The organism is Bifidobacterium dolichotidis (genome assembly GCF_003951975.1).
In the GTDB taxonomy this organism is placed as follows: Bacteria; Actinomycetota; Actinomycetes; order Actinomycetales; family Bifidobacteriaceae; genus Bifidobacterium; species Bifidobacterium dolichotidis.
Genome location: NZ_QXGM01000003.1, coordinates 1 through 57,671 on the forward strand (window position 1 = coordinate 1; position 57,671 = coordinate 57,671).

The 57,671-nt window shown below is 51.0% G+C and carries 40 protein-coding genes, 1 tRNA gene and 1 pseudogene (1 of these 42 running past the window's edge); 25 read left to right on the forward strand and 17 right to left on the reverse strand.

From position 1 onward, the window contains the following. A partial coding sequence (locus tag D2E26_RS07520) for a hypothetical protein (protein ID WP_206432088.1) occupies nucleotides 1–237 on the reverse strand: 237 nt, incomplete at its 3' end. Between the two features lie 392 nt (nucleotides 238–629). Between D2E26_RS07520 and D2E26_RS06655 the strand changes: the two genes are divergently transcribed. Further along, a complete protein-coding gene (locus D2E26_RS06655) occupies nucleotides 630–1,406 on the forward strand; it encodes an SIR2 family NAD-dependent protein deacylase (RefSeq protein WP_125963950.1) in 777 nt (258 codons plus the stop codon). A gap of 135 nt (nucleotides 1,407–1,541) precedes the next feature. Here D2E26_RS06655 and ilvA read toward each other — a convergent pair whose 3' ends face one another. Both ilvA and D2E26_RS06665 read right to left on the reverse strand, forming a co-directional pair. Then, nucleotides 1,542–2,807, reverse strand: a complete 1,266-nt coding sequence (gene ilvA / locus D2E26_RS06660; RefSeq protein ID WP_164515906.1) for a threonine ammonia-lyase — start codon at nucleotides 2,805–2,807, stop codon at nucleotides 1,542–1,544. Nucleotides 2,808–2,915: 108 nt separating this feature from the next. Next, the gene (locus D2E26_RS06665; protein WP_125963951.1) at nucleotides 2,916–4,754 is read right to left on the reverse strand and encodes a glycoside hydrolase family 13 protein; all 1,839 of its coding nucleotides are present in this window, start codon (nucleotides 4,752–4,754) and stop codon (nucleotides 2,916–2,918) included. A 295-nt stretch (nucleotides 4,755–5,049) separates the two neighbouring features. Here D2E26_RS06665 and D2E26_RS06670 point away from each other — a divergent pair, with 295 nt between their 5' ends. The 3 genes from D2E26_RS06670 to D2E26_RS06680 all read left to right on the forward strand — a co-directional run bounded on the left by D2E26_RS06670 (nucleotide 5,050) and on the right by D2E26_RS06680 (nucleotide 8,853). Beyond that, complete coding sequence (locus tag D2E26_RS06670) at nucleotides 5,050–7,044, forward strand: lipase family protein (RefSeq protein ID WP_125963952.1); 1,995 nt, start codon at nucleotides 5,050–5,052, stop codon at nucleotides 7,042–7,044. Between the two features lie 6 nt (nucleotides 7,045–7,050). Next, nucleotides 7,051–8,013 (forward strand): Mbeg1-like protein, encoded by a 963-nt coding sequence (locus tag D2E26_RS06675; protein WP_125963953.1) that lies wholly within the window; start codon nucleotides 7,051–7,053, stop codon nucleotides 8,011–8,013. A gap of 114 nt (nucleotides 8,014–8,127) precedes the next feature. Then, nucleotides 8,128–8,853, forward strand: coding sequence for an alpha/beta hydrolase (locus D2E26_RS06680; RefSeq protein WP_125963954.1), 726 nt, complete (start codon nucleotides 8,128–8,130; stop codon nucleotides 8,851–8,853). Nucleotides 8,854–8,940: 87 nt separating this feature from the next. Here the strand turns inward: D2E26_RS06680 and D2E26_RS06685 are convergent, their stop codons facing one another. Next, nucleotides 8,941–11,031, reverse strand: a complete 2,091-nt coding sequence (locus D2E26_RS06685) for a cation:proton antiporter (RefSeq protein WP_125963955.1) — start codon at nucleotides 11,029–11,031, stop codon at nucleotides 8,941–8,943. A gap of 137 nt (nucleotides 11,032–11,168) precedes the next feature. Between D2E26_RS06685 and D2E26_RS06690 the strand changes: the two genes are divergently transcribed. Further along, nucleotides 11,169–11,642, forward strand: a complete 474-nt coding sequence (locus D2E26_RS06690) for a nucleoside deaminase (RefSeq protein ID WP_206432090.1) — start codon at nucleotides 11,169–11,171, stop codon at nucleotides 11,640–11,642. A gap of 150 nt (nucleotides 11,643–11,792) precedes the next feature. Continuing rightward, on the forward strand, nucleotides 11,793–12,842 hold the full coding sequence (locus D2E26_RS06695; RefSeq protein WP_125963956.1) for a hypothetical protein: 1,050 nt from the start codon (nucleotides 11,793–11,795) through the stop codon (nucleotides 12,840–12,842). A gap of 572 nt (nucleotides 12,843–13,414) precedes the next feature. On the opposite strand, the gene dcd is transcribed toward D2E26_RS06695, so the two are convergent. Further along, nucleotides 13,415–13,996 (reverse strand): dCTP deaminase, encoded by a 582-nt coding sequence (gene dcd / locus D2E26_RS06700; protein ID WP_125963957.1) that lies wholly within the window; start codon nucleotides 13,994–13,996, stop codon nucleotides 13,415–13,417. Between the two features lie 643 nt (nucleotides 13,997–14,639). After that, the gene (locus D2E26_RS06705; RefSeq protein WP_420897212.1) at nucleotides 14,640–17,648 is read right to left on the reverse strand and encodes a cation-translocating P-type ATPase; all 3,009 of its coding nucleotides are present in this window, start codon (nucleotides 17,646–17,648) and stop codon (nucleotides 14,640–14,642) included. Between the two features lie 285 nt (nucleotides 17,649–17,933). On the opposite strand from D2E26_RS06705, the gene rlmB reads away from it, so the two are divergent. Then, nucleotides 17,934–18,923: a 23S rRNA (guanosine(2251)-2'-O)-methyltransferase RlmB gene (gene rlmB / locus D2E26_RS06710; protein WP_125963958.1), complete on the forward strand. Its 990-nt coding sequence runs from the start codon at nucleotides 17,934–17,936 to the stop codon at nucleotides 18,921–18,923. Between the two features lie 169 nt (nucleotides 18,924–19,092). Continuing rightward, the gene (locus D2E26_RS06715; protein ID WP_125963959.1) at nucleotides 19,093–20,511 is read left to right on the forward strand and encodes a DUF4032 domain-containing protein; all 1,419 of its coding nucleotides are present in this window, start codon (nucleotides 19,093–19,095) and stop codon (nucleotides 20,509–20,511) included. 291 nt (nucleotides 20,512–20,802) lie between these two features. Here D2E26_RS06715 and D2E26_RS06720 read toward each other — a convergent pair whose 3' ends face one another. Then, nucleotides 20,803–21,936, reverse strand: a complete 1,134-nt coding sequence (locus D2E26_RS06720; protein ID WP_125963960.1) for an ABC transporter ATP-binding protein — start codon at nucleotides 21,934–21,936, stop codon at nucleotides 20,803–20,805. Nucleotides 21,937–22,257: 321 nt separating this feature from the next. Further along, nucleotides 22,258–24,792 carry a glycoside hydrolase family 3 C-terminal domain-containing protein gene (locus D2E26_RS06725; protein ID WP_125963961.1) on the reverse strand — a complete coding sequence of 845 codons (2,535 nt, stop codon included), beginning with the start codon at nucleotides 24,790–24,792 and terminating at the stop codon, nucleotides 22,258–22,260. Between the two features lie 118 nt (nucleotides 24,793–24,910). On the opposite strand from D2E26_RS06725, the pseudogene D2E26_RS06730 reads away from it, so the two are divergent. The 8 genes and pseudogenes from D2E26_RS06730 to D2E26_RS06765 form a co-directional block, all read left to right on the forward strand. Continuing rightward, nucleotides 24,911–25,651 (forward strand): annotated as a pseudogene (locus D2E26_RS06730) (potassium channel family protein); the annotation flags it as partial. A 437-nt stretch (nucleotides 25,652–26,088) separates the two neighbouring features. Beyond that, nucleotides 26,089–27,990, forward strand: coding sequence for a serine/threonine protein kinase (locus D2E26_RS06735; protein ID WP_125963963.1), 1,902 nt, complete (start codon nucleotides 26,089–26,091; stop codon nucleotides 27,988–27,990). Nucleotides 27,991–28,214: 224 nt separating this feature from the next. After that, nucleotides 28,215–29,234: a DsbA family protein gene (locus D2E26_RS06740; RefSeq protein ID WP_125963964.1), complete on the forward strand. Its 1,020-nt coding sequence runs from the start codon at nucleotides 28,215–28,217 to the stop codon at nucleotides 29,232–29,234. A gap of 186 nt (nucleotides 29,235–29,420) precedes the next feature. Further along, nucleotides 29,421–29,494: transfer RNA gene (locus D2E26_RS06745), tRNA-Thr, on the forward strand. 503 nt (nucleotides 29,495–29,997) lie between these two features. After that, nucleotides 29,998–31,461, forward strand: a complete 1,464-nt coding sequence (locus D2E26_RS06750) for an aggregation-promoting factor C-terminal-like domain-containing protein (protein WP_125963965.1) — start codon at nucleotides 29,998–30,000, stop codon at nucleotides 31,459–31,461. Between the two features lie 153 nt (nucleotides 31,462–31,614). Beyond that, nucleotides 31,615–32,529 carry a 16S rRNA (adenine(1518)-N(6)/adenine(1519)-N(6))-dimethyltransferase RsmA gene (gene rsmA / locus D2E26_RS06755; protein ID WP_125963966.1) on the forward strand — a complete coding sequence of 305 codons (915 nt, stop codon included), beginning with the start codon at nucleotides 31,615–31,617 and terminating at the stop codon, nucleotides 32,527–32,529. Nucleotides 32,530–32,544: 15 nt separating this feature from the next. Further along, nucleotides 32,545–33,501: a 4-(cytidine 5'-diphospho)-2-C-methyl-D-erythritol kinase gene (locus D2E26_RS06760; RefSeq protein WP_125964039.1), complete on the forward strand. Its 957-nt coding sequence runs from the start codon at nucleotides 32,545–32,547 to the stop codon at nucleotides 33,499–33,501. Nucleotides 33,502–33,588: 87 nt separating this feature from the next. After that, nucleotides 33,589–34,209, forward strand: a complete 621-nt coding sequence (locus D2E26_RS06765; RefSeq protein WP_125963967.1) for a LytR C-terminal domain-containing protein — start codon at nucleotides 33,589–33,591, stop codon at nucleotides 34,207–34,209. A 79-nt stretch (nucleotides 34,210–34,288) separates the two neighbouring features. Here the strand turns inward: D2E26_RS06765 and D2E26_RS06770 are convergent, their stop codons facing one another. Further along, a complete protein-coding gene (locus D2E26_RS06770) occupies nucleotides 34,289–35,719 on the reverse strand; it encodes a CCA tRNA nucleotidyltransferase (protein WP_125963968.1) in 1,431 nt (476 codons plus the stop codon). A gap of 82 nt (nucleotides 35,720–35,801) precedes the next feature. On the opposite strand from D2E26_RS06770, the gene D2E26_RS06775 reads away from it, so the two are divergent. The 6 genes from D2E26_RS06775 (at nucleotide 35,802) to trxB (ending at nucleotide 46,139) form a co-directional block, all read left to right on the forward strand. Further along, the gene (locus D2E26_RS06775) at nucleotides 35,802–36,494 is read left to right on the forward strand and encodes an NUDIX hydrolase (RefSeq protein WP_164515907.1); all 693 of its coding nucleotides are present in this window, start codon (nucleotides 35,802–35,804) and stop codon (nucleotides 36,492–36,494) included. Nucleotides 36,495–36,496: 2 nt separating this feature from the next. After that, nucleotides 36,497–38,746: a DUF6049 family protein gene (locus tag D2E26_RS06780; RefSeq protein ID WP_125963969.1), complete on the forward strand. Its 2,250-nt coding sequence runs from the start codon at nucleotides 36,497–36,499 to the stop codon at nucleotides 38,744–38,746. Further along, the gene (locus D2E26_RS06785; protein WP_241218910.1) at nucleotides 38,743–42,771 is read left to right on the forward strand and encodes a murein biosynthesis integral membrane protein MurJ; all 4,029 of its coding nucleotides are present in this window, start codon (nucleotides 38,743–38,745) and stop codon (nucleotides 42,769–42,771) included. The genes D2E26_RS06780 and D2E26_RS06785 overlap by 4 nt, the downstream gene beginning before the upstream one ends. Before the next feature lie 267 nt (nucleotides 42,772–43,038). After that, on the forward strand, nucleotides 43,039–43,794 hold the full coding sequence (locus D2E26_RS06790; RefSeq protein WP_125963970.1) for a YiiX/YebB-like N1pC/P60 family cysteine hydrolase: 756 nt from the start codon (nucleotides 43,039–43,041) through the stop codon (nucleotides 43,792–43,794). Nucleotides 43,795–43,852: 58 nt separating this feature from the next. After that, the gene (locus D2E26_RS06795; RefSeq protein WP_125963971.1) at nucleotides 43,853–45,118 is read left to right on the forward strand and encodes a hypothetical protein; all 1,266 of its coding nucleotides are present in this window, start codon (nucleotides 43,853–43,855) and stop codon (nucleotides 45,116–45,118) included. A 67-nt stretch (nucleotides 45,119–45,185) separates the two neighbouring features. After that, nucleotides 45,186–46,139, forward strand: a complete 954-nt coding sequence (gene trxB, locus D2E26_RS06800; protein ID WP_125963972.1) for a thioredoxin-disulfide reductase — start codon at nucleotides 45,186–45,188, stop codon at nucleotides 46,137–46,139. Between the two features lie 189 nt (nucleotides 46,140–46,328). Here the strand turns inward: trxB and D2E26_RS06805 are convergent, their stop codons facing one another. The 8 genes from D2E26_RS06805 to rpmH all read right to left on the reverse strand — a co-directional run bounded on the left by D2E26_RS06805 (nucleotide 46,329) and on the right by rpmH (nucleotide 52,753). Beyond that, nucleotides 46,329–47,747, reverse strand: a complete 1,419-nt coding sequence (locus D2E26_RS06805; RefSeq protein ID WP_125963973.1) for a ParB/RepB/Spo0J family partition protein — start codon at nucleotides 47,745–47,747, stop codon at nucleotides 46,329–46,331. A gap of 2 nt (nucleotides 47,748–47,749) precedes the next feature. After that, nucleotides 47,750–48,694 carry a ParA family protein gene (locus D2E26_RS06810; RefSeq protein WP_125964045.1) on the reverse strand — a complete coding sequence of 315 codons (945 nt, stop codon included), beginning with the start codon at nucleotides 48,692–48,694 and terminating at the stop codon, nucleotides 47,750–47,752. Between the two features lie 300 nt (nucleotides 48,695–48,994). Continuing rightward, nucleotides 48,995–49,738 carry a 16S rRNA (guanine(527)-N(7))-methyltransferase RsmG gene (rsmG, locus tag D2E26_RS06815; RefSeq protein ID WP_420897213.1) on the reverse strand — a complete coding sequence of 248 codons (744 nt, stop codon included), beginning with the start codon at nucleotides 49,736–49,738 and terminating at the stop codon, nucleotides 48,995–48,997. Between the two features lie 158 nt (nucleotides 49,739–49,896). Next, nucleotides 49,897–50,460 (reverse strand): Jag family protein, encoded by a 564-nt coding sequence (locus tag D2E26_RS06820; RefSeq protein WP_125963975.1) that lies wholly within the window; start codon nucleotides 50,458–50,460, stop codon nucleotides 49,897–49,899. A 350-nt stretch (nucleotides 50,461–50,810) separates the two neighbouring features. After that, nucleotides 50,811–51,824 (reverse strand): membrane protein insertase YidC, encoded by a 1,014-nt coding sequence (yidC, locus tag D2E26_RS06825; protein ID WP_125963976.1) that lies wholly within the window; start codon nucleotides 51,822–51,824, stop codon nucleotides 50,811–50,813. 35 nt (nucleotides 51,825–51,859) lie between these two features. Further along, nucleotides 51,860–52,180 carry a membrane protein insertion efficiency factor YidD gene (gene yidD, locus D2E26_RS06830; protein ID WP_125964047.1) on the reverse strand — a complete coding sequence of 107 codons (321 nt, stop codon included), beginning with the start codon at nucleotides 52,178–52,180 and terminating at the stop codon, nucleotides 51,860–51,862. Between the two features lie 20 nt (nucleotides 52,181–52,200). After that, nucleotides 52,201–52,593, reverse strand: coding sequence for a ribonuclease P protein component (rnpA, locus tag D2E26_RS06835; protein WP_125963977.1), 393 nt, complete (start codon nucleotides 52,591–52,593; stop codon nucleotides 52,201–52,203). A gap of 25 nt (nucleotides 52,594–52,618) precedes the next feature. Continuing rightward, the gene (gene rpmH, locus D2E26_RS06840) at nucleotides 52,619–52,753 is read right to left on the reverse strand and encodes a 50S ribosomal protein L34 (RefSeq protein WP_125963978.1); all 135 of its coding nucleotides are present in this window, start codon (nucleotides 52,751–52,753) and stop codon (nucleotides 52,619–52,621) included. A 752-nt stretch (nucleotides 52,754–53,505) separates the two neighbouring features. Here rpmH and dnaA point away from each other — a divergent pair. The 3 genes from dnaA to recF all read left to right on the forward strand — a co-directional run. Further along, nucleotides 53,506–55,287 carry a chromosomal replication initiator protein DnaA gene (dnaA, locus tag D2E26_RS06845; protein ID WP_125963979.1) on the forward strand — a complete coding sequence of 594 codons (1,782 nt, stop codon included), beginning with the start codon at nucleotides 53,506–53,508 and terminating at the stop codon, nucleotides 55,285–55,287. Between the two features lie 925 nt (nucleotides 55,288–56,212). Then, nucleotides 56,213–57,337 (forward strand): DNA polymerase III subunit beta, encoded by a 1,125-nt coding sequence (gene dnaN, locus D2E26_RS06850; RefSeq protein WP_125963980.1) that lies wholly within the window; start codon nucleotides 56,213–56,215, stop codon nucleotides 57,335–57,337. Beyond that, nucleotides 57,337–57,671, forward strand: the 5' portion of a protein-coding gene (gene recF / locus D2E26_RS06855; RefSeq protein ID WP_125963981.1) for a DNA replication/repair protein RecF. 1,024 nt of this gene lie beyond the right edge of the window; the window shows 335 of its 1,359 coding nt (coding positions 1–335); its start codon is at nucleotides 57,337–57,339; its stop codon lies beyond the right edge, outside the window. The genes dnaN and recF overlap by 1 nt, the downstream gene beginning before the upstream one ends.

Sequence of the window (57,671 nt, forward strand, 5' to 3'; positions counted from 1 at the left end):
GACAACAATCACAATCAAAAAATCATGATCAAAGTAGTACAGTACACACTCTTGAGTTCTCAAACCACCACCACACACCCAAACCCGAACCAGAGAAGAAACCCCAGCGGCCTGAGCGGCAGCAAGAGATAAAGTTACACCAACACCACCACAAACACAAAACACGGCGTGTCGCAACGGGGGTTCCAGGCTTCGAAGCACTAACTGTATACGTCGAAAACCCAGTAATAAAGCCATTTCTGAGACATTGCTCTCGCAAGAAATCAGCAAAAGCACAGACGCACACCACTGAATCAGAAATCGACGAAAGATACAAGATCGGGCCAAAAATTCCTAAAAATTCTTCGAAAATCGCGACACACCCTGGCGAATGGGCCCCAAAACGGACGAAAACGAGCGAACTGGGTCTCTAGGATGCTTGTGAACGCCTTCCTGGGAAGAACAATGCAGGGCAAAGCAGCGAAATGGTGAAAACAAGAGCAGAGGACGAATAAGAAATAGGAAAGAATAAGGGGAACAAACAAGAAGGTGACAATAGTGCGCTATAGAGGGCTCCTATATATGTAGGTATTGCAACATGCGAGCGTAACTTATGTAAAGCACCAGCAAAACGTGCTAAGACGGTGAGCATGAAGAAGCAGATTGCAGTATTAACAGGCGCTGGCATTTCTACGTCAGCCGGTATCCCAGATTTCCGCGGCCCTGATGGTGTGTGGACGAAGCACCCTGATCAAATGTCGGTGTACGACATTGACCGCTTCCTTTCTAGCAAGGAAGACCGCGAGTACTCGTGGCGCTGGCAGAAGGAGTCACCAGTGTGGAATGCGCAGCCAGGCGCTGCACATAAGGCACTCGTCAAGCTCGAACAGGCTGGCATGCTGAAGTTGCTGGCTACGCAGAACTTTGATGCTCTGCATGAGAAGGCCGGCAATAGCCCAGACAAGATCGTGAACCTGCACGGCACGATTGGTACGTCGCATTGCATGCAGTGCCATAAGAAGTATGACACCGCAGAGATTATGGCTCACTTGGATGAGAATCCTGATCCTCACTGCCGTCGTCCTTTGCCATATAAGGGCAATATGCCTTGCGATGGCTTGATTAAGACCGATGTTGTGTACTTTGGTGAGGCTCTGCCAGAAGGCGCCATGGAGCGCGCTCTGAAGGCCGCTGTAGAGGCTGACGAGCTGTGGGTCATTGGCTCCACGCTGGAAGTCTTCCCTGCTGCATCGATTGTTCCTGTTGCAGCACAGGCTGGTACGCCAATCACGATTATGAATATGGGTCGTACGCAGTATGACAACCTGGCAACGAACCTGATTCATGAGGATATTGCTGTGGCACTGCCTGAGCTTGTTGATCGTACGATCGCTGAGGCTGCTCCTGCAGAACGCTCGGAGATGTAAGGTACAGCCTTACACAGAAGCGCCCGCTAACGGATTAGTTCGTTAGCGGGCGCTTCTGTTTATATAAGTGTTGCCTATATCTGTACTGTTGCATGCAATTACATATAAGGGATGCTTCCTGCAATTGCTAATGCATTAATAGATGCGCTTTGGCGTATAGCCTTCTTCGCACAATGCTTGAATAATGCGCTCAATATGATCTGGTCCGTTTGTTTCTACGGTTACACCAAGCGATACTGAATTCGTGTAGTGGCCAGATGCCTTGAACTGGTCGTGATCAAGCGCAATAACATTGGCACGTTCTCGCGCCAGTATGGTTGCAACCTTGACGAGCTGACCTGGCGTATCTGGCAGCTCGACTTCGAAGTTCATAATGCGTCCGCGCGCAATCATGCCCTTCTGAATCACCGCACCAATCGTGACCGTATCAATGTTGCCGCCAGAAATAATTGGCACAACCACATGGTCGCCTTCAGCTGCAGCAAACTTACGAGAACGCAGGTTCAAATGCTCAACGGCAGCAAGTGCCACAGCACCAGCGGCTTCTACAACCATCTTGTGCTTCTCGAGCATGAGCAGGATCATCTCGTTAATATCGCGCTCACTAACTTCCACAAGGTCGTCAAGGAACTCGTTAAGCAGTGCGAACGTCAAATCACCCGGGCGCTTCACGGCAACGCCTTCTGCCGACGTTATTACGCGATCTGCGGCCATAACGCGTCCTGCTTCGAACGAACGCTTGAATGCAGGAGATCCCTCAGGAATAGCACCAATAACGCGTACTTCTGGGCGGAACATCTTTACGGCCAGCGCCACGCCTGCACCAAGACCACCGCCACCCAGTGGCACCACAATGTCCGTAACGTCAGGCACATCGTCAAGAATTTCCATAGCCACCGTGCCTTGGCCGCACAGTACCTCGTAATCATCAAATGGAGGCACATAGGTCAAGCCATCACGCTGGCTGAGTTCAATCGCATAAGCTGCTGCTTCATCAAACAGATTGCCATGCAGCACTACATCGGCACCATAGGCCTTGGTTGCATCAACCTTCAGCGGTGGCGTGCTCTGTGCCATGCAAATCGTTGCTTTGGCACCACGCTCACGAGCTGCATAGGCCACGCCTTGCGCATGATTGCCTGCAGAAGCAGTCACAATACCGCGTTCCAGCTCTTCATTCGTCAACGAGGAAATCTTGTTATATGCACCACGAATCTTGAACGAACCAGTTACCTGCAGATTCTCTGGCTTCAGGAACACCTGATGGCCAGTCATCTCACTCAGCACTGGCGAAGCAATAATATTCGTGTGCTTTGCCGTACCTTCTAATCGTTCGGCAGCTAACTTCAGTTCAGCTGCATGGTCACGTCTCATAGCCTGCAACACATCTTTTTGCTCCATGCCGAGCATTGTAGAAATTCAAAAGTGCGCACGGTGCGGATAGCCCGATTTATGAGAAAACCGGTTTCATCCGTGCCATGCGCACTTGAAATGTGGCGGTTTTACGCTTTACAGCCTGACGAGCACACCTTCCCATGGCTCAAGCTTGCCCTGAGCCAAGTCAGCGGCCGATCCAGCGTGCGTCGTTGTAGTGAGCACAATGGCCTGCTCGATTTCAGCAGCATCTTCGAAATTCTCAGAAATTAAACGAAGTGTAGAAGCTGGAACCTGCGCGGCGTGAGAAGTCAGATTAATGACGGTCAGCAAACGTGAGACGCCAAGCTCACGCACGAATGCGTACACGCTCGCGTCATCGTCGTCGACGAGACGCCACGTGCCGGCGGCGACCACGGGATCGTCGTGACGCAGCGCAATCAACTGCTTGTAGAACGAACGCACCGAATCTGGATCGTTGACCTGAGCGGCTGCGTTAATCGTTGTGTGGTTCTTGTTGACGGCAATCCAAGGCTGTACTCCCCTGCCATCGTCAGTGCCAGCCTCAGCCGACATGAAGCCAGCAAAGCGCGAATCATCCCACTGCATTGGCGTACGAGCGTTATCGCGGCCCATACGAGCGATGCCTTCCATCATCGATTCAGCGGACTGCACCTTGGCCTCTTCTACGCGCTGGCGGAACGCATTGAGCGACTCAAGATCGCGATACTGCTTCAAATCAGTGAAGTGCGCGTTCGTCATGCCGAGCTCCTCACCCTGATAAATATAAGGAGTTCCGCGGTGCAGATGCGTCAGCAAGCCCAGAGCCTTGGCCGAACGAACCGACTCATCACCCCAGCGCGAGACGACACGAGGCTGATCATGGTTCGACGTGAAGCAACTCGTCCAGCCACGCTCAGCAACAGCCTCCTGCTGGCGACGCAGCTGCTCACGCAGTGCACGCACGCTAAATGGCTTCGTCACCCACTTTGGACCGACCTGATCAATGCCCACGTGATCGAACTGGAACAGCATATCGAGCTCATGACGGCCTGGGTCGGTGATCTGGCCATTACGTGCGGCATGCACGCCTGGAGCCTCACCTACGTTCAAATAGCCCTCACGGCCAGCGAATACTTCACGATGCATTTCCTGCAGGAACTCATCAAGGCGCGGACCGTCCGAGCAGAATTCGAAGCACGACGTGTAGCCCTCTTCATTCACTGGACCATCTTCGAGATGAGAACCTGGTTCGCCTGGCAGTTTGCCGTTCTCATCAGTGACCTTAGAAATCTGCGTAATCACGTCCATGCGGAAGCCATCAATGCCGCGGTCCATCCACCAGTTCATCATGCGGTACACGGCTTGGCGAACAGCTGGGTTTTCCCAGTTCAGATCAGGCTGCTTCGACGAATACTGGTGTAAGAAGTACTCACCTCGCTTTTCGTCGTACTGCCAAGCAGAGCCGCCGAAGTACGAGCCCCAGCGGTTTGGCTCAGCTCCTGGCGTTCCCGGCTCGAATCCTGGGCGAGCTGGACGCCACCAGTACCAATCAGCATGCTCATCGTTAGCGTCGCGCGAAGCTTGGAACCATGCGTGCTCATCGGACGTGTGGTTCACCACCAAATCCATAATGACCTTAATGCCGCGCTTATGCGCCTGAGCAAGCAGCTCATCCATATCGTCCATCGTGCCGAACATTGGATCAATGGCCTGATAGTCGGCAATATCGTAACCGTTGTCATCTTGTGGCGACACATACACTGGGCTCAGCCAAATAACATCAACACCAAGGTCCGCTAAATAATCAAGACGGCTCGTAATGCCCTTCAGATCGCCCATGCCATCGTTATTTGAGTCCTGGAATGAGCGTGGATAAATCTGGTAGACGACGGCGTTAGCCCACCAAGGATTTGGGCACGCTCCGTTCGTCCGAATTTCATCTGGCAAATTTGTTCGTTCAAAAGAAGTCACGTTTGCTCCCTTGGTTTCGTTGACTACGTGCGCTGTTCTGTACAGCGTTTGCGCTCATCGTATCCCCCTAATTTGAGTCGTTCCAGCATGTTTTCTGTATGTTTCATGTTTTTTCACAGACTGCTGTTTACGGTTTGTTATGTCCGCTTAAGTTTGATCTTCAATGTTTTCTTGATTTCTGCGGCTGCGACAAAGCGCTTCATTGCGCGCTGTGGCACTCCTCTCTAGGGGCAATTGAGATTGAACGCTTACAATCTGCGGAAGATAGACCAGTAGAGGAACAGGAAGTAACAGCATGACGCCCGAGCAAGCAAAGCAGTTGAGCCCAAATATGGACATGATTTCTACGACGTTCTTGTCGCACTTTGCTCAGATGTGCGGCACGTCAAAGCAGCGTTTTGAGACGGACACAGCTATTCCGTTTGATGGTTCATGGTTCTTTGAGCCTTCTACCGAATACAACCCATATATGGCATGGTCGGCTATGGGTATTTGCATGACGGGCTATAAGAACCTTCCTTCGAATAACTACCGTTACATCCAGAAGACGTTTAAGAACTTGGGTTGCCAAGATATTGACATCACGAGCTACTACCACCTGAATGTTGAGAACCGCATTGGTTTTACGCACAATGTGGATCAGGTCAGCTATGCATTCGGCCATCGTAAGATTCGTTCGAACGACGGTCAGGAGCAGGAGCTGCTCATTATGATGCTGCGCGGTACTTCTGATACTGCTGAGTGGCTTTCGAATTCTGAGGTTGCTGATTCGATTTGCGATGGCGACTTCTCCAAGCTGCAGTACCACGAGGGCTTCTATCTGACCGCAAGCAAGGCTTTCCGCGATCTGAAGACCTATGTTGAAGCTCATAACGTTGATATGAGCCAGGCCAAGCTGTGGGTTATTGGTCATAGCCGTGGTGCTGCTGTTGCCAATATGCTGGCTGCCATTATTGATGAAGATACAACGCTTGGCGTGACGCAGGATCGCTTCTATGCATACACATTCTCTGCTAGCCGCGTGACGCTGCGTAAGGATTACAACGCCGCTCAGTTCAGCAATATCTTCAACGTGCTGAACCCTGAGGATTACATTCCTCGTCTTCCTCCATACGGTTGGGGTACGCGTCGTTTCGGTACTGATTTGTATCTGCCAAGCATTGCTACGCGTTATGCCGATTACCGTACGTACCTCGATGACTTCCTTACGATTTTTAAGCAGTGGACGCATACGGACTTCCCTGCATTCCATGGCAATGCACAGACCAATATGCTTGAGGGCATTCTCTATGATCTGTGCCCTGATGCTGCTCATATGTATCAGCACAAGCGCTTCTCGCATGCAGGTACGTTGACGTTCGCTCAGTACTTCACGCTGTTCACTGATCTGGCCGCTGTGCAAGGCCGTGAGCAGGCACTCGAGGCAACGAAGTTTGCTAAGTATGGCATGGGAACGTTTAAGCAGTTCCTTGATTACTTCATTCACAACGAGATTCTGGGTCATACTGCTTCTGGTGCTCATCAGGAAGAAGGCTATCTGCTCAAGCTTGCTCTGATTTGCAAGTACAACATTGATATTGAGCAGGGTGCTACGCCAGATGTGACATGCCTGACGATCAATGGTCCTGCGGATGTCACCGTGCACGATGCCGATGGCAAGACGGTGGCCTCGATTGTGAAGGGCAAAATTGATACCAAGCTCTACGATTCGCAGAACTTTATTGCTATGTACGTGAACGACGATACGCAGGCAGTAAGTGTGTGGGTTCCTAATGAGGGCAACTACACGGTTACATTCCACGCTCACGATAAGGCAGACTTCACAGTTACCGAAAGCGCGCTGGATCCTGAAGGCCACGTGTTGAGCCGTACGGTGTTCCACAATGTTCCACTTGAGAAGAACAAGGATGCTCAGTGGAATGATGTTCGTGCAACGCTGCAGGGTGAGACGGTGGATGCCGCAGATCTGAATGCACTCAATGTCACTGTCAAGATTCAGGGCAAGGGCAAGCTGCACGAAGATGAAGCCTTTGAATCGTATTACGAGCCAGGTGCTCATTCGATGCCAATTCCTGTGCCAAATGTGATTTGCGATGCTCGTGGTCACTTGGCTGCTACGAAGGGCGATACTGTGGCTGTGCATGCACATCACGGTGCTCATTCGCAGTTCATTGGTTGGTATACGCCAGACGCCAAGCCTGGTCAGGATGCCCCACTGTCTCGTAAAGAAACTTATGTATTTGCTCCTGAGCAGTCCTGTGAGCTCGAAGCTTGGTTTGAACGCAGGTGACCAAGAATGTTATTGGATTATGTACGTCAATATGGCAATGACTCGTTTGAACAGACTAAGGCGAATGCACTGGATCTGTTAGTACTTGCCGAATTGTCGAACTTCGATTATGTGCAGAGCAGTAAAGGTGAGCCGCTTGCTCAAGCTGTTGAGCAAGCCGTGCTGCCAACAATTCGCGACGCACACCATAACACCGTTGTTTCGTTGAACAACAAGGAAGATCTGGAGCTCGCCCAGCTCGTGAAGAAGTCTGAGCGCTATGCCGCGGTGTATATGCATGACTTCCAAGCAAGGTATGTGGAACGCAGCCAGCAGTTTGGTGCTCTGGCGGTACAGCTGAATGATGTGCTGTGCATTGCCTTCCGCGCGACCGATTTCACAGTTACTGGCTGGCATGAGTCGCTGGAGCTGTCTCGTAACGAGCCAACTGGCTCTCAGCTTGATGCTGCAGCTTTCCTTGCACGCAATGTGGCTAGCTGGCCTGGTCGCATTCTCGTGTGTGGTCACTCGAAGGGCGGCAACCTTGCCGAATATGCATGCCGTGCACTCGTTGAACGCGATCCAGCAGTACTTGATCGTCTGATTAGCATCTGCAGCTTTGATGGCCCAGGCCTTGCTCCTCCTCTACGTAAGACTGAGGCCTACCGTCAGATTGCACCGCTGATTCGTACGTTTATTCCAAAGTCCTCAATTGTGGGCAATATTCACAAGCATCCAAAGCAGGGCTTGAGCTACGTGGATAGCCCTAAACCATTTGTTGTGCAGCATTATGTCTACAACTGGGAGACTAATGGCACGCATCTGGTGGCTGCTCAGCAAACGATGATTGGCCGCATTACGAGCGGTCTGCTGAACTTGCTGATTGCTATTACGAGCGATACTGCTAAGCATCAGATTTTTGAAGTGCTTTTTGCACCGTACCGTCTGCTCGGTCATTATCTGCTGCAGAACGTGAAGGACGAAGCATAAACGTTGTTTCATGTTTCACGAGAAACATGTGTTTCATGTGGAACATGAAACGGCTACCCACTGTGGCATGAAATGCCATGTCGTAATTGAGAAATCAACAGTAGATTACTAACTATGAACGAAGCAAACAATCTGATTGGACGAGAATCACACGTAGTGCCAGGCCGATTTGGTGAGCCGCTGCACGTAAGTGAGGTGCTGTATTCGCGTGATCACGCGAACGCAACGCCTACGAGGCCGCTGCTATTGCTGCTGCACGGCTGGGGCTCGAATGAGCAGGATCTGCCGGATCTCATGCACTATATTGCGCCGTTCAATGATTGGATTTCGCTGCGTGCGCCGCTGACGCTTGCTCAGGGTGCGTATAGCTGGTTCCACGACTCTATTCCTCAGGGTAAGGATCTGGACCGCGATATCTATGCAGCTGCTCGTGCCATTGATCAGTGGGTTGTGGAGAACGTGCCAGAACAGCGCAGCATTGTGCCACTCGGATTCTCTCAGGGCGGTGCTCTTGCCATTCAACTGCTGCGTATTCATGCCGAACGATACAAGGCAGCTGTGTGCTTGTCTGGATTTATGGCGACCGGAGCGCTGCTCGAAGCGTTCCCAGACGACGAGAACGTTGATGCACAGAATATCGCAACGTTCTACGGCCACGGCGACAGCACCGATATGGTCGTGCCAACGTACGATGTGAAGGCAACGAGCGCATGGCTTTCGGCACATACGTTCTTAACGGAGCATACGTATCGCGGCCTTGATCACTCGGTGAGCATGCAAGAGCTTGCTGATTTGCGTCAGTGGATGCTTGAGCAGAATATTTCGTCGGGACTGCTGTGATTGTGCAGCGGTAATTATGTAGCTGTGATTACGCCGTAGCAATCAGGCAGCAGTACTCAAGGCAACAGTACTCACACCGCACAGTACTTACACTGCAGCTTCGGCATCGACGCTCATAACGTAGACGTTCCTGCGCAGCTGACGGGCTTGAGCACGAGTAATTTCGCCGGACTCAACCATGTCTTGAATAATCGAGAGCTCAATGCTCAAGCCCTCACGCTTCGCCTCATTCAATCCGCTGACAAACGATGCTGAATTCGAAACAGCTGGACGCGACTTCAGCGCAGCCTCGGCACGACGGTAATCAAGCAGCAGCGTTGAACAGAACTCAACCTGGTGCTCATCAGAAGCCATCTCTTCGTAGAGACGGTCAATCACATACTCAATCGCATGCAACTGCATTACACGAGTGTGTGCGTAAATCTCATCTTCACTCACCAGCGGTGTCTTGCGGCGCACACGTTCAGAAACGCGCTTGGCAAACAGCTGTGTACGTCTCGAGAATGCACGCAGACGGCCGCGCATACGCCACACCTGACGGCCTGCATTGTGCTCGCGATGAATGCGGCGCAGCGTTGCCATAATCTGATCGAGAATACGCTCACACGCTTCTTCATCCATGCGATTTTCAACAGGACGAGGCTCAGGAACTTCACGCAGTTTTACGAGTTCCTGCTTAATAAACGACTTCTCCCACTCGAGCGCCTGAATCTGCAATCGCTCAACGCCAGCAGGATCAACGGTGCCCAAACGGTGCTTCAGGCGCGTAATACGCTTCGTATACGAATCAATGACGAGCATAACGGCGCGACGGTTTTCTGGAGTAATACGCTGTGCCAGTTCTTCAACGGTACGGCGCAGCATCTCAACCGAAATCTGTGTAATTTCTTGCGTACTATCGTGGCCATCTTGCGTGCGCGTAGAACGATTTGGTGCCAGCACAGGCAGCAAGAAGTTAGCAAGCAATAACGTCACAATAATGACGCCACCCGCAATAAAGATCAGCTCATCACGCATTGGGAAGTTCGTACCCGCAGCAATGGTGTACGGAATCGTGAACATCAGCGAGAGCGTGATCGTGCCCTTTGGACCACCGAATGTCATCACTGCTGCCGAAAGCCAACGAGCAGCCGTCATATGGCGACGCTTATGGGTTTCTGCATCTGGAGCAATGCGCAGCATGGCAGCCACCCAAATAAAGCGCATACCAACAGTCACGCACGAGATCAGCGCTATGCAGCCCAGCAAGGCCCAGTTCTGAATGCCTGGGTTGTTCCAGCTATTGTGCATTGCCGCTGGCAGTACCATGCCCAGCAGAATGAATACCGAACCGTTGAGTGTGAAGCTCAGCACGCCCCACACGCTCGACGCCACAATATTCGTACGGGCCACATTCGGACCCACACCAGTGCGATCAAATCGAATCAGCAGACCAGCTGCCACAACGGCCAGAATGCCGGACACATGAATCGCTTCTGCACCAATGTAAAGCAGGAATGGCAAGAACAATTCGAGCAGCACACGCGTAGTTGTGGTCTCTAAACCAATCGATCGAATCCACTCAAATAGCCAATTCGCCAGCATGCCAATAATGAGGCCGAATACAGCACCAGCAATAAACGAGAACACAAATTTTGCGACCGATTCGCCAACCTCGAATCGACCCGTTACTGCTGCCGTAATAGCAAACTGGAAGCCGACAATGCCCGATGCATCGTTGAATAAACTCTCACCTTTGAGCACGCTTAACTGGCGTTTACTCAGCGTGGCCTCATGACTCAGCGAGCTCACCGCCACAGCATCAGTTGGACCCAATGCCGCGCCTAAGGCAAGCGCTGCCGCCAAAGGCACTGCTGGCCAGAAGAAATGCAAGCTAAAGCCAACAGCCACCATGGTGGCCACAGCCAATCCAATCGCCAGCGACAGTGAAAGATTCAATGTTTTAAACAATGAATGTTTATCAATGTCGTGCGCTTCTAAATACAGCAATGGCGCAATAAACAGCACCATAAAAAGTTCAGGATCCAGCGTTACCTGAGCCACACTCGGCACTTGCGAAAGAATCAAGCCAAGCACAATTTGTACGAGCGGCGTCGACACTTTTGGCATAAACCGGCTCAAGAAACTGGACAGCACAACGGCTCCGATTATGCAGAGAATGAGTTCAAAGACTTCCATGCCCCTCCTCGTCTGTTGCGCGAGCCCAGTGGCCACAAGCCTACACGACGACTATTTCAGGCAGTTGAACTCAGCGGGGCTTGGTTTAGGCCGGCCAACGCTGTTTCACTGCTCTGCCGTGCCCGTAAACTGGCAGCATGAACAATATGAGTCGCAAGCAAGCTGACGAAGCGATGTCCGTCGCATTAGCAGAGGCACAGTGTGCTGCTGAACACCACGATGTGCCGATCGGCGCTTGCGTACTCGACGCTCAGGGTCAGGTTATTGGCCGCGGCCACAACGTTCGCGAACGCGACCTCGATCCACTCGCCCACGCTGAAATCGAAGCTATGCGTGAGGCCGCCGCTGCTTTGGGCACGTGGAATCTCGCCGACTGCACACTCGTCGTAACGCTCGAGCCATGCCCGATGTGCGCCGGCGCTTGTCTGCAAACACACGTCGGTCGCATTGTGTTTGGCGCTTGGGATGCCAAGCTCGGTGCGTGCGGCTCAGTTTGGGATCTGCCGCGCGACCCTCACGTTGGCGCAACTCCTGAAGTTCGCGGCGGCGTGCGTGAAGCTGAGTGCGCTTCCCTACTGACGTCGTTCTTCCGTTCGCCTGATCATGAATAATTTCTGCCATCCTCATATGGCATAAGTATCGATAGCGTAGCTATTCCGATTCCATGCGGAGTTGTACACATATCAATGCCCGCAATAGCAATTACCCACATTGCCTCATAGAAATGGCGCTTCCCTTTTGCTCACATATACCGTTGCTGCATGAGAGCGAATACAAAAATCGAAAGCCGAATTAATGAAGCCGTGTCTGAAGGACGATGCTTCGCAGCAGCAGACCACAATACCAAGCAGATCCTTCAACGACGGCGCGAGCAATTGCATCTAGTCGAGCCCATACGCGGAATATACTTTCCTGCTGATTTATGGGAACAGCTCACACCGCCACAACGAATCATTCATATGGCTCGAGGCATTAGCCAAGTACGCCCACACTTAGTATTTACGTCACAGACCGCAGCCATTCTCCACGGCTTCGAACTCTCCTACCAAGCCATAGATGGCAAATTGCATGTTGCCACAGAAGCTCCAGTCCGTCACGCATTCCCTGGACTATGTTTTGAGAGAACGCCCGAAATCACACCACAAATTATTGATGGCATGCAAGTGGTTCCAGCCGCACATACTGCAACATTCTGTTGCTTAACACTTCCATTCCGATATGCGTTACAGGTTATTGACTCTGCTCTACGCTCAGGTGTATCTCCTGAATCAATTGCGCAATCATGTAATGCATGGAAAAGAGACTGCTCCCGAGTTACAAAAATGCTTATGCTCGCGGACCCCAATAGTGAGAATGGTGGAGAATCACTCTTCCGTGCATTACTCCTCGAGCTTGGCTTTGCACGGCCCCTAACTCAAGTTGTTCTCATCGGACCAACAAGCGGCCAAATATATCGCGTTGATTTTCTCTACATCACTCCGAATGGCAAACTCGTCATTATCGAATTCAATGGCATGGCAAAGTATTCTGATACATCCATGCTTAATGGTCAAAGTTTGCAGCAAAAGGTCGGAGCACAAATGCTGCGTGAAGAAGATCTCAAAGCTATGGGCGCGACTGTTATTAATGCATCTTGGAATACTCTTCGCAAACCGCAAGCATTGAAAAGCACATTGCTCGAAGCAGGCGTTCCACTCTCGCGAACACCCTTATCTTGGCTACGCACTGGATTTGATCTTGAACAAGCTAGAAAAACAGATTATTCAATTGCCGCTCAAGCAAATATCTCTGGAAACTCATTTGCTGCATAGCTCTTGGGTCATTACAAAACAAAGTTCTTTGCGAATTTGCGAAGCTCTCCGCTGTTTAGCAACTAGAAGCCTGTACTAGTTTCCCATATTCGTGCAAAATACTCGGAAACCTGAGGAAACCGCACGCGAAGATAGGGTTCACGTGCAGCTACGTCGGATAACCGACTAGATTGCACATAAAGGTACATAAATCTAGGAATTGGGTCCTTCATGTGCTTCCCTGTCGGATACCCGATCAAACTGCACACGAAGGTATGGTTTACGTGCAAAATACTCGGACAACCGACTAAACGGCACACGAAGCAACGAAAAAGAAGAAAATAATGCGTTCCAATGCAAGTAGGTCAGATACCTGAGAAAAATGCACTCAAAGATACCCTTTATGTGCAATTACGTCAGGTAGCCGAACAGACTGCACGTAAAGAGAACAAACTGGTGAAAATTACTGATTCATGTGCATTATCGTCGGTTACCCGACCAAACTGCACACGAAGATAGGCTTCACGTGCAAAATACTCGGATAACCGACGATATGGCACTTAAAGACGAGTATGGGCCTGTAATCACAGGCCTCAGTCAGAAATATCAGCCCTGTAGAAGTGCTCGTAGGAGCGCGATGGCGTTGGACCGCGCTGGCCCTGATAGTGCGAGCCCAGCTCCTTCGAGCCATATGGATGCTCAGCTGGCGAGCTCATCTGGAAGAAGCACATCTGGCCGATCTTCATGCCTGGCCACAGCTTCACCGGCAGCGTCGAAACATTCGACAGCTCAAGCGTGATGTGACCTTCAAAGCCTGGATCAATAAAACCTGCTGTCGAGTGCGTCAAAATACCAAGACGGCCCAGCGAGCTCTTACCTTCGAGACGAGCAGCAAGTGTGGCATCAAGATTGACATATTCCCACGTAGAACCGAGTGCAAACTCACCTGGGTGCAGAATCCATGGCTCATCTGGCTGAACCTCAAACTGCTCGGTCAGCTCACCCTGATCTTCAGCAGGATCAACATAGGTATACGTGTGATTTTTGAACAAACGGAAGAATCGATCAAGTCGCACATCAATTGATGCAGGCTGCACCATTTCTTCATTCCAAGGTTCCAGCGAAATACTTCCCGCGTCGTGAGCAGCCTTGATGTCTCGATCAGACAACAGCATGACCGACTCCTTCCTCAACATCGTTAGTTCTGAACTTCATTTGCTCGTACCAGCCAAATTGCCTCTTAGCAGGGCTAAGTTTACCGAAACTTTTATTACGAGAACATACTTTTTTCGTATCACTGGAAATTGCTCGGCGTTGAGCATCGATCTGTTGAATATTTCTCAGGTACAATATCGTGCAGCATCACACGCAATGCTTTGCAGGAGCTTGGTTTACCTCCTGTTTGCTAGGCATTCAGCTTTTCTTCAGTTTCGGACCTAATTCACATTCCGTTTGTCGAGTTCAGCCCGCATACAAGACGTCAGTTCACTCTGAGTTTGCCAAATTTTGAGGTTATACTCAGCTAATCCGAGACTTGTTCCCAGCATCGCCCCCCATACTGTAATTGTCGGTTGTTATGAAGCTGTACCAACCGGACGGGACCCGTAACGATTCCGACAACTGAACACTTTCTCTTTCTTCTTCTCTCCTAACCCGGTGGCTTTCCACCGGGTTTTGTTTTTCTCTTTTTTATTTCCGCATATACAAAGAGACCCAGCCTTACAGCTGGGTCTCTGAGGTTGTTATATCGCTCGATGCTTCCCCGTGCTTACACGGTTCTGCTTAAGCCCGCATAGAACTCACCTGCAATCAGTGAGCTCACACAGTTGCGCGACGACGCTGCATCATGCGCAGCACAATCTTGCGCAGCTCAGAAGCAACAAGCACGATTGCTGCCAGGCCGATGCACTCCAGCCATGCCATAGCAGGCAGAGGCGTCGTACCGAATGCAGTGTTCAGGAATGGCACATAAATCACAAGCAGCTGCAGTACAGTCGACAGTGCAATTGCACCCCAGAGCCACTTGTTCGAGAACATGCCCACGAATGCAGACTGCAAATGCGAGCGCGATGCCAATGCATTGAACAGCTGAGCGAACACGAGGATCGTGAAGCCCATTGTGCGTGCTTCAACCATTTGTGCGTCATGGCCAAGCGCTCCCACCGAGCGATCAGTGAACAGACCACCAGCCAAATGCATATCCATGCCGATCAGCGTGACAATGGCCATAATGATGCCGATGTAAATAACGTCGGACCACATAGCGCCATCAATAACACGATCGGTGAGCTTACGTGGCTTACGGTTCATGACGTCTTCGGTCATTGGGTCAACACCCATGGCCAGAGCTGGAGCAGCATCGGTCAGCAAGTTAATCCACAACAACTGCGTTGCCAGTAGTGGAACAGTTACACCAATGGTTTCTGGCTGACGCAGGCCCAAGTATCCAGCGAGCACTACACCACCGAAAACGGTAAATACTTCGCCAACGTTCGAGCTCAGCAAGTAGCGCAGGAACTTACGGATGTTATCGAAAATGCCACGGCCTTCGCGGATTGCAGCCACAATTGTTGAGAAGTTATCGTCAGCCAGAATCATCTTGGCTGATTCCTTCGTCACTTCAGTGCCGGTGATACCCATGGCCACGCCAATATCGGCAGCCTTAACAGCAGGAGCATCGTTGACGCCGTCACCAGTCATTGCGGCAATATTGCCTTGACGCTGCAGCGACTCAACAATCTTGAGCTTGTGCTCAGGAGCCACACGGGCGTAGACCGAGACTTCGGACGTTGCTGCATCGAAAGCAGCTTCATCTGGCAATGCATCGAGCTCATCACCCGTCATAGCCTTGCCACCCTGCTCAATAATGCCCAAGTCAGAGGCAATACGAGCAGCGGTTAATGGGTGATCACCCGTAATCATGACCGTGCGCACACCAGCACGATGTGCTTCAGCCACCGCATCGCGAACTTCTACGCGAGGTGGATCAATAATGCCAACAAGGCCAACCCAAATCAGGTCACGTTCAATAACATCAGCTTGCTCTGCTACATCGGCAGCCTGGCCAGCAGCATTGCACTTAATACCCGATACTTCACTTAAACGAGCAGTTTCGAGTGGACGGTAAGCCTGACCCAGTGTTCGGTATGCTTCGTTCGACAAACGATCAACAGCATGCAGAATCGCCTGACGATCACCTTCGGTAATTGGGCGTACAGCACCATTAACCGAAATGCGTGAGCAGAAGCTCAGCAGCACATCTGGTGCACCCTTAGCGAATACCGTTAAATCACCATTGTCGGTTGTATCTTTCGCGATAATCGACATGCGCTTACGTTCCGAAGTAAATGGAATTTCAGCAGCACGCTGGAAACGCTCAAAGGCACGATCAGCATGAGTCTTCTTTGCAGCGACTACAAGTGAGACCTCAGTTGGATCGCCAACCACTTCCCAACTGCCTGCGGTTGCACCCTGACGCAGCTCACCATCATTCGCGAGTGCACCAGTTGCCAACGTAGCAAGTGCTTCGCGGCGAACAGCATCAGTAATGGCTGCGCCATGCATACCGACCATATCGCCTTCTGGCGTATAGCCCGTACCCGTGAGCTCAACCTCACCCGAAGGGGTAACAATGCGTTCAACGGTCATCTCGTTCTTCGTCAGCGTGCCCGTTTTATCGGAGCAGATAACCGAAGCCGAGCCCAGCGTCTCAACCGAATGTAGCTTCTTAACAATGGCGTTGTGCATAGCCATGCGCTGCACACCCAGAGCCAGTACCACGGTCAGAATGGCAGCAAGACCTTCTGGCACCGCAGCAACAGCCAGCGATACAGCAAGCAGCAACGAATCAATAACATCTTGCGTAGTATGGAAGCCTTCCATAACAGCAAGAGCAATCAATACAACAACAGCAATGGCGCAGACGGCAATACCGAGAATCTTCGAAACATGATTCATCTCTTTTTGCAGTGGCGTTGCTTCTTCATCGGTACTCGACAGCAGATCTGCAATCTTGCCAACCTGCGTATTCATACCAGTGCCCGTTACAATGGCACGACCAGTACCCTGCGTTACAGAAGTACCGTTAAACACCATGTTGGTACGATCACCCAAAGCCTTAGCTGTAGCTAACGTCTCTGGCTTCTTACCAACAGGAACTGATTCGCCAGTTAACGAAGCTTCTGCAATACGTAAGCTTGCAGCGGCGAACAAACGACCATCGGCCGAAACGGTGTCACCTTCAGCAAGTACGAGCACATCACCTGGCACTACATCGGTTGTGGCAATGCGCACCACTTTGCCATCGCGCAGCACATTTGTTGTTGGTGCGGTCATTTCGCTCAGTGCACTTACGGCTTGTGCTGCCTTGGCTTCTTGCATATAGCCAAGTACTGCATTCACAATCAGAATCAGCACAATAACAATGGCATCAAATGGCAATGCTTCTTCTGCATGACCACCAACTTTTTCAATAATCCATGCGATTAAAGAAATAGCTGTTGCGGCGAGCAGCAAATATACGAGTGGATCCTTGAACTGTGCAAGGAACTTCTTCCACTTAGGTACTTCTGGTGCACTAGCCAATTCATTAGGGCCGAATTGTGCAAGCCTACGATGTGCTTCACTCGTGCTTAAGCCTACTTGTGGATTAACGTGCAGCAGCTGAGCTACTTGCGTTGCATCCGATGTGGAAGGATCAACATCGTTGAGCAATGCACGCTGTTGTTCAATGGCTTGTAATTCTTCAGGGGTTTGCACAAGATCACTGTCTGGTGCGGATTCGTTGGCCATAGCAAGCTGTTCCGGATGCCCCGGCTTATGTTCCATAGGAAAATCTCCTTGGCTTGCCGCGGAGTAGTCAATCAGAGCGCAGATAAATAGCTTGATTGCGCGGATAAACGGCAGTTCTAACATCATGTGTTAGAACTCATGTGTTTCTCATTATTCCATAGGAATTATTGAGGTTTCCATAATAATTACACGGTTTTTACCATGAATATTCCCGTAGTGGCACGCATAATCGAAGCATCAACAAGCTGCCAATACGCTATAAATTGTTCGCTAACACCGCGTGATGCTGCACTTGGGCCGACCACATGGGAAGATGAAGCTATGGCACAGAAGAAAGGTCCGACCAAGGGGTCGGGTGGAAAGCATCGTAATTCATTGCGCGGTAAGGGTCCAACCCCTAAGGCAGAAGACCGCGTGTATCACAAGGCTTATAAGGCCAAGCGCGCTGCAGAGCGTCATAAGCGTGCAGATCCGCGTCTGGCAGCACGTCGTCGCGTCGCTAAGTTCACTTCTGATTCCGACGATCTCGTCATTGGCCGCAATGCAGTGCTCGAAGCATTGCGCGTAGGCGTTCCAGCAAGCACGCTGTATGTGGCAGCTCGTTTGGAGCACGATGATCGTACGCGTGAAATCCTGCGTTTGGCAGGCATTCATGGTCTGAACATTCTTGAAGCTGACCGCTTGGAGATGGATCGCATTGCTAAGGGCGGCCATCACCAGGGCATCATTATGAAGGCTCAGCCATTCCAGTACAGCACGCTGCATGAGCTTGCTGAACGCGCTGAACGCAAGTCTCGCGCTATGGAAGAGGCTAAGTCCCAGTCAGCTCGTATTCAGGCACGCCCTCTGTTTATCGCTCTTGATGGCGTTACCGATCCACAGAACCTCGGTGCAGTTATTCGTTCTGCAGCAGCATTCGGCGCTAACGGCGTGATTCTGCCAGAGCGTCGTTCTGCTTCGGTTACGGCTGCTGCATGGAAGGTGTCTGCAGGCGCTGCAGCTCATATGCCAGTGGCTCGCGTCGTGAACCTGACGAAGGCTATTGAAGCACTGAAGGAACGCGGCTACTACGTCGTGGGCCTCGACGGTGGCGGTACTAAGGAAGTTGGCGATACGGGCTTCGAATCCGATCCACTCGTTGTGGTGCTCGGCAGCGAAGGCAAGGGTATTTCTCGCCTGACGCGCGAAGCTTGCGATTGCATTGCTGGCATTCCAATGTCGTCGATGGTTGAATCGCTGAACGCTTCGGTTGCCGCTGGCATCACGCTGTACTCCGTGGCGAAAGCACGTCGCGAAGCTGCTCAAGACTGAGCGCAACAGCAGAAATAAATAAAAGCGACCTCACGTTCCTGAACTGAGCCGCACTTGGTGAACGCAACAGCAGTTGCTCCCCAAGCGGCGTGATCTAAACGTGAAGGTCGCTTTATTATTCTTCGGGAGCACTGCTCAACGCAAGCATCATGCGGTAAAGTTGTGGGCTATGAACAATGAAGCGCAGCATCTTGACCCGCGTGTACTGAAAGCGACAAGCGTCAACGTTGACGAATCAGCCAACGAGACCGAAGAACCATCGTCGCTGAAGATTATGGCGTCGGTGTCAGATCCCAAAATGTTTACACTCCCTTGGGAGATGCCGCTTGCAACGTGGCCTAAGGAACTGCTCGTTAATCTTCCTCGCGGTATTTCTCGCCACGTGGTGCGATTTGTGCACGTGGGCGGCGAAGTCTATGCCATGAAGGAAATCACGCATACGGTTGCCGAACGCGAGTATGAGATCTTGCGCCAGCTGCAAAAGCTTGATTTACCAACGGTTCAGCCAATTGCTGTGGTAACGGGCCGTCATGATGAAAATGGTGAGCCACTCGAGTCTATTCTCGTTACGAAGCACCTGAAATTCTCACTGCCATACCGTGCACTGTTCGCGCGTACGCTGCGTCCGGACACTGCTGAGCGTTTGATTGACGCACTGGCTGTGCTTATGGTGCGTCTGCATTTGGCCGGTTTCTATTGGGGCGACGTTTCGCTGTCGAACGTGTTGTTCTTACGTGATGCCGACGCGTTCTCCGCTTTCCTCGTCGACGCTGAGACTGGTGATCTGCAGATTAATTTGACCGAGGGTCAGCGTGAGTACGACATTGATTTGGCACGTACGAATATCATCGGCGAACTTATGGATTTGAGTTCGGGCGAGCTGCTGCCGCCTGACGTTGACGAAATTGAGGTTGGCAACCGTCTTGTTGAGCGTTATCACTCGCTCTGGAGTGCGTTGACTGATACGAGTAATTTCTCGCCAGACGAGATGTGGAAGGTTGAACGACGTGTCAATATGCTCAATGACTTGGGCTTTGACGTTGATGAGCTCGAGATGAATACGACGCCTGATGGCAAAACAGTGCTGGTCCGTCCTCGCGTTGTTGATGCTGGCTATGCGAACCGCAAGCTGTTGAGGCTTACGGGTCTTGATGTGCAAGAGAACCAGGCTCGTCGTCTGATTAACGATCTTGATGCATACCGCGCTTCTACGTGGCGTGAAGGCGAAGATATTGAGGTTGTAGCAACCGATTGGATGCGCGAAGTCTTTGAGCCTACGGTGCGCATGATTCCGCGCGAATACCGTACGCAAATTGAGCCAGCACAGTTCTTCCATGAGGTGCTTGAGCATCGTTGGTATTTGGCTGAGCAGGCTGGCCATGATATTCCAATGGCCACTGCTGTACAAAGCTATGTCAAGAATGCACTGCCAAAGTACATGATTGATCAGCAGACCGTCGAACGCTTGAATGCTGAAGCCGATGATGGCGTTGTTGATGAGCAAAGCACGTACTTTACGCATCCTGACGATGACGACAACGGCTACTATGCCGAAGACGATCCAGATGCAGCCGTGTGGTCTCACTAAACAACAACGATGAGGCCAATGAACGAATGTCATCTCTAAACCAGTGTGTGCTCACTAAACCGTAAGTGAGCACACGAATAAGAAAAGCCCCGCCAAACGGCGGGGCTTTTCATGTCGAGGTAACAAGAGAGAAAGCGTTACCTCGGTTACATTCGACAGGAGAAAAACAGCAAAAACCTGTCAAACGCTTTCTAATATCACAAGGCTGAGTGACCACCCGATGTAATCGACCTAACGAACCCGAGTCCATCGGGCTATGCAAGGCTACTCACGCCATTGCGACACGTAGGGCTAGTTCAGACGCAGCTCTGTCGATGGGGCGAACAGGTGCATCTTTGCTGGGTTGATCTTGATCTTGACGATGTCGCCAATCTGTGGCAGCACGCGTGGGTTCACACGAATCGTAGTGAGCTTGTTCTGGTCGGACATCAGCGACGAAGAATCAAGCGTACGATCTGCATCATCCTTGATGATGTTGCCATAGATGTAGCCATCCGAGCCCAGATCTTCGACGTTCACAACCTTCAGCGAGAAGGCGTTCTCGTCATCTGGAGCTGCCAACGAAGCATCTTCTGGACGGAAGCCGACAACGATCTCGCCGTTGTCTTCTGGCGTCAGCTTGTCAACTGCCTCCTTTGGCAGTTCGATCGTATCTTCACCGATACGAGCATGGCCGTTCACGACTGGGTGCACGTTAATGTTCATCGATGGGGAACCGATGAAGCCTGCAACGAACACGTTTGCTGGACGATCGTACAGTTCGGTAGGAGCGCCGACCTGCTGCAGAATACCCAGCTTGATAACTGCAATACGATCACCCATCGTCAGGGCCTCAGTCTGATCGTGCGTCACGTACAGCGTCGTTACTCCGAGCTGACGCTGCAGAGCAGCGATCTGCGTACGAGTCTGCACACGCAGCTTGGCGTCAAGGTTCGACAGAGGCTCATCCATAAGGAAGACCTTTGGCTCACGCACAATTGCGCGACCCATTGCCACACGCTGACGCTGGCCACCAGACAGGGCCTTTGGCTTACGATCGAGGAATTCAGTCAAATCGAGGATCTCAGCAGCCTTTTCGACGCGCTTGCGAATCTCGTCCTTTGGCGTACCAGCAATCTTCAGGGCGAAGCCCATGTTGTCTGCAACCGTCATGTGAGGGTACAGAGCGTAGTTCTGGAACACCATTGCGATATCGCGGTCTTTTGGCTGCATTGTGGTGACGTCTTTGCCACCGATAAGAATGCGACCCTTATTCACTTCTTCAAGTCCTGCAAGCATGCGAAGCGTCGTTGACTTACCGCAGCCCGAAGGACCAACGAGAACGAGGAATTCACCATCTTTGATGTCAAGGTTCAGATCATCGACCGAAGGCTTATCATTGCCCGGGTAGATACGAGTCACATGATCGAAAATGACTTCTGCCATTATTCATTCCTTTCATCGGCAGGTACGTGCCGAACGATCCGTAGTGAGAGGTTTGGTTTTGTGGCTCTCAGCACGCTGCCGTCATCATCGACTCGGCTGCGGGCTTCGATTCCAGCCCATTGGACTCCCCGATGAGCCGTTTTTCACTATACACAAAGATGAAGGCTCGTCAACACATCTTTTCATATTGTTCACGAGAAATGCGCTTTTTCAGACGAAATTCCGCTGTCCGTCCAATGACCACGTTCTGAGACGGGCTTGCAAATGTTAGCAAGCCCGTTATCTCGCGTTTTTTCGGCGTTATTTAATTCAATTATTGAATTATTTTTCAAGGCGCCGTTGCATAGCTTTATTAGCACGCTTATTGGCGGCCGCTGCTCGCACGAATCGGCATAAGCCATGCCAAGAACGACCATTGGCAAAATCAACAATGGCGTCCACCATTGGCTCATCAAGACGACCACCCGTGAGCTTCTTCAACGAATGAGGCGTCATATAGAGCACAAAGCAAGCACCTAGATCTGGCGTACCCGACGTATTCAGTGATGCATAGGCCTTACGATGTAGCCTCTTCGCAATAGAACGTGCAATCCAATTCGACGATTTGCGCCAATCAGAAATTGGATCATCTGAAGTGAAGTAATGCGTGGTACGAGCTCGTGCCGACTTCGACTGTGAAACATCGGTTGCAGTAATACCGTCTGTTATCAGACGAGCACGCAGCGCTTCCCTACCGCCAAACAGCACTTCCAGTTCCTGCTCATTGGCACGCTGCGGTGCGCCCTCCAAATACGCACCGAGTCGGGCATCATATGGTTCAGGAGCCACGTCACCTGAAACAAAAATAACTTTTTGTAAAGGAAGATCGTGAGCGTTGGCGCCAACGGCAATACTGTATTGACCGCGCGTAACAGTCCAGCGGCCCAGCGTTGTATCGAAATGACGGAACGTGTACTCGTCGAACGGAATTGAGACCTCAACACTTTCGCCAGCCGGCACCTGCACTTTGGCGAAGCCCTTGAGCTCACGAGCAATGCGTATGCCACCACTTGGAGCGGCCGTAACGTACAGCTGCACCACAGTCGCGCCGTCGGGACCATCGACGTTACTTACGGTAACGGTGACGCCTTGTTCGGTAACCTGAAGATTCGAATACTCAAACGTGCTGTAACTCAAGCCAAAACCAAATGGGTAGCGCACTGGTTGACGAGCCGTTTCGTAATAGCGGTAGCCAACAAGCGGACCTTCGGCATAAATAGCATTGACATCTTTTGCTGGATAAATATTGGCATTCGGCACATCAACCAACTTCAGCGGCCAAGTCTCCGTTAAATGACCCGATGGATTCGTCTGGCCCATAATGACCGAAGCAATAGCGCGTGAACCACCTTGGCCAGGCAAGCCAGCATACAGAATCGACTGCACTTTATGTACCCAAGGCAGTTTCATAGCCGAACCACCATAGACCACTGCAATTACTGGCTTGCCGGTACGTGCCAATGCATCAATAAGCTCATGCTGCACACGTGGAATCTGCATGTTCTGGCGGTCAATGCCTTCCGATTCATAGGATTCTGGCAGACCAACAGCAACGACAATCGCATCCACATATCCATTGCGGCACAGCTCAGCAGCTTGACGAATTAAACGCACATGCGACTTACCATCGCGTTCATAACCCTGCGCATAGCCCATAACCGTTAAGCCTTCAGTACGCGTTAAGGCGTGCAGCAGGCTTTCGCTGCTCGTGGCATTAACCTGCGAAGAACCAGCACCTTGGAATCGAGGTGTACCTGCTAAATCACCAACCACGGCAATATGGGATCCCGCAGCTAGTGGCAATACCTTATTGTCATTGCGCAGCAGCGTTATGCATTGTGCAGCAAGATCTGCAGCGAGCTCATTGTGCTCGTCAATCATTGCTTGTGGCAGTTCAGGTAGTGCATCATGCGCTAATTCCTCAATCTGCGTTTCACGTGCAACACGTGCGAGTTCTGCTACACGATCATTGACGAACTGCTCATCTAGGTCGCCATGTTCCACGGCGTCTACAAGTTCACGAACAGGCACCATACCTGCGCCCGGCATTTCTAGTGTGGAACCAGCACGTACACCATCAGCAATATTGCGAGAACCACCCCAGTCAGAAACAACTAGGCCATCGAAGCCCCATTCGCCACGCAAAATATCATGCACGAGATGCATATTTTCATTCGTATACGTGCCATTAATGCGGTTATATGACGTCATTAATGCACGTGGATGAGCCTCGCGAATAACAATTTCAAAAGCTGTTAAATAAAGCTCACGCAAGGTACGCTCATCAACAACAGAATTACTGGCCATGCGGCGCAATTCTTGATTATTGGCTGCAAAATGTTTTGGACAAGCAGCAATTCGATTTGCTTGAATACCGCGCACAATTGCAGCACCCATACGACCCGTATGAATTGGATCTTCAGAAATATATTCGAAATTACGACCGCACAGTGGATTGCGCTTCATGCACAGACCTGGTCCAAGCAGCACATTGACATTTAACGCACGTGCCTCGGCTCCGAGGGCACGACCCATTTGCTCTGCAAGCGAAGGATCCCAAGACATACCCATCGTTACCGCAGCTGGGAAGCAGGTTGATGGTTGTGAATCCCCAATGCCGAGATTATCGCCCGAATCACTCTGCTTACGCAGACCGCTTGGGCCATCGCTCATATGCATTGGCGGAATACCAAGCTGTTCATCGCCTCGCGTTTGCCACTGCGACTGCCCCGACAGTAACGCAGCCTTGCGTTCGAGCGACACTTCATTCAAGTCTGCAGCATCATCTGCTTGCTGCTTGAGTTGCGTTTGACTCATTCGATGAACTCCTGTTGTTGCCTCAATTGCAATTCGTATGTCACAAAAGTCTGTTGTTACTATGTCTGCCTTCACGCTGAGCGGTAAGCTGGCGACACGTTCCCTTTACAATCTAACCATGACTCTTGCAAGCTGGCACAAAATTTCGGATATACCACTGTTCATTTTGTCGGTTGTATTTTTATTCGCCTACTCATGGTCAGTGTTAGCCGAAACGCATGTAGAGCTTTGCAACGCCGTTATTGACTGCATTTGGGTTATCTATCTTATTGATTACGTCGTTTCATTGTCTCTCGCAGAGAAAAAGCGACTTTGGATTAAACAAAATTGGCTGCTGCTGTTCACGCTCGTGTTGCCAATGTTCCGACCATTGCATCTATTGCGTCTGCTTGCTGTTATGCAGATTTTTAACCGTACGGCTGGTGGTGCTGTACGTGGCCGCATAACCGTATATGCAATTTGCATGTTCTCGATGCTCATTTATGTGGGTGCATTAGCTGAGTATTCGGTAGAACATAAAGCACCAGGAGCCACAATTACTACATTCGGCGACTCCGTGTGGTGGGCATTCGTTACCGTAACAACCGTTGGTTATGGCGAAGTACATCCGGTAACAACGATGGGTAAATGCGTTGCCGTTGGTCTCATGCTTACCGGCATTGCAATGATCGGTATTGTGACAGCAATGATTTCGTCGTGGATTATTGATCAGGTCCATCGTGAGAACGTCAATTCGGCACAACAGATTTCAGAAGGCGAAGAAAGGCGCACGGCTACATCTGCTGAGGCTCGCTTACTGCAGGCAGAAATGCTGCGTTTAACTGAAACAGTTGCCAACTTAAATAATGAAATCCAGCAATTGCATCGTACGAATAAACGTGCTCGCAAGCATACGAAGAATGCTGTAAAAAATGGCAAGATCACAGCAGAAACTGCAGCAGAAATTGCACAGTTGCATTCCACGCTCGTAGCCAATGCTGTTGATAAAACGAATGCTGCTCATGCATCAGCGGCAACTGCCAGTCCGAAGCACAACACTGCAGCGAAATCGGCAACAGCAGCCGCTGTTACTGCGGCCGCAGCAGCAACTGCAGCCACCACTGCCGCACGTAAAGCTGTTACACCTGCAGCACGTCCTGTCAAGCGCTATCGCAGTCAGAGCTGCTATCACGGTCCTCATCGCCGTCCAAGGAAGCGCTAACGCTCCTTCAAGAGGAACACTCAAGCCGCATTTCCTCGCGCTCAAAGTGAATGTATCGGTACTCGCTGCTGCGCTAGCATACGATGCTCGCTACGATGGGTCGCATGAATGACATGCATGCGCTGAATCTAGAACCAGGCGATCAAGTTGGCGGTTATACGCTCGTCAACCGTTTAGGCTCTGGCGCTATGGGCTCGGTCTGGAAAGTTGAAGATGACGGACACCAGACCTATGCGATGAAAATTCTGCTTGACTCGTTACATGAGGCACAGTCCGACGATGAGCAGCGTGACCAACTGACCGCACGCGAACGCTTACGTCGAGAAGCTATGGCATTGCGCCGTATTCATAATCCAGGTGTCTGCAGCATTGTGGATATGGAACTTGATGACTCTGTTGCTTTTATTGTGACCGATCTGATTGATGGCCGTAATTTACGTGACGATGTTGAAGCCAATGGTCGCTATGTTGGCCATGATCTTGAGCATTTGGCGAGCAAACTCATTGATGCTGTTGCAGCCGTGCATCAAGCAGGTATTGTGCATCGCGATATTAAACCAACAAACGTTATGGTTTCTACGCGCGGCCCTGTGCTCGTAGATTTTGGTATTGCTATGGGTGCCGGTGAAATGCATGTAACGCGTACCGGTTTAGTTATGGGTACACCTGGTTTTATTGCACCAGAAATAATTGATGGCGCAGAATCTGATGAACTGACCGATTGGTGGTCACTTGCTTCAGTTTTGGCGTTTGCCGCCACGGGTCGTCCTGTTTTTGGTACGAAGCCAATGATGGCTGTGCTGGAACGTGAAGCCAGCGGTAATGCCAATTTGGCTGGTCTTCCTCCGCGCACATTAGAAGCGTTCCGCGCGGCTTTACAGCCAGATCGCACTCAACGCATCTCGCCACAACAACTGCTTGATGCTATTACGCAAGATGCTTGGCAACAGCAGTCGTGGAACGATGCACAGAGCGGGGCGATGCTCCCTTTTGAGGTCGAGCAGAATCCGCGTTTAGCGTGGCGTACCGAGCCAAAAGTGCCTCAACCGCAACGTACTCGCGTTATGACGCAACAGATGCCTAGCGTGGGTCAGACAGCAGTACTTGATCAAACAACGCGGCTGCAACCACCCGCGGCACCGGCAGATTTGGACGAGCAGACGACGGCTTTGACGTCAGCCATGCCACAGGCGGCCGCACAGCCTGAACCAATGGCAGCAATGCAAGCGTCGCCTGCTCCAGAACCCGTAGTGACGCCTGAGCAAATTGAGGCTGTGCGCACGACTGTACTGAAGCGCGCGGCAATACTACCTGTAGCTGCTATGACGGCACTGGTGGCGCTGCTTGGTGCTTCGGTGCCAACGCTGGCCTTGCTGATTGGTTACGCCATGCTATGGCTGATCTGTTCACTGGGCTGCGCGGCGCAAACGCAAATCCGTCGTGAGGCCAAGCGCGGTGGTCTACGTAAGCATTCAGATGCGGTCAAACAGACTGTGAGCGTGCCTTGGTATCTAGTGCGCGGCCTCGTGCAGGCAATTCCTGCCTGGCTTATCAGTACGGCCATTAGCGTGGGGCTCGGAGCCCTCGGCAGTCTGGTGTTCTCGTTGCCAACAGCACCGATGAGCCTGACTTTTATTGCGAACGCAGGATGGCCTATGCCATATGACATGCCATATACGCAAACTGGCGCAGTACTTGGCATTAGCGCCGGTATTGGCTGGCTTATTGCGGCTCTTGTTGGTGGTGCGCTGCTGCGCATTGGGGCAGGCTGGATTGCAACGCCAAATACAGCAATTACATCTTCGCCTTCTCTGTCTCAAGCTGAGCAGCTCAATGGAGTAGGAAACGATTCCGTACCAGCGTCTCGCAAACGCACTATGGCATTGCATACACGCATTTTGCTTGGCATATGGGTGGTCTGCATAATTGCTGGATTAACGGTTCTCGTTGCACATGGCATGATCGATTGGATGCCACTGATGATGTTGAGCTACTGAAGTGAGCTATTGAGTTGAACCGATGAATTGAGCTACTAAACTGCAGCACGTACTCTTTTTGGAACAACTGACGTACTCAAGCTGTTAGCTCAGTAGTAGAGCAACGGAACCTCGAACGAATATAAGAAAAATCCGCCGCGTTCGCGGTAAGGCATAGCATTGCCGTCAATTACGGCTAGCATAAGGAACAAGCATTAGCACTGAACAGCAGGAAGGATCGTGTGATGGCCAAGAACGGCAATAACACGGAACGCAAAGCCATGCGAGCACAGCGTCGAGCTGAAGAGCGAGCAGAGCAGCAGGCGCGTGCAGCACAGGCAGCAAAAGAACGTAAGCAGCAGACGATTATTGGCACCATCGTTATTGTGTTGGTACTCGCATTGCTGGTTGTTGCAGGCGTCGCCGTGTATCAGCACACGCGTCCATCGGCAACGAGTTCGCAAAGCGCAAGCAATAAGCAAGCTGCTTATGAGCAGCTGCAGAACGCTTCGCCAAAGCCAAAGCATGCCGATGAGCTTGGTGGCATTCTGATTTCTAAGGACGGCTACAACAAGAAGGTTGCAGACGCTCCAACAATTGGCATTTACATGGACTTCATGTGCCCAGGCTGCGGCAACCTGAACCGTAACCTTGAAGGCGATTTGGCCAAGATGGTTGAAGCTGGTCAGATTAATTTGGATCTGCACTTCATGTCGTTCATGGATCGCTTCAGCACCGATGAGTACTCAAGCCGTGCAGCCAATATGGCGCTGTATCTGTCTGACCACACTGATGATCCTCAGCAGCTGCTTTCAGTGGTCAGGGCTCTGTACAGCAAGGACTTCCAGCCAGAAGAAGGCCCTGGCTACAAGTCGGTCAGCAACGAGCAGCTCGTTAAGCAGGTTGAATCAGCTGGTATTGACCCAGCTCTGGCCGAGGCTTCGGTGCAGCGCAACTACGATTCGTATCTGTCGGCAATCAACACCTACACGCCAATGCGTGAGGAACTGTGGAACGTTTCCGGCAGCCTCAAGGGTTCGATGACCACGCCAACCGTGACGATTAACGGTCATTTCTGGGATATGAACTCGGCCACGGCCACAACGCCATCGATGGTTGATGCATTTGTTCAGGCCATCGGTCTGCCAAAGGATGAGATCGGCGTCGCTGGCGATATGCCATCGATTGGCGCTCAAGGTAAGCCAGTTACGGCTTCGAGCCAAAACTCCGATGCTTCACCAAGCGCTTCAGAAAGTTCAAAGTGATTCGCAATAGCGTTTTACCGCTGAATTCCTAGCATTAGTGCACAAGAGTCCGGTCGAAAGGCCGGACTCTTTTTCAGAATGTTCACTTTTGATTCACTTCTCGTCGAAAAAGCTGGTATGCTATTGACCGGCTCACGGTGTTGAGGTAGTCTTCAACACTTGTGACTCGCAGAGTGATTTGCGAACGCCTCCTTAGCTCAGATGGCCAGAGCGGCCGCCTTGTAAGCGGCAGGTCGTCGGTTCGATCCCGACAGGAGGCTCTGTATTTGACCAATGTCGTTTCACTCATCAAACTACGCGGCGGGCTCAAAAGGCCTTGCCAGTTTCGTTGTTTTGAGCGATACTGACTGACCGAAATACAACTACGAAAATGTGCGGGAAGGCACATACAACTAATACTTCTCACGTGTAAGAGATCAGGGGCATCCCCCCAACCTTGGGCCCCTGACTCAGGCGAGGCGTCCCCCAACCAACCTCGTCTGTTGGGGGCGGGAACATCCCCTTCTCTCCCGCCCCCTTATTTTTTTATTTATTTCTGCTTCCACTACTATGGCCATAGCAAGCATGTAATGGAATACCCCGCATAGAAATCGCATTGCATGTATTGCAGCCAAGTGCTGTGGCATCTGATGTTATGCAAAATCCGCACATGTTGTTCTGGCCAGAGCTAGATGCCATGTGCGAACATAGAACTTGACTTTTACCGTATTATTTTTGAGCTTTCTGTACTACCTGTTTTCTCATTCCGTTGCCAGGAGGGTTCATGGCAAAAACTTGGTCGCCACATCGTATGACTGTGATGCGTCGAATTCGCGTTGCAGCCGTGGCAGCAGCCGTTACCGTGGCATCATGCATCACCTTTGGTGTAACCGCACGTAAGTCTGTTGCCCTTACCGTCAATGGTCAAACCACACATGTTACGACCTATGCGCCAAGCATTTATGCACTGCTCAAAGAGCAGCATATTGATGTAAAAACACACGATATTGTGACTTCGGATTCGCCAGAAGGTTTGACGGATCATGCCACGATTACCGTGAAAAGCGCCTATCAGACGACGATTTCGATTGATGGCCAGCAGGTGCCATTCTGGACCGTGGCCGACAGCGCTGAACAGCTTATTGGCTTCTTTGAGCAGAACAATGTAGAAGCTTCGCGCATTACGGTTGATATTCCAAACGTCTATAACCAGCTCACTGGTGGCATTACGATTAACGCGCATGGCCCAGTCACCGTTATTGCCGACGGCAAGACGATGGAAGCACCTGACGGCAATCAGCCAGCCGCTGCTATTTTCGATTCCTTAGGCATTACGATCGGCAAAGATGATCGTGTCAGCGTGCAGAAGAAAGGCAATACAACGATTCTGCGCGTGCAGCGCGTAACGCATGACCGTATTGAAGAGCACGAGTCCATTCCATTTGAAACGCGTACCGTCGTTGACGCTACGCTGGCACCAGGTGAAACCAAAGTCATGCAAGCTGGTGTCAATGGTGAGCGCGTTGCTACGTATGACGTGGTGTATGTAGATGGCAAAGAAGAGAGCCGCACACTCGTTTCCGAGAACGTTGTGAAGGCTGCTCTTGATCAAGTTATTGCTGTTGGTCCGCAGAAGCCAGAGACGAAGCCAGACACCAAGCAGGATCAGGATCAGGATCAGGATCAGAATCAGAAGGAACCTTCGCAGGAACCAAGCAAAGATCCTGAGCCAACGCCAAGTCCATCGTCTTCCGACAAAACGGATCCAACGCCAACGCCGTCACCAATTGATACACCACAGCCAAAGCCGGAGCCAACGCAGCCAACACCTTCCCCATCACCTACGCAGCCAACACCAAGCCCAAAGCCGGATCCTAAGCCAGATCCGAAGCCTGTGGATCCTGATGAAGAAGCAAAAAATGGCAGTCGTCTGTTCCGCCCTTCTCCTCAGGTAGCTAAGAACTACGCCGCTGGCGCTGCTGCACAATATGGCTGGACTGGTCAGCAGTGGCTTGATTTGGAGAAAATCTGGGAGCGTGAATCGAATTGGCGCTGGTATGCACAGAATCCATATAGTCCGGCCTATGGTATTCCTCAGTGCTACTACCCACAAAATATGGCAGCCTACGGCAAGTACTATCGCGATGATGCTGCCGCCCAAATCGATTGGGGCCTGAACTACATTGCAGGCCGCTACGGAAGCCCTATGAAGGCATGGGTGTACTGGCAAACACATAACTGGTACTAAACATAAAAGCGACTCCTCTGTGGAGTCGCTTTTTGCGTACTGCGTACTACATTAGCGAGTAATAGATAATACGAGAAGTGACTCCTATCTGCGATAGTTGAAGCAGAAATACAAAATAATGATCGAGTCGCGCAAACGCGGTAAGGGAGAGCTGTGGTCGACGAACGTCTTAACGAAGAAACGGGCAGATTGCTGGGAGCCGCGGACGTGCGCGCCATTGCAGCCGACGCGGGCATTAGTCCAACGAAAAAGTTCGGACAGAACTTTGTTATTGATCCAGGCACGGTACGCAAGATTGTGCGCGCGGCTGGCGTTAAAGCTGGCGACCGTGTGCTGGAAGTGGGTCCGGGCCTGGGCTCGCTGACGCTGGCACTGCTTGAGGCTGGCACGAAGGTTACTGCAGTTGAAATTGACCCACCAGTGGCCGAGCGTCTGCCACGTACGATTGGCGAGTATATGCCAGCTGCATTAGATCGCTTCCGTGTAGTCAATGCTGATGCATTGGCAGTAACGGCAGAACAGCTGCCTGAATTGGCTAATGGTGAGCCATTCACTCTCGTAGCTAATTTGCCATATAACGTGGCAACACCAATTGTGCTGACGCTGCTCGAGCGCTTTAGCAATTTGCAGTCGTTCTTGGTTATGGTGCAGAAGGAAGTTGCTGACCGTCTGTGTGCTCAACCAGGTTCGAAGATTTATGGCACGCCAAGCGTCAAATTGGCTTGGTATGGCACGGCTGAGCGCGCTGGCCTTGTTGGCCGTAATGTGTTCTGGCCTGCACCAAATGTCGATTCTGCATTGGTGCTGTTCCATCGTGCTCCAGAAGGCAATGTGGCTACGACACAGGGCTTTGGTAGCGATGCTGATCGCAAGCTCGTGTTTGCTCTGATTGATGCTGCGTTTAGCCAGCGTCGTAAGACGTTGCATGCTGCTTTGCGTAAGCAGATTCCTCAGGGATCGTTTGAGTTGGCCGGTATTGATCCAACGCGTCGCGGTGAAACGTTGACAATTGATGAATTTATTACGTTGGCTCAGGCCGTTAAGAAGCTTCAGGCTGAGCAGGAGTAATTCGTGGAAATTGATATGAATTTGCGTGATCATGCGCAAGGCACTGGCGTAAGCGTTGACTGCCCAGCAAAAACGAATCTGACGTTATTTGTTGGCCCAACGCATGCTGAATGGGGTAACCGTCACGAACTCGATACGGTTTACTGTGCACTTGGTGTATATGACACCGTAACGGTGGCTGAAACTCCTGCAGGACAAGGTTTCTCGCTTGATTTAACGGGCCGTTATTTAGGTGATTTGGCTTCGTCTGCTGCCGATATGCGTAATAACCATGCAGTTCGTGCACTTTATGCGTTAGCCGAGGCTTCAGGCCATGCACCAGATGTGTCTATTCGCATTGAAAAGCGCATTCCTGTTGGCGCTGGCTTGGGTGGCGGATCCTCCGATGCTGCTGGCACATTGCTCGCCTTGAACGAGCTCTGGGGACTGCACTGGCCTGTGGAACGTTTGGAGCCAATTGCTTCTACGCTTGGTGCCGATATGCCATTCTGCTTATCTGGCGGCTACGCGCATGGCACGGGTTATGGCGAGCTCATTGAACCGTTGAACGAGGCTTCGCCAGTAGTGCGCAAGCTCACTGCCGAGGGATACTGCGGTGAAGTGGTTATTGCCGCGTACCGCGCTGAATTGCATACGCCAGAGGTGTATAGAACATTTGATGCGCAGCGTGCTCTGCAGAACGCTGTGGATGCCAGCGAACAGCCTGAGCGTACGTCGTATAACGATTTGGAAGCTGCTGCTATTGCCTTGCATGCTCGTTCTGGCTTGGCTATTGAAGCCGCGCTAGCAGCAGGTGCTTCGCAATCCTTTATTTCTGGTTCTGGCCCATCGGTTGTGGCCTTTGTGCCAAATGCACAAGTTCGCGATGCGGTTATGGACAGCTGGAAGTCGCAGGCATTGGCTGATCGCATTATTACTGCGCACTCGGCCGTCACGCCTCTGCTGCATCGCAATGTTCCAATAGATGAATGATTCGTGTAGGGTTGCTAACCGTTCAACTCTGCAAGTAAACTCAGCTCAGGTATATTCGGCTTCTTACTCGTAAGCAAAGGAAGGGCAATGGCTCAGAACAACGAGGAATCTACGGAACGCATGATTTATATGCGTCGCCGCCAGACCATGGTGTTCACAATTGTTGGCGCAGTTTTGGCAATTGCGCTGTTTATTTCTGCCCTTTTCGTGTTCCACGTTGGTGGCTTGGGTGAGGCCAAGACGAGTGCAGCACTGCCAAATTATGGTCAGCCTGCTCCTTGCGCCGTGTCTTCCGATCAAGAAGTGAAGCCAAAGTACGTAGACAACAAGGCCGTTACGGTTCGTGTACTCAACGGCACGAAGTTCACTGGTTTTGCCAAGGCTGTTGGTGAGGCACTGAACAACCGTGAGTTCATTGTGAAGAATTACGAGAACTATCCAGACGGCAAAATTGAGCGTACACGCATTGTGTTTGGCCGTAACGCCATTCCTGAGGCTTATACATTAGCCAGCAATTTCACTGATGCTGTGCTCGTTATGGATGACCGTCAAGACAAGCTCATTGACGTTGATTTGGGTGCTACGTTCAAGGATCTGCGTCCTGAGTCCGAAGTTCCAACGGGTAAGGAAATCGTCAATATTGAGGGTTGCCTTCCTGCAGATCAGATGAAGGATCTGCCGAAGGCTCCTGAGCACGAGGCTGCATAACACTTTTCGTTCATAAAAATTTGGGCAGGTTTCACTTCTGTGATTCCTGCCCAAATTATTTTTCAGTATCGTTTTTTATTTATTTCTGCAAATCCTTTGGCAACGTGTTATACCAACGGTGCAGTTCTTCCACGGCTACCTCATGGTCAACTGGGCCGTTATCGAGTCGGTATTCCAGCATGTGCTTGCGTGCCATACCAACGAGACGACCTGGTTCAAGACCGAGCTCAGCCATAATCTCATCGCCATTAAGATCTGGACGAATGGCGTCAATATCCTCTTGCTGCTTGAGCTGACGGACGCGCTCTTCCATCTCATCCATAGCGTGCTCAAACATACGAGCCTTGCGCTTGTTTTGCGTAGTTGCATCAGCACGCGTCAAACGGTTCAGACGCTCATAGAGATGACCTGCATCCTTAACGTAACGGCGTACTGCAGAATCCGACCATGGCTCATCAACATAGCCGTGGAAGCGCAAATGCAAGTTCACAAGCTCGCTTACGTCATCCACAATATGGTGATCAAAGCGCAGTGCGCGCAGGCGCTTACGCGTCAGCTTGGCGCCAACGGCATCATGGTGGTGGAAGCTGACCTTGCCACCTGGCTCGAACTTACGCGTCTTTGGCTTGCCAATATCGTGCACAAGTGCAGCAAGGCGCAGTGTCAGATCAGGTGCTGGCACAGGACCGTCAGGACCCGTTTCCAGAGCAACAGCACGATCAACAACAATCATCGTGTGCTCAAACACATCCTTATGACGGTGATGCTCGTCAATTTCGAGCTGCAGTGCAGGAATTTCAGGGAACACAATGTCGGCCAAACCGGACTCAACAAAGGCTTCAAGGCCCAAACGAGGACGATCTGACAGCAGCAGCTTCGTCAGTTCATCGCGTACACGTTCTGCCGAAACAATATTGATGCGATCAACCATGTCGGTCATTGCTTCAGCAGTTTCTGGAGCAATATGGAAACCGAGCTGAGCCACAAAACGAACTGCGCGCATCATACGCAGTGGATCATCGTCAAACGACTGACGTGGATCAACTGGTGTACGCAGTACTTTCTTATTCAAATCATTAGCGCCGCCGAATGGATCAACGAATTGAAGATCAGGCACGCGCAGAGCCATAGCATTCACCGTGAAATCGCGGCGGGACAGATCACCTTCAAGCGAGTCACCATAGGCAACTTCAGGCTTGCGTGATTCTGGATCGTACTTATCGGAACGGTACGTCGTGACTTCCATCTGCACTTCCGTACCGTCAGCACGGCGACGCAATGCACCCAGCGTGCCAAACTTACGTCCCATATCCCAGAAACCATCTTTGCCATACTTACGCAAAATTGGTTCAAACTGTTCAGGCGTAGCTGACGTACAGAAGTCGAGATCATGTGAGTGCCTACCCAACAGCAGGTCACGCACAGGACCGCCAACGAGTGCAAGCTCGTATCCTTCTTGAGCGAATAAACGTCCTAATTCAATGGCTTCCGGCCAAACTTCGAAGTCCACGCCAACCCTTTCGGCTCATTCTTTCTGCCCTTCAAGCATACCGTTATCCCATCTGCTTAGAATTTTGAGTAAGGTGGAAGATATGGTTACCCCGGCTGATGTTGCTCGAATGCATGCACATGCATCGAATAATCATGCCCATGTGACCGATGAATCAGACACGCTTATCTATACGTCTGAAGCCGAAAACGAGCAATTACACGCGACTATTGCGTTGCCAAGTGATTTCGCAGCACAACTGCATGCTGCCGAAACGCAGCACACCCCAACACCCGCTATGATGCCGCCACGCCGAACGAGCGATCGACCTGCTACGTTTGCTTCTCTTGATGCACAAGAGCTGCCTGTCGTGCGCGAATATTCTGCAGGCGGACTCGTGTTTGACGATCAAGGTCGTGTGGCAATTATTGCAAGGCATTCACGTAGTGGACACTTGGAATGGTGCCTACCAAAAGGTCATATTGAAAAAGGTGAAACGCCACAGCAGACAGCTGTGCGTGAAGTACACGAAGAAACTGGCATTTTGGGTGAGGTTATCGATTCCATTGCCACGATAGACTATTGGTTTACAGGAACCAGCCAGCGCGTTCATAAACTTGTACATCATTTTGCATTACGTCAAATTGGGGGCGAGCTTACGGTTGAGGGAGACCCTGACCATGAAGCCGAAAATGCAATTTGGGTTGACTTCGCAGATCTCGATGATGTGCTGAGTTACCCTAATGAGCGTAAGATAGCTTGGTTGTACGCAAGGAAACTCAACAGACAGGCATAACCGTGGACCATCGCTCAGCCAAGTCGCAACTTATGCTGGCTCTGGCCGCTTTACTGGCCATGGTGCTAGCAGTTGTTCCATGCTGCTCACTAACGGCACAGGCACAAGCACAAGAAAACGCTCATCAGCCTGCAATTGAATCTGCTCATACTGTGCAAATTACATTGGATGCCTTTACGGCTGTAGTCAATGAGCATTCTGGTGTGGATATGACTGCCACCGTGCATAACAACACGGATGAGCATCTTGATGCAGGTCATGTGCAGCTCTTTACGAACACTTCGCATGCATTTGTTTCGCGCGCCAATATTCAACAGTGGGCCGAAAATACGTCAAGTCTTGATGCAACCGAAGAACTGGGTTCGGTTGAAGTTGAGCCAATTGATGCACATAGCGAGCGTACTGTTTCCCTGCATGTTGATGCCGATAATCACGTGTTGAAGTCGTTCACCATGTGGGGCGCTCATCCAGCTGCTGTGCTCTATACGCCAGATGTCGATAATGCGATTGCCGCCAAAGAGTTTTCTGCTCGCGTCAATACGTTCTTAACGCGTTCACAAGAGGGAATGAACGCGCCACAGACGCCAAATCTTGATTTGTCTATTGCTATGCCATTGGCCACTGATCAATGGAAGCTCAATAAAGATGAGCTCAATACCTTAATGACCAAGCCAAATGCGCAAGCTATGAATGCAACGTCTATTGCTACTTTGAATGCCAATACGACGCAGCAAATTCGTGCTAAGAATCAGCTCGTTTCCAAGTTCCCAATGCTGCAAACTGTTGTGGATCCACGTGTGCTGTCTACGCTGCGCACGCCACGAGCTAGTGCATTAATGCAGCCTGGTGAGCTGGATATTACGGCATATGCAGCACTTAATAATGCTGACTCCTATGCAAAAGCCGGTGTTAATGCACAGAGCTGGAATGCTATTACCGGTTTGAATACGTATCGTGGCACTGTTGGCGATGAGTCAGCACATGTTGATGCTATTGCTTGGCAAGGGGAAGGCAATTGGACGCTGCAAGCCTTGGCAACCGCTCATAGCCAAGGCTATTCAACGGTTATCGCCACACATGATTTTGATGATGCGAATGCAGCTACTGCGCATACTGGCGTAGCTGTGGTGCCAACAGAAACTGGTGATGTTACTGTGCTCATGGCACAGCCAGTGCTGTCTTCGTTGGCTGGCGGCCATAGCACGTCGCAAGATGCTCAGGCTGAGCAAACAACGGCTGGTCGTGTGGCTCGTTTTGTGGCCCAAAGTGCGTATTACCAAATGGAACAGCCATATTTGCAGCGTCATTTATTGGCTTGCATGAATACGTCGACGTCGCCTGAAGATGTTTCGGCATTAATGAGTGCACTCAAAGATGCTTCTTGGCTGAACTTGAGGAGTCTGCACGATATGGCGCAGGCGGATCCATACGCCGTTGGTATGGATGCTGAGCAGATGGCTCCACAAGAGTCAAATATTGATACGACTGCTACTACGCAGACGCTGTCGCAATTGGCCTTTAGCCGTAGCCGTCTTCGTCGTTTTATTTCGACGATTATTCTGCATACGAATAATCCAAAGGCTCAGGATGAAGATACTGCTGATTCCGAGCATGCTAATGAGCCTGCGACCGAGGATTCGGCTTCTCCGAAGGACTCTCCGTCGCCGGATCAGCAATCGCCATCACCATCGCCTGCTCCAGCAAATAATCTGCCTTCGGTTGATGCTTGGACGCAAATGTTGCTGGAGTCGCAGGGCTCATTAGCTCGTTTGGCTATGGCTCCAAGTGCAACAGCACGTCACAATATGGCAACGGCTTCTGATGATCTTGCGGACAGTCTTTATAACGCAGTGAAAATCTCGAGCTCAGACAGCTTGATGGTTGTCAGTGAAACGGCAAGCTTGCCAGTGACAGTGTCAAATACGCTGCCATATGCCGTGCATGTGCGTATTAGTGCACGCACTGACTCTATGGAGATTGTGACTTCTCGCTTTGCTGAAACCGACGTCTTACCACGGTCGGAAGCTCAGGTGACGTTCACGGTTCGAGCTTCAACTACGGGTACGGCTCAAGCAACGGAGCAGTTACTCGATGGTAAGAACGTGCCATTCGGGGATACGCATATTACAACTATTACAAGTGCGCTCCGCATCAGCGATAAGAGCGGACTTATGTTCATTATTCTTGCTGTGCTTCTTGGCGTTGTGGGCTTATGGCGCCAATTCCATAAAAAGAAAGACGAGGACCAATGAGCGCTGAGGCATCAAGTCTGGGCCGCAACTCGTTGATTATGGCTTCAGGCACTGCTGCCTCGCGTATTACGGGACAGCTGCGCACTATTTTGCTTGCCGCGGCCATGGGAACGACTGGTATTGCAGCAAATGCTTACCAGGCCGGCTCAATGATTCCACAGGTTATTTTTACGCTTGTTTCTGGCGGTATTTTCAATGCTGTGCTCGTGCCACAAATTGTGCGCACGCTCAAGCATGAAGACGCCGAACGCAGGCTGAATGCCTTGATTTCGTTTGCCATTGTGCTGTTAGGCGTTGTGACTGTGGTCATGATGGCCGCTACTCCACTGCTGTCACGCATTTATGTGAACGGCTCGGAAAGCATGATTGCATTAACGAATGCATTCACGCTGTGGTGTATGCCGCAAATCTTCTTCTATGGTTTGTATACCGTGCTCGGCCAGATTCTGGCGGCCAAGAACCACTTTGCTACCTATGCATGGAGCTCTGTGGGCGCCAATGTTATTTCTTGCGTTGGCTTTATTGCGTTTATTGCACTGTTCGGCCATACGAACGAAGAATCAATGGCCTTCTGGACTGCCGATAAAGTTGCGCTCACCGCTGGTGCTTGGACTATTGGCGTTGGCTTCCAGGCCTTGATTTTGTTTGTGCCACTGATTCATATTGGTGTGCGCTATCGCTGGCATTGGGATATTCATGGCATTGGCTTGCGTTCTATGGGCCCTGTGGCTGCATGGAGCCTGCTCATCGTGGTCATTGACCAGATCGCTAACGTGCTGTGCACGCGTATGACAACGGCTGCTCCTCATGTTGCTGAGCAGACGATGCATATGAATCAGCTTGATGTGGCTGGTAATGCTACGTATCAGAACGCTTACACGATTTATATGCTGCCGTATTCGCTGATTGCTGTTTCGGTGGCAACGGCTGTGTTCCCGCTTATTTCTAACGCTGTGGCCGAAAAGAATATTCAGGAAGCCCGTACGCAGTTGAGCCAGTCGCTGCGCAATGTTGGCGTGCTGATGTTCTTCTTCACTGCCGCTTTTTTGGTGATGCCACTGCCAATTACGCGTGCACTGCTGCCTTCTGTTCCTGTGCCTCAGGCTCTGCTGATTACAGGTCCTCTGATGGCGCTGGCTCTTGCGCTGCCAATGGCTTCGGCATATTTGATTATTCAGCGCACGTTCTATGCGTTTGAAGATGGCCGCTCGCCATTCCTGTTTATGGCGCTTAATTTAACGATTCAGTTGTCGACGATGTATATCGGCCGCGCTCTGTTGCCGCCAACGCATTGGGTTACGGTGCTTGGTCTTTCTGGCAGTATCGGCTATATTCTTTCGTTTATTCCGCTTGTCTTTATGCTGCGTCGCCGTTTCGAGGGCAACCTTGATGGCCGTCGAATTATGTTGACTTATGGAAAAGCCCTGTTGGCAATGGCAGCTTCCATTGTGGTTGGTCTGAGTCTGACGCGTCCAATTTATGCGCTGCTCGGCATTCATATTGCTGATGGCAAGGGCACGATGGGCTGGTTTAAGGCTATTTTCGCCTGCTGCCTGTTTGGCATCGTTATGCTCGTCGTGTATGTGGCAATGCTGTGGGTTATGCGCTGCGATGAGATGATGGGCGTCGCCTCAATGCTTATGCGCCGCCTCGGCTTGGCTAAGAATGCTCCAGCAAGTACTGCAGAAATCAATGATCAAATTGAAGAAGAAGGCGAGCTGAACGGAACACAACAGCAAGTGCCTGATATGCCAGTGCTGTTAACTGAACCGCTTGAGCCTGTCGAAAATAACGAAAACGAAGATGATTCAACTCGTGGGACGTCTGCCACAACGGGCAGTCTCGACAGTAGAATTTCGACTGAACAACACGAGCCGAATTCGGATGCGAGATCACCTCGCACATTCGGGAGATCAGAGGAGACCATGACACCACATCTCGGAGATACGGTGCTCAACCGTTACACGCTTGTCTCACCACTACGTGAAGAACCGGGTCTCATTGTGTGGAAGGCAAGCGATCGTGTGCTGTCGCAGGATTGCCAGCTGTTTATTGTCAGTAACGCGACGGTGCTGCCAGCAACGAATGCTATTGCAGGTTTCCTTGCACGTACGCGAGATCCTCGTTTTACGCCTGTTCTGCAGCTGCAGCATGCTGATCGCATTGCTGTTGTCGTTACGCAGCTCGATCCAGGCATTTCGATTAGTGAATATGTGCGTAAGGCCGATGCTCCGCTGAGTTATGAGGGCATGCGCACAATTATTGCCGAAACGGGCAATGCACTGCGCTACTTGCACCGTCAGGGCCTGAATCACACGGGTATTTCAACCGATACGGTGCGTTTGACGCGTAATGGCGTGCAAATTGCTGATGCACCAGTCAGCTCGGCTTTGGCTGATACGTCGGGCTCGCTGCCAGGTATTACACCTGAGCAGCTTTCGGTGAATCAGCTGGCTGATGTGCTCTATGGCATGCTGACGCGTGAGCCAAGTGTGCCAGGCGCTGAGCGTTCGCTTGATAAGCTGCCTGCAGACTGCCCTGATGAGTTTGTGGCTATTTGCAAGCGTGGTCTGAACTTGTCGGATGATGGCACGCCTACGGTGCCATTGCTGACGCTTGCTGAGCTGACGCTGCTGTTGGGTACGCATAAGCCATGGCATGCCTTGACGCGCACTGATTTGCGCGTTGCTTCGCGCGATGGCGTAGGTTCGATTGTGTGCGCCTCGCTGAAGCCTGCGCAACTAAGCGAACTTATTGCTCTGCCAGATAATCTGGCTTCGTCGAAGCCACTGCCAAAGCTTGATTTTGGCGCTACACCATTGCCTGATCCTGCTGAAATTGCAGCTCGTAAGCAGGCTCAGCAGAAGGCTGCTGCAGCATCTGCTGATAACTCGTTCCGCTCGCTGTGGGCTACGAGTAAGGCCATTATGGGCGGTGCTCGCGGCACTGATGACACGTCTGATGATGTGCAGCCACAAGATGCAACGGAAATGTTCAGCGCCTTTGACGAGGATGCGCCAGAGTCGTTTGCTCCAATGCAGCAGGCGAATTTGACGACTCCAATGGATGTTAGCGCACTGCGTCATGGCAATAAAAATACTTCGGGAAATGGTTTAGCAGCACTTGCAAATAACACCGGTAATTTCCATGTAATAAATAATGAAAATAATGTTGAAATAACTGGTCAAAATAATTTAATTCCCGATGAATTAAAATCTAATAATATTGAGCAGACTCGCACAATTTCTAGTGCTGGAATTGATGTAAATACTGCAAATGCTCAAAAACCACGTTCTTCGGCCTCAAATTCGGCAGTCAATCGTGGCTTGACGATGGCTGATGTGGCTGGTGGCGCACCTACTGCTTTGCCACCAAGCTTCGCACCAAAGTCTCGTATGAAGAGCGCTGATCTGGATGCACCAAAGCCTACCGAAGATCGTCAAAAGAAGCGTCGCCGCAATATTCTTATTGCTGTTGCCGCTATTGTGCTTGTTGCAATTCTCGGTTTGACGATTCGTGCATTGGCTACTGGCACGTCGCCATTCAACTCCACTGGTGGTGGCTCGAACCCATGGCCAACATGGAACTCTAATGATGTTCCATTTGGTAGCCGTTCGGGTGCTGATGTACCTACGCCTCCAGAACCACAGCAGACGCAGAGTCCACAGCCTTCGCAGTCTGCTGAGCCAGAGAACACTACGGCATACCCTGTGGCTTCGCAGCGCTTCTTGGATCGACCAAATGGTCAGCAGGGCTATGGCTACTACTTGAAGCTTGACGGCTCGCATAAGGTTTCTAAGGTGGTCATCACGATTAAATCGTCCGGTGGCCATGGCCAGCTCATTGTGAACTCCCCTGGTAACCCAACGCAAGGCCAGCACGTTGCTGACTTCACCTTTGCTGATGGTGGCACAACCGAGGTCAAGCTCGATAAGCCGGTTGATACGCAAGAAGTGATGCTCTGGGTTCCTATTGATTCGTTGCCTGGTGGTCAGCTGTACATCGAATCGATGAAGGTCTTCTGAGTCAGTTCTGAATCACATTTGAGTCACTTCTGATTTCAAAAATCATTCCCAAAAGGGCGCTACGGCGCCCTTTTTGCGTCTTCACATTTTCTCCATATGTGAGACAGCCCCCTCGTCGTCGCTGCTGCACATCGTATCCTGTTTTGCACGTCATGGAATCGAATCCAGAGACGTTTTCTCTCAAACTAAGTACTGCTTCCCGGCAGTACTGTCCCCTCAACACCACACTGCGTTATGCAGTTGTACCCATCAACAACAGGATCCATCATGAAGTGTAGAAAGCATTATTTTCAGACGACCATTTGTACGGCAGCAGCAGTGCTGATGTTTGCTGGAGCAAACGTTGCCCAAGCTGATACCACCACATCGGACAACCTCACTACGGACTCCCCTGCCGTAAGTGCCATCTTGAATGACATGTTGCAATACATGCCAAATGTGAGCTATGACGAGCTTGAACAATCAGTAGCTTTTGAATCACAAGCATCGCAGATGTCACCGCTCGACGTTGCCGAAGCTGCGCGACAAGAGATGTTTGCGAATCAAATGCCTGTTGCTAATTCAGGCGCAGAGCAAACAGCTAATATCACGCCAATTACGCCGAAGTATGTAGGCGATCTGCTCTGGACCCCAGCACATACGCTGTTCGTACAGCATGGTCATTCGGCGATGTATACGGCAAAAGATCAGATTATTGAATCGACGCCAGAAGCAGGAGTTCATCTGCTCACACGTAAGAAAATGAAGGTTTCTAAGACGGCATACAACCTGAAAGTCAATACCACGCAAACCAAGCGCAATGCTGCCGTAGCAAGGTCGAAGAAATTCGTACGTCGTGCATATAACTACAACTTCGCACTGAATAAGGATTCTAATGGTTCCAAAATGAACTGCTCACAGCTCGTTTGGGCGGCTTATATCTCCTCAGCAGCAAAAATCGATCTCGATGGCACTGGCGGTCCTGGCGTCTATCCATTAGACATAACCGCTTCGTCATATACCTCGAAATATCACACCTATTAAGCCGTATGAGGCAAGAACACGAGTTCAACCACCGATCCCACTGACCGAAGAAGGACCTATGGCTAGCAGAGTTTTTAGTGCTACAACAGCGACAGTAGCTACCTGCGTATTTGCAGCAGCAAGTAGTTTGTGCGGATGCGCCAATATATCGCAGGCCTCAAACGCTGCTAGCCTCCCCTTTGAGGACGTGCACATCAGTGACTACACCTGGGCCATTGATTACAATCCGCTCCACGAATATGGCACACTGCCTACGAATGAGCAGGGCTTTATGGTGTTGGTGCGAAGCGATGGCACCTATGATCTCGTGGCACATGAAGGCCTATATGCAGGCCAATCTCGATGGACACAGCAGGGTTTGTTCTTCCCTGATACCACAGCTGATTACTGGATGACACCGCAAGGCAATAGCAAAGTAGAGCATCACGAAACGCAATATCTCGACGATATTGTGAGCCTCAATAACGGCCAAACTATGGTGTCACTCTACAACCTTGGCAACCAAGGCGACGGCTATAAAGAAGGCATTAGCATTTCTACCAAGCAAGCTAATACCTATGGCACTATTGTGACCAACGATACGAATTATCCGGTCAATGCGGCCTGCAATGCCAATGTATTCAGCGCATATGGGGCCATGACCGATGATGGCACTGGATCCAATTTAACAATTGACCAAACCGTCGAAAACGGCAAGCAAACGCATCAGCAGCGGTTGCAAGTCTTTGAGCCATATAACTCACTGTCCGTTATTGGCAATAATGCGCCATGTAGCAACGATCACATGGTGTTTTTAACAGCCCTCTCACTCGATGTAGGAGCCCACAAAAAGGGTAAGCCACAAGGCAACTCTCAAGACGTATTTCTTGTTTCTAATGTTGATGTAAAAAATAATGAAATAAATTCAAAAGAAATCGTAAATAAAGATGGTAAAAAAGAGTTAATAAATGCTGGCTCTTTCTATAACGCCGTCATTGATGCAGGATCTCTTACTGCAGATAACCAGCTCGTTTGGGTCAATGGCGATGGCACGGTTATGCAAACTGACATCAACACGGGCACTACGATCACACTCAATGACGATGTGGCCTGCGATGTGGATGACTATGGAGACCCGGTCTGCAACGTATACACCACAATGGATGAGCACACGATCACGGTACTCAAAAGCGATGCAGCAAACCCGCATGATGACGTCACTATTACAACAATTGATAAGCGTACGGGCGCTACACGCAAAAAAGTGGCCATAGAAGGCCTGAACAAGCTCTTCCCGGAGAATGAGTACGCCTACAGTATTTCGGCCAAGCCAGAGGGCTTCTAGACAAATACTCACAGAGTCCAATGCGAATATTCATCAGACGCTAAGGTCAGGCTTTTAGAGTGAAGCCATGACTGAAAAGCAAGAACTTCGCGATGTAATCATCATTGGCTCCGGCCCTGCAGGCTACACTGCAGCTATTTACTTAGGCCGCGCAGGCCTCAAACCACTCGTTATTGCAGGCGCCCTGACGCCTGGTGGCCAGCTCATTAACACTACTGAGGTCGAGAACTTCCCTGGCTTCCCAGATGGCATTATGGGCCCAGATCTTATGGAAAACATGCAGCGTCAGGCTGAGCGCTTTGGTGCTGAACTCGTATTCGACGATGTTATTGATACGTCGCTTGAAGGTGAAGAAAAGGTTGTTCGCGTCAGCGGCGGCGATGAGTTCCGATCTCGCGCGGTTATTGTGGCCACAGGCTCGAATTACCGCCATCTTGACGTTCCAGGCGAAGATGAGTACTCCGGTCGCGGTGTCTCCTATTGCGCCACCTGTGACGGCTTCTTCTTCCGTAATAAGCCAATTGTTGTTGTTGGCGGCGGCGACAGTGCTTTTGAAGAAGCACAGTTCTTGTCTCGTTTCGGCTCCTCAGTTACGCTGATTCACCGTCGTAACGAGTTCCGTGCATCGAAGATTATGGTGGATCGCGCTATTGCTAATCCAAAGCTCGATATGGTGCTTGATTCCGTTGTTGAATCAATTAACGGCGATGGTACGAGTGCTGAATCGGTAACTGTGCGCAACCTCAAGACCGATGAAATTACGACGATTCCAGCAAATGGTGTGTTTGTAGCCGTTGGTCACATTCCACAAACTGGATTCCTTGGTGATCAGGTTCGTCTTGACGACCGTGGCTACGTGCTCACCGAAGGCGCTTCAACGCGTACGAACCTTCCAGGCGTCTTTGCCGCAGGTGATTGCGCAGATCCTGTGTATATGCAAGCGATTTCCGCTGCTGGCATGGGTTGCCGCGCCGCACTCGACGTGCAATCGTTCCTCGAAGACGCGCCATTAGGCCAATGATACGCTTCTGAAACACTTATCAAAATACGCATGTTCTCTGGTCCTGATTTGGTGCTTGACCGAGAACATGCGTATCATAGTTGCAGCGGAATGAAACAATGGCGTTTCATTTCGTTATTTTAATTTTTGGCTTCAATAACCATCGTTCGAGTGGCTCATTCAGCTTCTGCTAGTAATGCCCTCTAATGCTTACTGCGCGTTGGCTTCTGCGTTCTGCTTGGCAATTGCTTGCACAGTCATCAGCTGGTCCACAATGCGTTCCATCTCTTCAGGGCTGGAGAACACGATTTCAATACGACCGTGCTTCTCAGAACCCTTAATCGAGACCTTCGTAGCAAAGCGCTGCTCAAGGTTCTGCTGAATTGGCGTGCCAGCCCACAGGTTATTGCGGTTGAGCTTGTGCTTGTGCTCTGGCTTACCGTCAGCATCCTTCGACTGCAGCGAGACGATTTCCTCAACGCTGCGAACCGACAGACCTTCCTTAATAATGCGATCAGCAAGCTTAATCATCTGCTCTGGCGTCGAAAGGCCCAGCAAAGCACGAGCATGGCCAGCAGACAGCTCGCCTGCTACGACGTGCTTCTGCACCTCGCTTGGCAAGTTCATCAAGCGCAGCGTATTAGCAATCTGAGGACGCGACTTCGAAACCGACTGCGACAGCTGCTTCTGCGTCAGACCGAACTCATCAATCATCTGCTGGTATGCAGCAGCCTCTTCGAGTGGGTTCAGCGCTACACGGTGCAGGTTCTCGAGCAGAGCATCACGCAGCATGGCATCGTCGGCCGTCGTCTTGACGATTGCAGGAATCGTCTTGAGGCCTGCGAGCTGCGATGCACGCCAGCGGCGCTCACCCATGACGAGCTCGTATTCGCGCGTCATTGGCTCTTCTGCATGGCTTTCACGAGCCTGCTCAATCTGATCAGCTGGACGCTTCCGTACAACGATTGGCTGCAGCACGCCGACCTCTTCAATCGAGTGTGCGAGCTCCTCAAGCTCACCCTTGTTAAACGTCAGACGAGGCTGGTGCAGATTTGGACCAATCTGCTTAACATCAAGCTCCATCAGGTAGCCGCCCTGAACTGGCTTGAGCTGCGTTGTAGAGCCGTCTGCTGCGGCCTGACGAGCCGTATGAGCAAGCTCAGGATTAATTGGCGAGCCATCGAAGAACATGTCGCTTGGGTGCTGTGCCGTCTCGGCCACCGATGGCATCACAGCGCGTTTGTGCGACGACGACTTCTTCTTCGTTTCGTGTGAAACAGCTGGCACTTCCAACTTGTGCTCGGCAGCTTCTGGCGTCAACGTCAGTGGCTTAGACAGTCGTGAAACAGTCTCGGCGTTACGCGTCATCTCGCCCATCGAAGGAATCGTTGAGCTCAGTGGGGACACAGGGCCTTCTGGTTCTTCTGATTCCTGTGGTTGCGACACTGGCTCAGCAACCTTACGTGGCTTTGCCTTACTACGAGGCTTCGCTGGCTGCTGGACTGGCTGTGCAGGCTCCGGAGCTTCTACTGGTTCTTGTGCGCCAAAGGAGTGTTCGAGTTCGTTTTCTTCAGGCAGCGATGGGAACAGTGCACCTAAACCGCGACCAAGCCTTGATTTTCCTGACATTATCAGTCCTCGTTCTTCCTAGCGTGCAACGTGTTAATAACCACTTCCGAGCGTCCATTGATCTCAAGTGCTGCTTCGCAGTAAGCAATTGCACCTAAGCCCTTAGGGTCATAGGTCACCACAGACTCATTAAAGCTTGGGGCCTCCGATACCTTCACTGCTCGCGGAATCGTGGTATCGAGCACGATCATTGGGAAGTGAGACTTGACCTCTTCGTAAACTTCGCGGCTCAGCAGCGTACGCTTATCGAACATCGTTACGAGCATCGTAGAAACGAGCAACGTTGGGTTGAAGTTCTTCTGCACCAGGCCAATCGTGTTAATGAGCTGGCCCAGACCTTCGAGTGCATAGTATTCAGCCTGAATTGGGATCAGCATCTCGTGTGCTGCGCACATAGCGTTAATAACCAGCAGGCCAAGGCTTGGTGGGCAGTCAATGAGCACGTAATCGTAGTGCGTCTCCGAGGACTCCAAGAACTCATCAAGCTTGTCTCGCATCAGGTTGTTGCGGTTAGGCATATCAGCGAGCTCAAGATCAGCACCAGACAGATCAATCGATGCAGGAACCACATGCAGGTTATCGAACTGAGGGCAGATCTGCATAACGTCAGCAATCGAGCTACGACCTTCAATAACGTCGTATACCGAAGCCACACCCGAGTTATGCTTGGCTCCCAAAGCAGTAGAAGCATTGCCCTGCGGATCCATATCAATCACGAGCACATTGAGGCCGCCCTGAGCCAGTGCGGCAGCAACGTTCACGGTCGTTGTGGTTTTACCGACGCCACCCTTCTGGTTGGCCACTGCAATACGACGTGTTTCACGTGGATGATCGTATTTTGCATCCTTCAAGCGCTCAAGACGACGTGATTCGTCTGCCATTTCTGCACCAACAGAGGACTCACCATCAGCGAAGATACGCTTGATTGTTTCAGTGGCATCTTCCATGCCCAGGGTCTCAGGGTTGTTCCCTTGTGCGGTCACGAAACTGTCCCTTCTTATAAATAGCTGTTGTCAAGTATCGGCGCCTCTATGGACCTAAGGAGTTATCCACAATTATTTGTGGATAACTGTGTATAACTGTTGACAACCGCAATTAATGCGTTTGGGTGTTTTGCGAATTCAGGTTCTAAACCCGCATTATTTCAACGTTTTTCTTGAACTGCAACTCAAGGCGTGTATCTTGTGGATAATCTTCAAAAGTTGTCCCCAATATGTGCATAACTCAAGTTGCTGCATGCGCTGGAGCTATCGACGATGCTTCATCGCTCGTTTATCGACAATCACCACATGCGTTGGCTCAAGACCTTCAGCTACTGGAGCCTCTTCAACACGAGCATGAACGCCGCCAGCATGAGCAATTTGCTTAGCTGCCTTTGTGATTTCTGCTTGTGCTGAGCGGCCCTTGAGAGCAATAAGCTTGCCACCCGTTGCAACAAGTGGCAAAGCCCAGCCAGAAAGCTTCGTCATAGGTGCCACTGCACGGCAGGTAACCACGCTAAATGGGTGCGAAATAGCCTCAGCAACCTCTTGTGGCACATCGACTTTGGACTTATGGCCATGTGCTTGAGCAATAGCTCCAATCGCCTCTTCAGCACGTGCACGCACCACGACCGTATTCTGAAGGCCCATTTCTTCTATGCATTCATTAAGCCAAGCGCAGCGGCGCTCCATCGGTTCGATGAGCGTAAACGAAACATCTGGCAGCATAGCTGCGGCCACCAAGCCTGGGAAGCCACCGCCCGAACCAACATCGGCTACGGTCTTGAACTGGGCTTTATGAAGAGCCTTACGAATAAACGGGACGACGGCAGCCGAGTTCAGCAAATGACGTTCCCACAAAATGTTCTGGTCGCGTGGGCCGATCAGGCCTCGTTCCTCACCTTCGCGATCCAGCTTTGCATAAAACGCCTGCACTTTTGGCAGAGCTTCACCGAACACATCCGTCAGTAGCTTCGAGCCTGCTAAAACGCTGTCTTCAGCCATGCTCATTCCTCCAAATTTGGGTACTACCAATACTGATTGTTCAACTGTAGTTGAGTCGTAGGAATTCCCATATAAAAAGGGTTACAGCATGTGCTGCAACCCTCTTCTCTACGACCGGTTTTCAAACCTCGAGTTGTACGACCAACTCGTGTACAGGTTCTTACTCAGTCTTCAAACTCTTCTACAACGTCTTCGATTGCTTCGTCGACGAGCTCATCATCAACGTCGTTGTTCTGCGACTGCTTCAGGTACACAGTCACATAACGATGTGGCTCTTCACCGTGCGAACGGGACTTCAGACCCTCATCGCGCACAACATCGTGAATAACCTTGCGCTCGAACGAGTTCATAGGCTTCAGATCCACTGGTTCACCAGTCTCCTGAACCTCGTCAACAGCATCAAGTGCCATATCGCGCAGCTGCTGGCGCTTACGCTTCAGGTAGCCATCAACGTCCACAATCAGGTGCGAACGCTCGCCCGTCTCCTGCTGCACAGCCAAACGCGTCAGCTGCTGCAGAGCATCAACAACTTCACCATTACGACCAATCAGATGCTTAATATCGACGTCATCGTCAGCAACAATCTGAATCATTGGACGGCCATTACGGATGCCCAGCTCAATATCGCCTTCGTAATCTGCAATATCCAAGAGCCCCTCGAGGTAATCTGCAGCAATATCAGCCTCTTCGTTCAGCTGCTCCAGAGTACGTTCCTCGTCCTGTGCCATAAGAAAACTCCTTGGTCCTTACCCAAGCCTTACACAACCAAGCTCCAAGTGTAGAACAATGGCTCTATTAGGTCATTATCAATTTCACAAACTTCGAACTTCTGACCTCTATCATAAGGGGCACTTGGCGTTATGCGGTACTAGCAGAAATAAAAAGAGCAAAAACAACGTAATGCTGCAGGCCCAAATCAGCAGAGCAACGCAAGCGAAAGATCAACTCAGCAGCAGTGAGCCGAAGTAATCAACGCAGTACCAGCACACCAAATACAAAAACCGGTAACGCATAAACGTTACCGGTTTACTGTACAGCTTGAAGTGACGTCAGTGAGTGACGTCAGAACCGCTCTATATCAACGCTTCTTGCGGTTCTTGCGCTTTGGCTGCTCACGCTGGTAACCAGTCGTCAGACGATCAACTTCAGCCTGCTTAGCGCGCTCCAGCTCTTCTTCCTCGAGCGAGAGACGGCCATCCTTAGCACGGGCTTCGTTTTCACGATCGTGATCACGCTTTTCCTTAGCTTCTGCAGCTGGCGAGCCTGGCGTTGGGAACTCGTGCACCTGCCACACCGAACGCAGCAAGTTGCAGATGTTGTTCGTCAGCCAGTACACAAGCACTGCGAAAGGCATTGCAATACCGGAGAAGATGTACATGATTGGGAAGCCCCAGAGCATGAACTTCTGCATCGTTTGCGTCTGCTTCGTCATAGAAGCAGCTGGCGTATTGCGCTTCATCGTGTAGAGCTGCATGAACCACAAGCAGAAGCACATGGCGGCCACGAACAGGCCGATCACCACGCGGCCCGAAGTCGTCGTCGTTGGATCCGAGAACCTCGTCTGCAGACTAATGCCGAAGAAGTGCGTATCAACGAACTGCTGAGCCGTTGGCTGGTCAAAAGCACCCAGTGGAGCGTGCTTACCGTTGGCAATGTAAGGAATAACCGACAGCACGTAGAACATGCACATGAACACAGGGCCCTGAATCAGCATTGGCAAGCAGGAGCCAGCTGGGTTCACGTTGTTGTCCTGATACAGCTTCATCATTTCACGCTGCATAGCGTCTTTACTAGCTGGATCGTTCTTGCCCTTGTACTTGTTCTGAATCTTCAGCATCTTTGGCTGAATGGCCTGCATGCGGCGCATCGACTTCATCTGCTTATAGAACAGAGGGAAAACGCAGCACTGCACCACAATCACAAGGAAGATAATGGCCAGCACCCAAGAAGCACCAACTTCAGGAGCGCCAAGCAACGTCACGAATTTGTGGAACAGGTTCATGATCCAGGTCATGAGCCACTCAATTGGAGTTAACAGCTTATACAGCCAACCCCAAAAACCACCATCAAGTAAGAAGTCTTGGTTGTTCATATGGTCCTTACGTATGTAAAAGGCTTTGGGCCAATTCAGGCACCAGCACCGCGATCGTCGTTGACGTGGGTTTTGCTGTCTTCGACGGTGAAGTCTGTAAAGTATATAGGCTCTTCGTGGGCTTTCGACCAGTGGAACCGATAAAACGGTGAGAATCGTTGCGGCACATCATCTACGCCACCGCGACTCCAAGGACGGCATCGCAGCAGTCTCAGTACAGCTAACAGTCCCCCTCGTAGCGCACCGAACCGTTCAATTGCCCGAATTGCGTAGTTAGAACACGATGGGTAGTAACGACAACAGGGCGGGGTGGTCGCTGAGATGCGGCGCTGATACCAGCGCACACCTCGGACCATCACCCGCCCTGCTAATGAAGTCACCTATGTTCCTGCTCCTGCAGATCACGATTCACGTGTTTTGCCACAGATTCAAACAGTCGGTGGACCTGTGAGTCCAGCGATTGGAATGAGGCGCGAGCAGCGCTCGGCTTGGCGCGCATGACGACGTCGCATCCCAACGGGAGCACGTCTTCGTACGTCCGGGCCAATACGCGGAAACGCCGTTTAACTGCATTGCGCACAACAGCATGTCCAACCGCTTTGGATACGGCCAGCCCGAGTCTTGGCTGCAATGGTGCGTCAAGCGACGGCGAGGTGTCCGTATTGTCGACTGAACGTAGGCGATAATGCACTACTAAGTCGTGCGAGGATACCTTGCGACGTTGCTTGAGTACTGCAACAAACTCTTGATGGCTTCTGAGCCGTTCCAATTCGCGCTTCGCCGAGTCTAGTGAATCAGGCAGCCAGGGACTTGCGGCCCTTGGCGCGACGACGGTTAATCAGAGCGCGGCCTGCACGCGTGCGCATACGTGCACGGAAGCCGTGCTTCATGTGACGGCGACGGTTGTTAGGCTGGAATGTCCTCTTCATAATCATGCTCCCGGTTAGTTTTAGCCATGCTTACGCACGGCTCCTCATGAGTCAGTCTCTGCTAAATTACTCTCACCCCTACCCGAAATCAATTCGGACACTCATTTTCTGAGGTTCGTAGAACGTTTCTCACTCCCCTATATATTGCAGTTTCTTCAGGCAGCTGGCCCAAGTTCCGCTATTTTGTGTTGATTTTGTGCTGTTTTACTCCTTATTTCTCTTATAAGGGCATAGAGCAGTCAGTTTCGTCGTCTCCACTGCGTAACTAAGGCGCGATTGCTTCGTAAAGAACTGCAGAAATAAAAAAGAGAATAAAAATCAGACTAAGAAACAAGGAAACGCGACATACTCCCCCAACACTCCTGGGGCGAAACCAGAAATTTTTTCACGGTGGATTTCTTAAAGAAAAGATATCCCCAAAAATTGTTGAAAACTCGGCTTTCTCTCCACAGAGTTATCCCCAAACTACATTTGTGTTATTCACAAATGCAATGTTTTCTAGCAACTTTACTGTGGATAACTTCCGCGGGTGGGTGTAAATATAGGCTGATAGGTTTTTCAGAGCACGTCGATATCCGGCACGTATCGAAACGACCTGGATCACTTCGACCAATACGCGTTGGCCATAATTTCAACGCAGCACACGACTTAATTAAATCGTTGTACTAAAACCAACAAGCGTTGCAAAATCGCCAATTTTGCCGGTTTTGTGATGCCTGTTACGGAGAAGAGAACCAAAAGGAATATTGACCATGGGTACAACCATTACCCCTACGGATCAGGCCGCCCAGGTCTGGTCGAACGCGCTCTTGCTGATTCGGCAGAATAAGGGGTTAACAGCGCGTCAGAAGGGTTGGCTTGAAGGCGTCATTCCTGAAGCAATTTATGGCACAACAATGGTGCTGTGCGTTGATAATGCTTCTACTCTGCAAATTATGCAGACTGAGCTCATGCATCCACTGCTTGAGGCACTCACGCTTGCAAATGGCGGCGTAACACTGTTCCCAGCGTTCAAACTGCTGCCAGAAGAAGACAAGAAGTCAACGAATCCTTCGTCGGCTCCTGTCGCCGCAGCAGAACCTGAAGAACCAGCTGAGCCAGCAGCTCCGGCAACTCCTGGAGCACCTGCTGCTCCTGTTGCTTCGGCTACTTCGGCTGCTGCTAGCGCAATGCCTACTGCTGAGCCAAAGTTTGGTGAAGCTGCTCCGGCAAGCCTGCCAACAGAACCAGCTGTTGCAGCAACGCTGCCAATGACTGATGTTCCTGTAACGCCAGTAATGCCAGCTGCTCAGCCAATGGTTCCACAGGCCGCTATGCCAACTGCTGCAATGCCTGCTGCTATGCCTACAGCTGTTCCTATGCAGCCAGCACCAGCAATGGCACAGCCAGCTATGCCTGAGTACAGCTCGGTTACGCAGGGTCAGCTGCCTATTCCTACGAATATGCCTGAACAGCATATTCAGCGCGGTACTTCGCAGCCTCAGCTCGATCCAGATACGCATTTAAATAAGAACGCTACGTTCGATAACTTCGTGCCTGGTGACTCGAACCAGTTCGCCCGTACGGTGGCTCTGGCTGTTGCTGAGGGTTCTGGCCGCGATTACAACCCACTTTGTATTTATGGTGGCTCTGGCCTTGGTAAGACGCACTTGCTGAACGCTATTGGCAACTATGCATTGGTTAAGGATCCTTCGCTCAAGGTTCGTTACGTGACGACCGAGGAGTTCACAAACGAATTTATTGAGTCGATTCGCCCTGAAGGCTCGGATGCCAAGCCAATGAGCGAGTTCAACCATCGTTATCGTTCGGTTGATGTGCTGCTCATTGACGATATTCAGTTCTTGAGTGGTAAGTCGCAGACGATGGAGCAGTTCTTCCATACGTTTAATACGCTGCAGCAGGCGAATAAGCGCATTGTTATTGCTTCTGATGTGGCTCCTAAGAAGCTGAAGGACTTCGAGGACCGTCTGATTTCGCGCTTCGAATCGGGCCTCGTCGTCGATGTGAAGCCACCAAAGCTTGAAACTCGTATTGCAATTCTGCGCATGATGGCTGAAACGAATGGCGTTACGGTGCCACGGGACGTGCTCGATATGATCGCTGAGCACTGCACCGAGAACATTCGTCAGCTCGAAGGCGCTTTGACTCGTGTTACGGCCCAGGCAACGCTGAATAGCCAGCCAATTACAAGGGCTCTGGCCGAACAGGTGCTCAAGGATTACAACACAAACGTTGAAGTGAAGCCAACCGACATTATGGGCCAGGTTGCCAAGTACTTCCACTTGACGTTTGATGATCTCGTTGGCCGTTCTCGTACGAAGAATGTGGCTCTGGCACGCCAAATTGCTATGTATTTGACGCGTGAAATGACGAGTATGTCGCTCGTTGATATTGGCCAGGTCTTCGGCGGCCGCGATCACACGACGGTTATGCATAACTGCGATCGCATTTCTAGCGAGATGGGCTCTAAGCAGGAGATTTACAACTACGTTATGGAGCTCACGGTCCGTCTGAAGCAGCCAACAGGCGAGTGAGCAGTAGGGAAGTAGGGCAGTAGAGCAGAAGCTCAGCGATGTAGCTCAGATATGCGTAAATCAGAGCTATCGCGAACGAGCCACGGCTCAATGTTGCTAGGCCTAACATCTATCCGTTCTAGGGCTCTTTATGTGCCATATGGTCGGGTATCCGACAGATCTGCACATAAAGGGCCCTTCTGCGTGCAGAATCCTCATATATCCGACGAAATGGCACATAAAGACTGAAAAATCAACGTTTTTACCCCTTTACGTGCAGCCTCGTCGGGTAACCGACGAAATGGCATTCCAAGGTGCTGTTGACGTGCGAATTCGTCAGGTATCTGAGCACATTGCACACGAAAAATGAAATATTAAAAATTCGCATCCGAAAAATGGAGAGAAACGTGGAAAATTCGCATGTTTTTGCGAGGTGCATAACTATTTTTCGAAGTTTCCACAGCCCTTTCGAGAGATACCCCCGACACGCCGTTTTTGGGGACAATTTTTACGAAAGTTATCCACACGGTTATCCACTACACTACACAATTGGCCGCAAAAGTCGGTGGATAACCCACAATTTAGCCGTGTATAAGACGTGGATGATTTTGCACCGAATGTGGATAACTCGAGGTCCGACGAACAGCTGTGGATAAGTGGGGTATTTATGCACATTCTTTCCACGTCACTATCCACAGCCTCAAATTGTGGATAAGTCAATCGTTTCAATAGTTTTCGACATCTATCCACTTATCCACAGTGCTTATAACTATGATGACTACTCTCTCTTACGTATCATCGTCAAAATCATCAGCGTTCCGACTTCGAACGCACCTGACAGCGAACTACGCAACCGACTAGAATGGCCTTACGCACCGAGAGTTCAGCTACAGCACTGAGCTTCGAGCATTGAGCATGAGACATTTACGCCAGAATCGAGGAATGCATGAAAGTTGAAGTTAACTCCACGTCACTTGCCGAAGCAGCGGCTTGGACTACGCGTGTTATCGATTCACGTCCAAGTTCGCCTATTCTCGCTGGCGTAAAGCTTGAAGCAAAGGATGGTGCGCTGTTCCTTTCGGCTTTTAACTACGAAATTTCAGCTCGAGACCGCATTGAAGCCGGTGTTGATGAGCCAGGTTCCGTAGTTGTGCTCGGTAAGCTCTTAACCGACATTTCTAAGATGCTTCCTAACGAGAAGACGTATCTCGCGACTGAGGGTTCTACGCTGCGTATTACGAGCGGCAAGTCCACGTTCACTATGCAGCTCATGCCAACTGATGAGTACCCAGATATGCCTCAGCTGCCATCTCGCTTGGGTCAGGTTGACGCAGAAACGTTCTCTCAGGCCGTTTCCCAGGCTGCTGTGGCCGTTTCGCACGATGGCACCCGCCAGGTACTGACCGCAATTCGCGTGCAGTGCAAGGGCGATCACGTCACGTTGAGCTCGACCGATCGTTACCGTCTGTCCCGCGCGCAGTTCAGCTGGACTCCAGACGATGACAGCGTTGATGCAACGGCTCTGATCCGTGGTACGCACATGCGCGATATTTCTCGTTCTCTTGACGAACACCAGAACGTCATCATTGACTTTGATCCAGCAAACCCAACGATTATGGGCATTGAGAACGCTGGTCGTATTTCTACGGTTCAGCTCATTGACGGCGAATTCCCTGCTGTAGATCGCCTCTATGCTGACGAATATCCAATTCATGCTGTGCTGTCTCGTCAGGCTCTGATTGACGCTATTAAGCGCGTCTCGCTCGTTGCTGGTCGTAACGAACCAATCCGTATGGTGTTCACGGGCGAAGAAGTCACGCTCGCAGCTGGCGTTGTTGATGAGTCTCAGGCAAACGAAATCCTCGATGTGGACCTCGATGGCGAAGATATTACGGTTGCATTCAACCCTAACTATCTGATTGAAGGCATTAGCGCTATTACTGAGCCATATGTGCGCATGAAGATGACTACGGCTGTGAAGCCTGTTGAGTTCGACGGCCAGCAGGAAGAAGATAGCGATGAATCGATGGATTACCGCTACCTGCTCGTCCCAATGCGTTACAACAGCTGATGCGCATTTCCAAGCTAGCGCTTGATCATTTCCGCTCCTGGTCTGAAGTCGTACTCGACTTTGGCCCAGGAGTCACGATTTTGCAAGGCCATAATGGCTTAGGCAAAACGAATATTGTAGAAGCCATTGAAGTGCTTTCTACGGGCGTCTCACACCGCACTTCGAGCTCTTTACCACTGGTTCAGCGAGGCCAAAAAGCTGCAACAATTCGCGCCAATGCCGAACATAGCGACCGTACGGTGACTTATGAGCTGACGATCCGTGCTAAGGGCGCTAATCGTGCTCGTATTAACGGTGGTCCATCGCTGTATATGCGCGAAGTAGTGGGCCAAGT

Coding starts and splice junctions, on each gene's coding strand:
- D2E26_RS06685 (WP_125963955.1), bottom strand. CDS start 11,031: ATGGAAGTCTTTGAACTCATTCTCTGCATAATCGGAGCCGTTGTGCTG.
- D2E26_RS06655 (WP_125963950.1), top strand. CDS start 630: ATGAAGAAGCAGATTGCAGTATTAACAGGCGCTGGCATTTCTACGTCA.
- D2E26_RS06820 (WP_125963975.1), bottom strand. CDS start 50,460: ATGGCACAGGACGAGGAACGTACTCTGGAGCAGCTGAACGAAGAGGCT.
- D2E26_RS06740 (WP_125963964.1), top strand. CDS start 28,215: ATGGCCAAGAACGGCAATAACACGGAACGCAAAGCCATGCGAGCACAG.
- D2E26_RS06795 (WP_125963971.1), top strand. CDS start 43,853: ATGGCTAGCAGAGTTTTTAGTGCTACAACAGCGACAGTAGCTACCTGC.
- D2E26_RS06765 (WP_125963967.1), top strand. CDS start 33,589: ATGGCTCAGAACAACGAGGAATCTACGGAACGCATGATTTATATGCGT.
- dcd (WP_125963957.1), bottom strand. CDS start 13,996: ATGCTGTTGTCTGATCGAGACATCAAGGCTGCTCACGACGCGGGAAGT.
- D2E26_RS06760 (WP_125964039.1), top strand. CDS start 32,545: ATGAATTTGCGTGATCATGCGCAAGGCACTGGCGTAAGCGTTGACTGC.
- D2E26_RS06695 (WP_125963956.1), top strand. CDS start 11,793: ATGAGAGCGAATACAAAAATCGAAAGCCGAATTAATGAAGCCGTGTCT.
- D2E26_RS06805 (WP_125963973.1), bottom strand. CDS start 47,747: ATGTCAGGAAAATCAAGGCTTGGTCGCGGTTTAGGTGCACTGTTCCCA.
- D2E26_RS06680 (WP_125963954.1), top strand. CDS start 8,128: ATGAACGAAGCAAACAATCTGATTGGACGAGAATCACACGTAGTGCCA.
- yidD (WP_125964047.1), bottom strand. CDS start 52,180: ATGGTCCGAGGTGTGCGCTGGTATCAGCGCCGCATCTCAGCGACCACC.
- rsmG (WP_420897213.1), bottom strand. CDS start 49,738: ATGAGCATGGCTGAAGACAGCGTTTTAGCAGGCTCGAAGCTACTGACG.
- D2E26_RS06720 (WP_125963960.1), bottom strand. CDS start 21,936: ATGGCAGAAGTCATTTTCGATCATGTGACTCGTATCTACCCGGGCAAT.
- D2E26_RS06725 (WP_125963961.1), bottom strand. CDS start 24,792: ATGAGTCAAACGCAACTCAAGCAGCAAGCAGATGATGCTGCAGACTTG.
- D2E26_RS06715 (WP_125963959.1), top strand. CDS start 19,093: ATGAACAATGAAGCGCAGCATCTTGACCCGCGTGTACTGAAAGCGACA.
- D2E26_RS06705 (WP_420897212.1), bottom strand. CDS start 17,648: ATGGAACATAAGCCGGGGCATCCGGAACAGCTTGCTATGGCCAACGAA.
- rlmB (WP_125963958.1), top strand. CDS start 17,934: ATGGCACAGAAGAAAGGTCCGACCAAGGGGTCGGGTGGAAAGCATCGT.
- D2E26_RS06810 (WP_125964045.1), bottom strand. CDS start 48,694: ATGGAAGATGCCACTGAAACAATCAAGCGTATCTTCGCTGATGGTGAG.
- D2E26_RS06790 (WP_125963970.1), top strand. CDS start 43,039: ATGAAGTGTAGAAAGCATTATTTTCAGACGACCATTTGTACGGCAGCA.
- trxB (WP_125963972.1), top strand. CDS start 45,186: ATGACTGAAAAGCAAGAACTTCGCGATGTAATCATCATTGGCTCCGGC.
- rpmH (WP_125963978.1), bottom strand. CDS start 52,753: ATGAAGAGGACATTCCAGCCTAACAACCGTCGCCGTCACATGAAGCAC.
- dnaA (WP_125963979.1), top strand. CDS start 53,506: ATGGGTACAACCATTACCCCTACGGATCAGGCCGCCCAGGTCTGGTCG.
- D2E26_RS06690 (WP_206432090.1), top strand. CDS start 11,169: ATGAACAATATGAGTCGCAAGCAAGCTGACGAAGCGATGTCCGTCGCA.
- D2E26_RS06775 (WP_164515907.1), top strand. CDS start 35,802: ATGGTTACCCCGGCTGATGTTGCTCGAATGCATGCACATGCATCGAAT.
- D2E26_RS06735 (WP_125963963.1), top strand. CDS start 26,089: ATGGGTCGCATGAATGACATGCATGCGCTGAATCTAGAACCAGGCGAT.
- D2E26_RS06750 (WP_125963965.1), top strand. CDS start 29,998: ATGGCAAAAACTTGGTCGCCACATCGTATGACTGTGATGCGTCGAATT.
- dnaN (WP_125963980.1), top strand. CDS start 56,213: ATGAAAGTTGAAGTTAACTCCACGTCACTTGCCGAAGCAGCGGCTTGG.
- yidC (WP_125963976.1), bottom strand. CDS start 51,824: ATGAACAACCAAGACTTCTTACTTGATGGTGGTTTTTGGGGTTGGCTG.
- D2E26_RS06675 (WP_125963953.1), top strand. CDS start 7,051: ATGTTATTGGATTATGTACGTCAATATGGCAATGACTCGTTTGAACAG.
- D2E26_RS06670 (WP_125963952.1), top strand. CDS start 5,050: ATGACGCCCGAGCAAGCAAAGCAGTTGAGCCCAAATATGGACATGATT.
- D2E26_RS06785 (WP_241218910.1), top strand. CDS start 38,743: ATGAGCGCTGAGGCATCAAGTCTGGGCCGCAACTCGTTGATTATGGCT.
- ilvA (WP_164515906.1), bottom strand. CDS start 2,807: ATGGAGCAAAAAGATGTGTTGCAGGCTATGAGACGTGACCATGCAGCT.